This window comes from Nocardia sp. NPDC057227 (assembly GCF_042669725.1).
Classification (GTDB): domain Bacteria; phylum Actinomycetota; class Actinomycetes; order Mycobacteriales; family Mycobacteriaceae; genus Nocardia; species Nocardia asteroides_A.
In genome coordinates this window covers 230,687-284,009 of sequence record NZ_JBHUXA010000006.1, presented here as the reverse complement: position 1 = coordinate 284,009, position 53,323 = coordinate 230,687, and the positions used below count along the sequence as shown (strand labels likewise).

The 53,323-nt window shown below is 71.7% G+C and carries 45 protein-coding genes (1 of these 45 only partly in view); 18 read left to right on the top strand and 27 right to left on the bottom strand.

Annotation, left to right across the window (positions count from 1 at the left end; all coding sequences use genetic code 11):
- Window positions 1-1,309 (bottom strand): FHA domain-containing protein (locus tag ACFUJ1_RS11990; RefSeq protein WP_378644989.1); only part of this gene is annotated, 1,309 nt, incomplete at its 3' end.
- Between the two features lie 115 nt (window positions 1,310-1,424).
- Here ACFUJ1_RS11990 and ACFUJ1_RS11985 point away from each other — a divergent pair.
- The gene (locus tag ACFUJ1_RS11985) at window positions 1,425-2,861 is read left to right on the top strand and encodes a metallopeptidase (protein ID WP_378644987.1); all 1,437 of its coding nucleotides are present in this window, start codon (window positions 1,425-1,427) and stop codon (window positions 2,859-2,861) included.
- Between the two features lie 23 nt (window positions 2,862-2,884).
- Here the strand turns inward: ACFUJ1_RS11985 and ACFUJ1_RS11980 are convergent, their stop codons facing one another.
- Complete coding sequence (locus tag ACFUJ1_RS11980; protein WP_378644985.1) at window positions 2,885-4,231, bottom strand: FHA domain-containing protein; 1,347 nt, start codon at window positions 4,229-4,231, stop codon at window positions 2,885-2,887.
- Between the two features lie 207 nt (window positions 4,232-4,438).
- Between ACFUJ1_RS11980 and ACFUJ1_RS11975 the strand changes: the two genes are divergently transcribed.
- The 4 genes from ACFUJ1_RS11975 (at window position 4,439) to ACFUJ1_RS11960 (ending at window position 9,811) form a co-directional block, all read left to right on the top strand.
- Window positions 4,439-5,632, top strand: a complete 1,194-nt coding sequence (locus ACFUJ1_RS11975) for a hypothetical protein (RefSeq protein WP_378644984.1) — start codon at window positions 4,439-4,441, stop codon at window positions 5,630-5,632.
- Window positions 5,633-5,770: 138 nt separating this feature from the next.
- Window positions 5,771-6,985 (top strand): hypothetical protein, encoded by a 1,215-nt coding sequence (locus ACFUJ1_RS11970; RefSeq protein ID WP_378644982.1) that lies wholly within the window; start codon window positions 5,771-5,773, stop codon window positions 6,983-6,985.
- Between the two features lie 14 nt (window positions 6,986-6,999).
- Window positions 7,000-8,202 (top strand): hypothetical protein, encoded by a 1,203-nt coding sequence (locus ACFUJ1_RS11965; protein ID WP_378644980.1) that lies wholly within the window; start codon window positions 7,000-7,002, stop codon window positions 8,200-8,202.
- Window positions 8,203-8,236: 34 nt separating this feature from the next.
- Window positions 8,237-9,811, top strand: a complete 1,575-nt coding sequence (locus ACFUJ1_RS11960) for a serine/threonine-protein kinase (protein WP_378644978.1) — start codon at window positions 8,237-8,239, stop codon at window positions 9,809-9,811.
- 58 nt (window positions 9,812-9,869) lie between these two features.
- Here ACFUJ1_RS11960 and ACFUJ1_RS11955 read toward each other — a convergent pair whose 3' ends face one another.
- The 4 genes from ACFUJ1_RS11955 to eccCa (ACFUJ1_RS11940) all read right to left on the bottom strand — a co-directional run bounded on the left by ACFUJ1_RS11955 (window position 9,870) and on the right by eccCa (ACFUJ1_RS11940) (window position 16,019).
- Window positions 9,870-10,157, bottom strand: a complete 288-nt coding sequence (locus ACFUJ1_RS11955) for a WXG100 family type VII secretion target (protein ID WP_378644976.1) — start codon at window positions 10,155-10,157, stop codon at window positions 9,870-9,872.
- A 40-nt stretch (window positions 10,158-10,197) separates the two neighbouring features.
- Complete coding sequence (locus ACFUJ1_RS11950; protein WP_378644974.1) at window positions 10,198-10,500, bottom strand: WXG100 family type VII secretion target; 303 nt, start codon at window positions 10,498-10,500, stop codon at window positions 10,198-10,200.
- 126 nt (window positions 10,501-10,626) lie between these two features.
- On the bottom strand, window positions 10,627-11,988 hold the full coding sequence (locus ACFUJ1_RS11945; RefSeq protein WP_378644972.1) for a type VII secretion-associated protein: 1,362 nt from the start codon (window positions 11,986-11,988) through the stop codon (window positions 10,627-10,629).
- Window positions 11,985-16,019 carry a type VII secretion protein EccCa gene (gene eccCa / locus ACFUJ1_RS11940; protein ID WP_378644970.1) on the bottom strand — a complete coding sequence of 1,345 codons (4,035 nt, stop codon included), beginning with the start codon at window positions 16,017-16,019 and terminating at the stop codon, window positions 11,985-11,987. Before eccCa (ACFUJ1_RS11940) ends, ACFUJ1_RS11945 begins: the two co-directional genes overlap by 4 nt.
- Before the next feature lie 158 nt (window positions 16,020-16,177).
- Between eccCa (ACFUJ1_RS11940) and eccD (ACFUJ1_RS11935) the strand changes: the two genes are divergently transcribed.
- The 3 genes from eccD (ACFUJ1_RS11935) (at window position 16,178) to ACFUJ1_RS11925 (ending at window position 20,171) form a co-directional block, all read left to right on the top strand.
- Complete coding sequence (eccD, locus tag ACFUJ1_RS11935) at window positions 16,178-17,668, top strand: type VII secretion integral membrane protein EccD (RefSeq protein ID WP_378644969.1); 1,491 nt, start codon at window positions 16,178-16,180, stop codon at window positions 17,666-17,668.
- 116 nt (window positions 17,669-17,784) lie between these two features.
- Window positions 17,785-19,182, top strand: a complete 1,398-nt coding sequence (gene mycP / locus ACFUJ1_RS11930) for a type VII secretion-associated serine protease mycosin (protein ID WP_378644967.1) — start codon at window positions 17,785-17,787, stop codon at window positions 19,180-19,182.
- 92 nt (window positions 19,183-19,274) lie between these two features.
- The gene (locus tag ACFUJ1_RS11925) at window positions 19,275-20,171 is read left to right on the top strand and encodes a potassium channel family protein (RefSeq protein ID WP_378644965.1); all 897 of its coding nucleotides are present in this window, start codon (window positions 19,275-19,277) and stop codon (window positions 20,169-20,171) included.
- Window positions 20,172-20,272: 101 nt separating this feature from the next.
- Here the strand turns inward: ACFUJ1_RS11925 and eccB (ACFUJ1_RS11920) are convergent, their stop codons facing one another.
- Window positions 20,273-21,745, bottom strand: coding sequence for a type VII secretion protein EccB (gene eccB / locus ACFUJ1_RS11920; RefSeq protein WP_378644964.1), 1,473 nt, complete (start codon window positions 21,743-21,745; stop codon window positions 20,273-20,275).
- 113 nt (window positions 21,746-21,858) lie between these two features.
- On the opposite strand from eccB (ACFUJ1_RS11920), the gene eccE (ACFUJ1_RS11915) reads away from it, so the two are divergent.
- A complete protein-coding gene (gene eccE, locus ACFUJ1_RS11915) occupies window positions 21,859-23,502 on the top strand; it encodes a type VII secretion protein EccE (RefSeq protein ID WP_378644962.1) in 1,644 nt (547 codons plus the stop codon).
- A 3-nt stretch (window positions 23,503-23,505) separates the two neighbouring features.
- Here the strand turns inward: eccE (ACFUJ1_RS11915) and ACFUJ1_RS11910 are convergent, their stop codons facing one another.
- Window positions 23,506-24,084 carry an NADPH-dependent FMN reductase gene (locus tag ACFUJ1_RS11910; protein WP_378644961.1) on the bottom strand — a complete coding sequence of 193 codons (579 nt, stop codon included), beginning with the start codon at window positions 24,082-24,084 and terminating at the stop codon, window positions 23,506-23,508.
- A 5-nt stretch (window positions 24,085-24,089) separates the two neighbouring features.
- The gene (locus tag ACFUJ1_RS11905) at window positions 24,090-24,899 is read right to left on the bottom strand and encodes an S-methyl-5'-thioadenosine phosphorylase (RefSeq protein ID WP_378644960.1); all 810 of its coding nucleotides are present in this window, start codon (window positions 24,897-24,899) and stop codon (window positions 24,090-24,092) included.
- Window positions 24,900-24,995: 96 nt separating this feature from the next.
- Between ACFUJ1_RS11905 and ACFUJ1_RS11900 the strand changes: the two genes are divergently transcribed.
- On the top strand, window positions 24,996-25,958 hold the full coding sequence (locus ACFUJ1_RS11900; protein ID WP_378644958.1) for a DMT family transporter: 963 nt from the start codon (window positions 24,996-24,998) through the stop codon (window positions 25,956-25,958).
- The gene (locus ACFUJ1_RS11895) at window positions 25,955-26,269 is read left to right on the top strand and encodes a metal-sensitive transcriptional regulator (protein ID WP_378644957.1); all 315 of its coding nucleotides are present in this window, start codon (window positions 25,955-25,957) and stop codon (window positions 26,267-26,269) included. Before ACFUJ1_RS11900 ends, ACFUJ1_RS11895 begins: the two co-directional genes overlap by 4 nt.
- A 163-nt stretch (window positions 26,270-26,432) precedes the next feature.
- Here the strand turns inward: ACFUJ1_RS11895 and truA are convergent, their stop codons facing one another.
- The 8 genes from truA to infA form a co-directional block, all read right to left on the bottom strand.
- On the bottom strand, window positions 26,433-27,296 hold the full coding sequence (gene truA, locus ACFUJ1_RS11890) for a tRNA pseudouridine(38-40) synthase TruA (RefSeq protein ID WP_378644995.1): 864 nt from the start codon (window positions 27,294-27,296) through the stop codon (window positions 26,433-26,435).
- Between the two features lies 1 nt (window position 27,297).
- Complete coding sequence (rplQ, locus tag ACFUJ1_RS11885; RefSeq protein WP_378644955.1) at window positions 27,298-27,837, bottom strand: 50S ribosomal protein L17; 540 nt, start codon at window positions 27,835-27,837, stop codon at window positions 27,298-27,300.
- 54 nt (window positions 27,838-27,891) lie between these two features.
- The gene (locus ACFUJ1_RS11880) at window positions 27,892-28,950 is read right to left on the bottom strand and encodes a DNA-directed RNA polymerase subunit alpha (RefSeq protein WP_233016090.1); all 1,059 of its coding nucleotides are present in this window, start codon (window positions 28,948-28,950) and stop codon (window positions 27,892-27,894) included.
- Window positions 28,951-29,047: 97 nt separating this feature from the next.
- The gene (gene rpsD, locus ACFUJ1_RS11875; protein WP_378644953.1) at window positions 29,048-29,653 is read right to left on the bottom strand and encodes a 30S ribosomal protein S4; all 606 of its coding nucleotides are present in this window, start codon (window positions 29,651-29,653) and stop codon (window positions 29,048-29,050) included.
- 24 nt (window positions 29,654-29,677) lie between these two features.
- Window positions 29,678-30,091, bottom strand: coding sequence for a 30S ribosomal protein S11 (gene rpsK, locus ACFUJ1_RS11870; protein WP_233016088.1), 414 nt, complete (start codon window positions 30,089-30,091; stop codon window positions 29,678-29,680).
- Between the two features lie 8 nt (window positions 30,092-30,099).
- A complete protein-coding gene (gene rpsM / locus ACFUJ1_RS11865) occupies window positions 30,100-30,471 on the bottom strand; it encodes a 30S ribosomal protein S13 (RefSeq protein WP_067646720.1) in 372 nt (123 codons plus the stop codon).
- Window positions 30,472-30,657: 186 nt separating this feature from the next.
- On the bottom strand, window positions 30,658-30,771 hold the full coding sequence (gene rpmJ / locus ACFUJ1_RS11860; protein ID WP_040686659.1) for a 50S ribosomal protein L36: 114 nt from the start codon (window positions 30,769-30,771) through the stop codon (window positions 30,658-30,660).
- A 99-nt stretch (window positions 30,772-30,870) separates the two neighbouring features.
- Window positions 30,871-31,092 (bottom strand): translation initiation factor IF-1, encoded by a 222-nt coding sequence (gene infA, locus ACFUJ1_RS11855; protein ID WP_003418601.1) that lies wholly within the window; start codon window positions 31,090-31,092, stop codon window positions 30,871-30,873.
- A gap of 273 nt (window positions 31,093-31,365) precedes the next feature.
- On the opposite strand from infA, the gene ACFUJ1_RS11850 reads away from it, so the two are divergent.
- Entirely contained in the window at window positions 31,366-34,206 is a 2,841-nt protein-coding gene (locus ACFUJ1_RS11850) for an AAA family ATPase (RefSeq protein ID WP_378644951.1), read from the top strand.
- Window positions 34,207-34,225: 19 nt separating this feature from the next.
- On the opposite strand, the gene ACFUJ1_RS11845 is transcribed toward ACFUJ1_RS11850, so the two are convergent.
- Complete coding sequence (locus ACFUJ1_RS11845) at window positions 34,226-34,615, bottom strand: DUF4254 domain-containing protein (protein ID WP_378644950.1); 390 nt, start codon at window positions 34,613-34,615, stop codon at window positions 34,226-34,228.
- A gap of 387 nt (window positions 34,616-35,002) precedes the next feature.
- On the opposite strand from ACFUJ1_RS11845, the gene ACFUJ1_RS11840 reads away from it, so the two are divergent.
- Both ACFUJ1_RS11840 and ACFUJ1_RS11835 read left to right on the top strand, forming a co-directional pair.
- The gene (locus ACFUJ1_RS11840; protein WP_378644948.1) at window positions 35,003-35,806 is read left to right on the top strand and encodes a GntR family transcriptional regulator; all 804 of its coding nucleotides are present in this window, start codon (window positions 35,003-35,005) and stop codon (window positions 35,804-35,806) included.
- The gene (locus tag ACFUJ1_RS11835; protein WP_378644945.1) at window positions 35,803-36,402 is read left to right on the top strand and encodes a GNAT family N-acetyltransferase; all 600 of its coding nucleotides are present in this window, start codon (window positions 35,803-35,805) and stop codon (window positions 36,400-36,402) included. The genes ACFUJ1_RS11840 and ACFUJ1_RS11835 overlap by 4 nt, the downstream gene beginning before the upstream one ends.
- A gap of 219 nt (window positions 36,403-36,621) precedes the next feature.
- Here the strand turns inward: ACFUJ1_RS11835 and ACFUJ1_RS11830 are convergent, their stop codons facing one another.
- On the bottom strand, window positions 36,622-37,053 hold the full coding sequence (locus tag ACFUJ1_RS11830) for a hypothetical protein (protein ID WP_378644944.1): 432 nt from the start codon (window positions 37,051-37,053) through the stop codon (window positions 36,622-36,624).
- Between the two features lie 395 nt (window positions 37,054-37,448).
- Here ACFUJ1_RS11830 and ACFUJ1_RS11825 point away from each other — a divergent pair, with 395 nt between their 5' ends.
- Both ACFUJ1_RS11825 and ACFUJ1_RS11820 read left to right on the top strand, forming a co-directional pair.
- On the top strand, window positions 37,449-38,570 hold the full coding sequence (locus ACFUJ1_RS11825) for a helix-turn-helix domain-containing protein (protein ID WP_378644943.1): 1,122 nt from the start codon (window positions 37,449-37,451) through the stop codon (window positions 38,568-38,570).
- Window positions 38,571-38,703: 133 nt separating this feature from the next.
- On the top strand, window positions 38,704-39,174 hold the full coding sequence (locus tag ACFUJ1_RS11820) for an NUDIX hydrolase (RefSeq protein ID WP_378644941.1): 471 nt from the start codon (window positions 38,704-38,706) through the stop codon (window positions 39,172-39,174).
- Here the strand turns inward: ACFUJ1_RS11820 and eccCa (ACFUJ1_RS11815) are convergent.
- Genes eccCa (ACFUJ1_RS11815) through eccD (ACFUJ1_RS11805) form a run of 3 tightly spaced genes read right to left on the bottom strand, consistent with a single transcriptional unit; the run spans window position 39,171 to window position 46,183 of the window.
- Window positions 39,171-43,250, bottom strand: a complete 4,080-nt coding sequence (eccCa, locus tag ACFUJ1_RS11815) for a type VII secretion protein EccCa (protein WP_378644940.1) — start codon at window positions 43,248-43,250, stop codon at window positions 39,171-39,173. The genes ACFUJ1_RS11820 and eccCa (ACFUJ1_RS11815) overlap by 4 nt on opposite strands.
- A gap of 45 nt (window positions 43,251-43,295) precedes the next feature.
- Window positions 43,296-44,708, bottom strand: a complete 1,413-nt coding sequence (gene mycP / locus ACFUJ1_RS11810; protein ID WP_378644938.1) for a type VII secretion-associated serine protease mycosin — start codon at window positions 44,706-44,708, stop codon at window positions 43,296-43,298.
- Entirely contained in the window at window positions 44,705-46,183 is a 1,479-nt protein-coding gene (gene eccD / locus ACFUJ1_RS11805; protein WP_378644937.1) for a type VII secretion integral membrane protein EccD, read from the bottom strand. The genes mycP (ACFUJ1_RS11810) and eccD (ACFUJ1_RS11805) overlap by 4 nt, the downstream gene beginning before the upstream one ends.
- 193 nt (window positions 46,184-46,376) lie before the next feature.
- Here eccD (ACFUJ1_RS11805) and eccA point away from each other — a divergent pair, with 193 nt between their 5' ends.
- On the top strand, window positions 46,377-48,212 hold the full coding sequence (eccA, locus tag ACFUJ1_RS11800) for a type VII secretion AAA-ATPase EccA (protein WP_378644935.1): 1,836 nt from the start codon (window positions 46,377-46,379) through the stop codon (window positions 48,210-48,212).
- Here eccA and eccB (ACFUJ1_RS11795) read toward each other — a convergent pair.
- Window positions 48,209-49,714: a type VII secretion protein EccB gene (gene eccB, locus ACFUJ1_RS11795; RefSeq protein ID WP_378644934.1), complete on the bottom strand. Its 1,506-nt coding sequence runs from the start codon at window positions 49,712-49,714 to the stop codon at window positions 48,209-48,211. The genes eccA and eccB (ACFUJ1_RS11795) overlap by 4 nt on opposite strands.
- Window positions 49,715-49,833: 119 nt before the next feature.
- On the opposite strand from eccB (ACFUJ1_RS11795), the gene eccE (ACFUJ1_RS11790) reads away from it, so the two are divergent.
- On the top strand, window positions 49,834-51,627 hold the full coding sequence (eccE, locus tag ACFUJ1_RS11790; RefSeq protein ID WP_378644932.1) for a type VII secretion protein EccE: 1,794 nt from the start codon (window positions 49,834-49,836) through the stop codon (window positions 51,625-51,627).
- 49 nt (window positions 51,628-51,676) lie between these two features.
- Here the strand turns inward: eccE (ACFUJ1_RS11790) and ACFUJ1_RS11785 are convergent, their stop codons facing one another.
- The 4 genes from ACFUJ1_RS11785 to ACFUJ1_RS11770 all read right to left on the bottom strand — a co-directional run.
- A complete protein-coding gene (locus tag ACFUJ1_RS11785) occupies window positions 51,677-51,970 on the bottom strand; it encodes a type VII secretion protein EsxR (RefSeq protein ID WP_378644930.1) in 294 nt (97 codons plus the stop codon).
- 41 nt (window positions 51,971-52,011) lie between these two features.
- Window positions 52,012-52,311 carry a WXG100 family type VII secretion target gene (locus ACFUJ1_RS11780; protein ID WP_378644929.1) on the bottom strand — a complete coding sequence of 100 codons (300 nt, stop codon included), beginning with the start codon at window positions 52,309-52,311 and terminating at the stop codon, window positions 52,012-52,014.
- A 109-nt stretch (window positions 52,312-52,420) separates the two neighbouring features.
- Window positions 52,421-53,212, bottom strand: coding sequence for an ESX secretion-associated protein EspG (locus ACFUJ1_RS11775; protein WP_378644927.1), 792 nt, complete (start codon window positions 53,210-53,212; stop codon window positions 52,421-52,423).
- On the bottom strand, window positions 53,209-53,323 hold the 3' end of the coding sequence (locus ACFUJ1_RS11770; RefSeq protein ID WP_378644926.1) for a PPE domain-containing protein. 878 nt of this gene lie beyond the right edge of the window; the window shows 115 of its 993 coding nt (coding positions 879-993); its start codon lies beyond the right edge, outside the window — the gene reads right to left on this strand; its stop codon occupies window positions 53,209-53,211. The genes ACFUJ1_RS11775 and ACFUJ1_RS11770 overlap by 4 nt, the downstream gene beginning before the upstream one ends.

Genomic DNA, 53,323 nt, shown 5'->3' with positions numbered 1-53,323 from the left:
CTGGTTGGGCCGGTTCTGTTGTTTTTACGTGCCTGGAGGCGGGTTTGGGCTGGCCGCGGGAGACCCGGTGGACCCGGGGGTGGGCGTGGCGGGTGAGCGAGAGCTCGCCGAGCACGCCGTCGATCACCTGCTGCCGGTCGGCCTTGGTGGTGTCCGACGGCAGCCGCAGCTCGGCGGCGTAGCCGAGCGCCTGCCGCACGGTGAGCTGCCGGTGCAGCACGTCGTCCTGCGGCACCATGCCGATCCGGGAGCGCAGCGCCTCGTACTCCGCGTGCAGGTTGCGGCCCTCGAAGGTGACCACGCCACCGGACGGCCTGGTACTGCCGGCGATCAGCTTGGAGAGCGTGGACTTGCCCGCGCCGGACGGCCCGATCAGCGCGGTCAGCGTGCCGCTGCCCGCCTGCAGGTTCACGTCGACGAGCAGCTGCTTGTTGTTCTCCACCGTGAAGCCGACGCCGTGCACGTGCAGCCCCTGCTCGGCCACCGGCTTCTGCCGGTGCACCAGCGCGCCCTGCTGCACCTCGAAGTCGATATTGCCGATGGTGACGACGTCGCGCTCGCGCAGCACCACGCGCTGCTGCCTGCCGCCGTTGACGAAGGTGCCGTTCGAGGAGCCGAGGTCCTCGATGGTCAGCCCCTCCGAGGCGGAGACCAGCCGCGCGTGCCTGCGCGAGGCCAGCGGGTCGTTGACCACGATCTGGTTGTCCGAGGTGCGGCCGATGGTCAGCCCGCCGGGGGGAAGCCGGTCCGCGCGCGCGATCGGCGCGGTGGACGGCCGGGCCCGGACCGGCGGCAGCGACGAGGAATCCGCCCGCGTCGTCATATTGACGTTGATCTGCGGCTGGGCCGCCGACGGCTGCTGGAACGGACCCGACTGCGGGCGCTGCGGCGGCGGGGGCTGCTGCTGCGGGAACGGCGGGCGCTGCTGCTGTTGCTGCGGCCACTGCGGCGCCGACTGCGGCCGCGCCACCGGGGTCGCGCCGGTCTGCCTCGGCGCGCCGGCCGGGATGAGGTGCAGCAGCGGCCCGCTGATCGCGTCGCCGAGCCGGACCTGGGTGGCCCGATCGATCGGGACCGGCCTGCTCAACCGCCGCGCGTCCACGAAAACGCCGTTCGTGCTGCCGTTGTCGGCGAGCACCCAGGAACCGCCCTGCCAGGTCAGCGTCGCGTGCACCCGGGAGACGAGCGGGCTGTCCACGAACAGCGTGACCTCCGGCGCCCGGCCGAGGGTGACCTTGTGGCTCGGCTCGAAGACGCGTTCGGTTCCCTCATGGCGCACGGTGATGGACTGCGCCCCCGGTGAAGACATGCAGCGGATACTATGCCATCACCCGGACAGCGGAAGGGCCCCCGACGCGCCTTTTGTCCCGCTCCGGTGACCGACCGCGGGGAACTCAGAACGGCCGACCGAGGGGGATCCTGCCTTGCCGAATCGTCGAGCGACCACCGCCGCCGTGGCCGCCCTGTGTTTCGCGCTGCTGCTCGCCGGATGCACCCGCATGGTCGACGGCCGGGCCGTCTCCATCTACGACGACCCGTTCAAGGTCGCCGGGCTGCCGACCACCAGCGGGCCGAGCGGCCCCCGCCCCGGCGCCCCCGCCACCGACCTCACCGCGACCGGCAGCGACGGCGGCGAGATCGACCGGCTCGCGCTGAACGCCGTCGACGACATCCAGTCCTACTGGCGGCAGGTGTACCGCACCGAATTCGACGGCGAGTTCCAGCCGGTCGAGAAGCTGCTCTCGTGGAGCGCGAAAGCGCCGCGCGGCGAGGCGCCGGAGTTCTGCGAGGACACCACCTACCGCCTGGTGAACGCCGCCTACTGCCGGCTGGACAACTCCATCGGCTGGGACCGGGAGGTGCTGCTGCCGACCATGGCCGAGACCTTCGGGCAGATGTCGGTGGTCATGGTGCTGGCGCACGAGTACGGCCACGCCATCCAGAACATGGCCAAGATCGTCACCAGCCGGGACCCGGTGATCGTCAAGGAGCAGCAGGCCGACTGCTTCGCCGGCGCCTTCATGCGGCACGTCGCCGAGGGCAAGTCGGCGCACTTCACGATCAACACCTCGGACGGGCTGAACTCGGTGCTCGCCGCCACCGTCGCCATCCGCGACTCCGACCCGGACGACCCGGAGAGCGTGCACGGCTCCGCCTTCGAACGGGTCACCGCGGTGCAGATCGGCTTCACCGACGGCCCGCGCGCCTGCCGCGGCATCGACGAGGAGGAGATCAACCAGCGCCGCGGCGACCTGCCGACCAGCTTCCAGGGCCAGACCGGTGAATTCGACATCACCAAGGAATCGCTGATCGAGCTGAGCAAGGCGCTGGCCGCGATCCTGCCGCTCGACGACCGGCCGCACTACAACTACGGCGGCGCGCAGATCGAGTGCAGTGACGGCGCCACCACCGAGCCGGTCTCCTACTGCCCCACCAGCAACCTGATCGCCACCGACATCCCCAAGCTCTCCGAGCGCGGCGCCGTCGGCGACCTGGACGACCCGCTTCCGCTCAAGGTGACCGGCGACTACAACGGCTACGTCGTCTTCATCTCCCGCTACGCGCTCGCGGTGCAGCACAGCAACGACCAGGACCTGGTCGGCGCCAAGACCGGGCTGCGCGCGGCCTGCCTCTCCGGGGTGGTCACCGGCAAGCTCGCGGAATCCGGGCGCCCCGCCAACCAGGGCGACATCCGGCTCGCCGCGGGCGACCTGGACGAGGCGGTCTCCGGCCTGCTCACCGACGGTCTCGCGGCCAGCGATGTCGAGGGCAAAACGGTCCCCAGCGGCTTCGCCCGCGTGGACGCCTTCCGAGCCGGAGTACTCGGCGGCGAAAGCACCTGCCTGGCCCGCTACAGCTGAATTGCTCGTCCCCTCGAGGAGACTCAGCCGCCGAAGGGCGGGGGGGCGGCGGGTTCGAAGCGGAGTACTCGGTTGCCGATCATGACTTCGGCGCCGGGGACCAGGAGCATCGGCTGGTGGGGGGCCAGGCGGAGCCAGTCGCGGTAGCCGGGCATGCGGGTGCGGGTTCCGTTGGTGGAGCCGAGGTCGAGGACGGCGACGTCCCAGTTCAGCAGGCGGATCTCGGCGTGCGCCCTGGACATGCCGCCCGAGGTGTCCTCCACCTGGAGCGGCACCATCCCGCGGCTCACCGACTCGGAGTGGTCCGGGTCGCGGCCGATCACCGCGTCGGCGGCGAGCAGGTAGGTCATGCCGTCGTCGAGCAGCAGGAGACCGAGCGGGGGGCGGATCACCTCGATCAGCGGCTGCGTCTGGTCCACCGGCATGCCGCAGACGGTGCAGAACGCCGAGCGCGGGTCGGTGGGGTGCGCCCGTGCGCACTTGAACCCCATGACCTTGACGTTGAGCGGGGCGGCCCGCGCGGTCGCCTCCAGCCTGCGCTGCAGGTCGGGATCGGGCGGCGGCGCCGGGCCGGTGCCGTGCTGGGTGGGCGCCCGGTGCGGGTCCGGCGGCAGGGTGGCGGCGGGGCGGGCGGCCGCCGGCAGCGCGTCGGTGGCCTCGACCTGGTCGAGCAGCGCGGTGGCGGCGGCCTCGGCCTCGTCCCGCTCGGCGGGGTGCGGCGGCTCGGTCCGCTCGGGGCGCGGGGCGCGCTCGATCCGCGCGGTCGGGATCGGCGGCGGCTCCGCCCTGCGGTGCGCGCCGCTCGGCTCCGGTTGCGGGCTGCTCCCGGCGCGCGCGGTCTCCGACCACAGGATCGCCCCGCTGCCCTGCGCGATCCCCTCGACCAGCCAGCCGATGCCGCGGGCAGCGGGCAACTCCGGGATCCGGCCGTCGCGGTCGTCGACGAAGAGCGCGACCGCGCGGGCGGGCACCGGAGCCACCCGGTCCACCGTGAACGCGGCGTCGCTGCCGCGCAGGTGTTCGGCGCCGTTCTCACCGGCGAGCACCGCCGTGACCGCGCCGTGCAGGAACACCGCGACCCCGCCGTTCTCACCCGCCGAGAGGATCCCGAAGTCGACCGGCTGCCCTGGGCTGATCTGCTCGGCGTGCTTCATGAGCCAGCGGGTGGCCTCGCGGGCGATCGTCGCGCCCGCCCCGCCCTCCCGCTCGAAGGCATCCCTGACCAATTCGGCCAGCGACTCCACCGCGGCCGCGGTCGGCGAATCCGGCGTCGGCCTGGTCGGGCCGCGATGCCGGACCACGACCACCGCCCCCGCGACCCGGGCGACGGCGTGCTGCCCGGGGACGACCTCGACCTGGCGATCCCTCATCGGGACCGGCCCCCGCGGCGGTGTCCACATTCACAGCACAAACCGCCGCTGCGGCGTGAACGCGGAGTCGTCAGCACGCGATCAAGCCTATGGCACCGCGGGTTACGGCGTCCCGCTGCCCGCCGTCGCTTCGCCCCTCCGCGGGCGTCCGGTTCCGGTAACTTCATATCCACATCGCCGAGGATCGAGGGGCCTGTGATGGTTCGGATGTCGCGCATCGCGCTCTGCCTTTCCACGATGACCGTCGCGGGGTTGCTGGCCGGTTGCAGCATTCCCGGCGTCCCGGTCGCCGGGGAGCCGGACGTGCGGAAGCTGGAGGTCGGCAAGTACGAGGTGGACCGGCACTCCTACGACGTGAGCCCGGCGGGCCACGGCGCCGTGCTGGAGGGCATCCGGATGGCCGACGCCGTCGTCCCGTCCATCGATATCGACCCCTCGCTCTCGCACGGCCGCACCAGCTCGGTGCTGACCACCGTCGACGACACCATCGGGCTGCTCGCCGACGTCTCGCGCCCCGTGCTGGAGAACCGCAAGTTCCTGACCGGCTACGTCGCCGCGGGCGCCGACCGCGCCGACCCCAAGGGCGAGACCCTCCCGGTCAGCGACGCCACCGCGGTCACCACCGTCGTGCTCCGCTTTCCCGACCAGGGCGCCGCGGCGGCCGCCGCCAAGGAGCTGGAGGACGCGGACATCAAGGTCGCCCCGGAGAACCAGAAGCTCTCCTCCACCAAGTTCTCCGACGCCTACCTGCACTGGCGCCCCGGCGTCGCCAGCATCGGCGCCTTCCTCGCGCGCGGGGAGTTCGTGATCTCGCTCTACGTGCAGCGCCCCAAGGCCGACAGCGCCGACCTGGTGAGCTGGGTGGACCAGACCCTTGCCGCCGAGGTCCCGGTACTGGACAGCTTCGCGCCGACCCCGACCGCCGAGCTCGACGACCTGCCGGTCGACCCGGAGGGGATGCTCGCCCGCGTCGTGGTGGAGAGCCGCGCCGACCGCACCCCCGACCCGCAGCGCTTCGCCGTCTACGGCCCCGGCCGGATGCTGCAGGCCGCCGACGACCAGGCCGCCAGGCAGCAGCTGATCCAGGAGACCGGGCTGGACAGCAGCGCCGTCGTCGACAACACCCTGCTGCACCGCCTCCGCGACGCCGACGCCGCCCGCACCTTCATGACCGGCCTGATCGACAGCGCGGGCGCCGAGTACGACCCGATCGGCGCCCCCAACGACGTCCCCGGCGCCAAGTGCCTCCAGCTCAACGCCGCGGGCAACAAGGAGACCGAGTACGCCTTCAGCTGCTTCGTCAGCTACAAGCGCTACGTCGCCGTGGTCAGCAGCGACCTGGAACCCGACGTCAGGCAGAAAGTCGCCGCGCAGTACGCCCTGCTCGCCAACAGCCTCTAGCCCCCGCTTCACACCCGGCCCCCGGTCCGGACCGGGTGCTATGTTCTCTCGGGTATTCGCCCCGCGAGTGGAGGACTCGCGGGCACACGCCGGCCGCCGCGGGTGCTCCCGCGGCCGCGCCCGCGACGGAGGGGACAGATGCTCAACAGACGCCGAGGGCTGTGCGCGGCCCTCCTGGCCGCGGTCGTGCTGCTGACCGCCGCGTGCGGTACGGGGGATTCCGCGACGCCGCACCGACCCGATGTCGACCTCGCTTCCCTGGACATCGGCAATCTGACAGCGGAGCCGCGGATCTACGACAAGCCGACCAATCTGGACATGGCGCGGGTCGTGGAGGCGATGCGGCTCGGCAATCACCTGCCGCTGCCGATGGAGATCGACCCGGCGCTGAAGTACGCCCCGCTGAAGATCGCCTCGGTGCGGATGTTCACCACCCTGAGCTCGGCTGCGGTCGCCAATCGGGTCAGCGGGAGCGGCACGGACCTGGAATCCCGGGTCAGCGGCTTCATCACCGGCTTCGTCACCGCCGGGCGTTCGGACCCCGTGAAGAACCTGTCCTGGGAACTCGACAATGTCGCGCTGCTCTTCGAGACCGAGCAGGACGCGGTGAACGCGGCCACCGTCTTCACCGATGTGGAGCGCACCTTCCTTGCCGAGAAGGCCGTGCCGCAGGAGATCCCTGGGCACCCGGAGGCACGGGCCCACCTGCTGAGCGGCACCAACGGGTGGATCAACTCCTTCTACCCGGTCGGCCGCTTCCTCTTGCTCACCGAGGTCCGGGACAATGTGATGCAGCAGCTGGAGACCACCGACGCGGAGAGACTCCGCACCAGGGTGGCACAGAGCATCGAGGCCGTGCGGCCCGCGCTGGAGAGTTTCGAGCCGACCCCGGCAGATGAACTGATGAAACTCGACGTCGATCCGGAACGGGTGCTCTCCCGGACGCTGAACACCGTCGACGACCCGGCCCAGTTCGGCATTCCCGGTGTCTTCGACCGCAACGGCGGACTGCAGATCAGCCTCGATCCGGAGTCCGACAGCGCGATGTTCGAACAGGCGGGCGTCGACACCGTGGGGTGGAAGGGCGCCTACGTCTACCGCACCCGCGATGCCGTCGCCGCCGAGCAGCTGCTTGCGCAGCGCACGAAGGTCAGGAAGCTGTACCGCCCCGCTCCGGCGCCGCCGAACCTTCCCTTCGCCCGGTGCATGCAATACCTCGTTCCCGGGGGCGGCTCCGTCTATTACTGCGGAGTGACCTTCGAGCGGTATACCGCCGAGGTCACCGCGAGTCAGTTGCAGGATGTGCACCAGCGCATATCCGCGCAGTACGCGATCCTGGCGAGGTCGAAGTGAGGGGGAAGGAACCGATGACCGTTCGACGCAGGCGCCGGGTGCTCGCCCTCCTGCTGGGTGCGATCACCCTGGTCGCGGGGTGCGGCAGGGTCGACGGCACACCGGCGCCCGCGGAGATCGATGTCCGCGCGCTCGATGTCGGGACCTACTCGACGACGCCGCTGGAGTACCGCTTCGCCTATGACCACTCGCTGTTCGGGGCGAAGCGCCTCGCCGCCATGCGGCTCGCCGACACCATGGTGCTCGGCAACGAGATCGACGCCACTTTCCGCTATTCGGGTGGCAAGGAACCGATCCTCGATCGGCAGGATGTCGAGGATGTGCTGGCCGACGTGAACGGCCCGGTCACCGAGCGGAACAAGCTGCTCGTCGGGTACAGCATCGTGGTCAGCGACGCCGAGCTGCGTGGTGTCAGCAACCCGGAATCCACCAGGATGGGCATCACGGTGCTCCAGTTCCCCGATGCGGCGACCGCCGAGCGCACCGCCGCCGAGATCGATCAGACGGACTTCGCGGTGGCCGCCGACCAGAATCAGAAGGTCAGCGTCCCGAACATTCCGGCGGCGCACGCGCACTGGCGGCCGGGAGTCCCGACGCTGGCGGCGACGCTCGCGCGCGGGGCGTACGTGGTCGTCGTCCTGGCGGCGACGCCGAAGCCCGAGCTCGGGCTGCTGGCCGACCTGGCCAGGCGCGGACTGGAGAACCAGGCCAGGCTGCTCGACAGTGTGCCGCCGCTGAGCGGAGAAGACGCGCTGCGGCTGCCGAACGATCCGAACGGGATCCTGAACCGGACGCTGAACCCGGAGGCCGACGGCGATCCGTCGCTGCTCTCCCAGGCCTCCTTCACACGCCGCGGCATGCTGACCCAGATGGGCAAGCAGTACGAGCGCGCCCAGGTGCTCGACAAGGCCTACGTCGATCAGTTCGCCATCTCCGGGGTGACCGGCTCCACCCTCATGTTCCGGGCGGGCAGCGCCGAGTCCGCGCAGTCGCTCGGGCGGCCCGTGCTCGAATGGGGCGACTACACCGTGCCCCTGGACGCACCGGATGTGCCCGGGGTGCAGTGCGGGGCGAGGGCGACGGAGCGGGCGGTGACGCTGCGTTACCGCTGCACGGTGCCGTACCAGCGCTACCTGGCATCGGTCGAGAGCGATCAGGTGGTCGACGTGCACCAGCGCGCGGCCGCCCAGTACGCGCTGCTGGCAAACACCTACTAGGCGTCCAGCGGGCCGGAGAAGGAGAACGCAGAACATGCCGATCAACGCGGGCACGATTGTCGGCGGCTACCGTGTGCTGCGGGTACTCGGCGCAGGCGGCATGGGCACGGTATACCTCGCGAAGCATCCGACGCTGCCGCGAACGGATGCCCTCAAGGTGCTCAGCCCCGACCTCTCCACCGACCGGGAATTCCGGGCCCGATTCGAACGAGAAGCCAATCTCGCGGCCGGCCTCGACCATCCGAATATCGTGTCGGTCTACAACCGGGGCGAGGAAGCCGGGCAGCTGTGGATCGCCATGCAGTACGTGGACGGCACCGACGCGGGTGCCGAACTGACCCGGGTCGGCCACGGGCTCGGTTCGCAGCGTGCGCTGCACATCCTGACCGAGGTGGGCAAGGGGCTGGATCACGCACACCGCCGCGGGCTGCTGCACCGCGACATCAAGCCCGCCAACTTCCTGCTCGCGACTCCGGAGGACGGCGAGGAGCGGGTGCTGCTCACCGATTTCGGGGTAGCCAAGACGACCGACGATACGAACGAGCTGACCCAGACCGGAAGCTTCCTTGCCACGATCGCCTACGCGGCGCCGGAGCAGCTGGCCGGGATGCCGCTGGATCACCGTGCCGACCTGTACAGCCTGGCGTGCTCCTTCTTCAAGCTGCTGACCGGCCGGAACCCGTACCCGGGAACTCAGCCCGCGCTGGTGATGATGGGGCACCTCCATCAGCCGCCACCGCGCGCGACGGATGTGAACCCGGCGTTGCCCGCCGCGATCGACCACCTTTTCGCACGGGCGATGGCCAAGGAGCCGGCCGAGCGCTACCCGAATTCGCGTGAGTTCGCCGAGGCCGCGGCGGCAGCGCTGCGCGGACTCGGCAGCAGTGCGCCGATGGGGCGCCAGGCACCGGTGGGACCCAGCTACGGATTTCCCACGAATCCGCGCGGGGAGGTACCGACCGAATCCAGCGTCGTCACCGTCCGGGCCTCTGCCCCTCAGCGACGAAAGGGGCTGGTGATAGGCACCGTCGCGGCGCTGATCGTCGCCGCCGTGGCGGCGGGTGGCGTGTGGGCACTGAACCGAGACGGCGGCGCCGGTGAGCAGGCGGTCGCAGCGCCCACTTCGTCCGCGACCGCGGCCGCCGCACCGGAATCCGTCGCCCAGGCACGGGAGCAGAACCCGGCGTTCGCAGGCAAGCCGGTCGCTCTGATCAATTTCACCGGCAAAACGGCGGACGACCTCAGCAGCGGGCTCTCGATGTACCTGGCACCCGGCCCGCAGGCCGATTTCCTGTCCGGCATCGGAATGGTCTACAACTCGGCCTATACAAAAAATGATGCGGAACAATCCCCCCGCGCACTGGGCTGGTCCGATGAATTCGACCTGCGCAATACCGTCACACAGGGCTACCTGATCGTGGTGCGCACCGATCCCAAAGCCGGCGGCGGAGGGCTGCTGGGATTGCCTTCCAGCCTGTCACAGCTCAAGGCAACCATCATCGTGATCGATGATGCGGCGCTGGTCACCGCGATTCAGAACTGGTCAGCAGATTCGGAGAAGGTCATGCTGTCGAAGCTGATTCCGATTCTCAAATCCCGGATCAAATGAGACTGCGGTGGGTGCCCGCTGACGATCACCCGGGCACCCACCACCACGACGAGTCGGCTCAGCCCTGGATCATGCTCGCGTTCCGGCCATCGGTCGCGATCGCGGCCGCCAGCGCCTCCTGGGTGGCGCGGATCAGCTGGTTCATCGCGTCCTGGGTGTCGGTGAACTCGTTGTTCCACCGCCGCTGGACGTCCTGGAACGTGCTGGCGGCGCCGGACTCCCAGGCACCGGCGAGCTTGTCGGTCGCCGTCTTGATGCCCTGGTCCTGGTTCTGCAGCGCGCCCAGCTGCTGCTGCAGCTCGGCGATCGTGGTCTCGATCTTGTGCTTGTTGTAGTAGATATCCACGAGTGTTCTCCCCTGTGTGAGTGAGCGTTCGGCGGTGGGATCAGACGCTGAGCCTGCCGAAGTCGCCTCCGGACTGCTCCTCCGTCTGCCCGTAGCGGCTGTTGGCCTCGTTGAGCTTGACCGTCATCTCGTCGAGGAGGGTGTTCAGCCGACGACCCTCGTCGCTCCAGCGGGCGGCGGCCGCCTCGAAGGAGCCGTTCGCGGTACCGCGCCAGCCGTCCCGCGCGGAATCGACGGTGGTCTGGACGCGCTGAAGGGTGGCCCGCATCTCGTTGACGGCGGTCTCGACCTCGCTCGTCGCCTGCCGGGCGCGGCCCTGATCAATACCAACAATGTCGGACATTCCGAATTACCTCTCGCTCGAGTTGGACCTGACCGTCGCCGGGCGAGGTGGTCGATCCCCTACATATGTGTTGGACGCGGTACGCGTCTCATCGGTTCCCATGTTCTCCCCCCGGTTCCGATACCGTCAGGGACGAACGGTCAGTGACCGCGCCACTTCTTCGCATGCGGTCCGAACTGTGTCCCACCTCCCCCTGCCGTACTGACACCCGATGCCCGCCTGGACACCGCGGTCGACGATGACGTGCCACCTGACTTCGGACCCATCCCCCGGAAACTCGTCGTAGGCGAGGCCAGGGCGGTCACCGAGCACGACGTCTCGTTGCACGTTACCGAATCGGCCGGGTTCGGCGCGAGAGATCTTCGATTGCAGGTCACGTGCGACGTCGTCGGCACCGGCGCCCGCGGCGAGCACGGACTGGGTGACGGTGATCCTGGCGCGCACCGCGGAATCCGGTGTGAGCACGAGCCGTTCCGGGTCGGCGGCGCCCGCTGGGCGCCACTGCGCGGGGACGGTGACGGTGATCCGGCCCGCCTCGGCGGTGCTGCTCGGGGGCTGGGTCGCGGGGCGGGGGGCGCCGGGGACGGCGGGGCTGTCGGCGACCGAGCCGTCGGCGGGGGTGCGCAGCAGGGTGCCGCCCGCTATCGCGGCCGCGGCGGCCAGCGCGACGAAAACCACTGCGGCGCCGATGACCAGCGGGGAGCGGCGGTTCGGCGGCCGCCTGCTGGCCAGGAGATTGGCGCCGATGGTGGCCTGCACGTCCATCGCCTGTCGGCCGGGAAGGGCAGCGGCGCGGCCGGGGGTCGCCCGGCGGGTGTCGGACCACACGGCCTTGGCGATCTCCCGGCCGGAGAGCGCGATCACCTCGGGGACGAAGGCGGGGGTTGCCAGGTGCTGCCGAAGCAGGTCGCCCACCTCCGGGTCGGCATCGCCGACCACGAGCACGGCGTGCGGGGCACGGTCGTCGAGCACGCGGTCGGCGAGTTCGGCCAATCGCTCGGCGGTGGCCGGGGCGGGTGCGGGGTCGCCCGCGCCGAGGGTCGGCTCGTGTTCGCAGGCCACCACGGTGGATTCGACGCTGTCGCAGTCGACGACGGCGACCGTGCAGGAGAGCGCGGTGAACTCGACGACGAGCACGCTGGCCCTGGTGAGCGCCCGGCTGCGCAGGTAGTGCGCGGCGGCGACATGCGCGGTCGGCACGGCGGCGACGTCGGCCGCGACGCCGGGCAGCAGACCGCGCAGCGCGTGCGTCAGCGCGGGGGCGCCCCACTGCGTCGGATGCGCCACCGCGACCGCCTCGATCGGCAGCGCGGTGCCGCGCCGCGCGGCATCCCCGCGCAGTTCGTCGGCGAGCGGGCCGCCCGCGCTGCCCGCGGCGGCGGGCAGCCCGTCCAGCGTGACGTTCCACTCCACGGCGCCGCGCGGGTCGGGGCCGACGACGGCGTGCAGGTCGTCACCGTCGATGTGCAGTGCGACCGTCGGGCTCATCGGTCCCGGCTCCAGGCGGCCTGGAAGAGCCCGGTGCCGGAGCGGCCGACGAGCGTGCCGCGGCCGGGCGGCTGCGCGCTCGGGCGCACGGTGCCGAAGAGCTGGCCCTCGTCCCGGTTGCCGCTCATGATCAGCCCCGTGGTGCCGACGTCCTTCATCCGCGAGATCACCGGTTCGAAGAGCGAGCGCGAGGCGCCACCGGCCCTGCGGGCGAGCACCAGGTGGAAGCCGATGTCCTTGGCGTGCGCCAGGTACTCGACGATCGGCGCCAGCGGGCTGCCGGACGAGGTGACGACCAGGTCGTAGTCGTCCACCACGAGGAACAGCTCCGGCCCGGTCCACCAGGAGCGGTCGCGCAGCTGCTGCTGGGTGACGTCCGCGCCCGGCATCCGGCTCTTCAGGATCTTGGCCAGCTCGCCGGACATGCCGGTGAGCATGGCCTCGGACGGCGCGTAGCCGGCCAGGTGCTCACCGTCGACCAGCCCGAGCATGCTGCGCCGGTAGTCGCCGAGGATGATCTTGGCCTGCACCGGCGCGTTCGACTCGACGACGCCCTGGCAGATCACCCGGAGCAGGTTGGTCTTGCCGCACTCGCTGTCGCCGAAGACCAGGAAGTGCGGCTGCTCGCCGAAGTCGAGGAAGACCGGCGCCAGCTCGGACTCGTTGAGCCCGATCGGAACCCGCAGGTTGGTGCCGAGCTGGTCCGGGGTGCGCGGCCAGCCGGGCAGCGCGCGGACCAGGTCGTCCCGGTCGAACCGCTCCGGCAGCATGCGCACCCGCGGCGCGGGGCGGCCCGGGTTGCGCGCCGCGATCTGCTCGACCGCGGCGGCGACGCCGGGGCCGAGGTCGTCGGTGGCCGGGCGGCCGTCGATCCGGGGCAGCGCGGTGAGCATGTGCAGCCCCTCCGGCGTCATGCCGCGCCCCGGCCTGCCCTGCGGTACCAGCGCCGCCAGCTTGCGGCCGAAGTCGGAGTCCATCGGGTCGCCGAGCCGCAGCTCGATGCGGGTGCCGATCTGGTCCTTGAGCGCGGGCCGCGCCTCCATCCAGCGGGAGAGCGTGACCACCACGTGCACGCCGTAGGAGAGCCCCTGGCCGGCCAGGTTCATCACGACCTGCTCCAGCGCCTCGAAATCCTGACGGACCGAGCCGAAGCCGTCGATGACGAGGAAGACATCGCCGAAGGCGTCGTCGTGCGCCCCGGCCGCGGCCGGGCTGCTGGCCGGGTCCATCGCGCGCAGCCGCCGGTACTCGACCATCGACTCGATGCCGAGCTGCCGGAAGCGCAGCTCCCGGTGCCGGACGATGGTGGTCATCTCGGCGACGGTGCGCCGCACCTTGTCCACGTCCAGCCTGCCGGCGACCGAGCCGACGTGCGGCAGCCCCTGCAGACCGGTGAGCGTGCCGCCGCCGAAGTCGAGGCAGTAGAACTGCACCTGCTCGGCGGTGTGCGTGAGCGCGAGCGCCATGATCATGGCGCGCACCGCGGTGGACTTGCCCGACTGCGGCCCGCCCACCACCGCGACATTGCCGCGGGCGCCGGAGAGGTCGATCAGGAACGGGTCGCGGCGCTGGTCGTAGGGGCGGTCGACGATGCCGACCGGCGCGCGCAGCGAGGCCACCGCCGAGTACTCGCCGGTGAGGATCGAGCGCGGCACCAGCTGGTCGAGCGTCGGCGCCTCGTCCAGCGGCGGCAGCCAGATCTCGTGCGCGGGCCTGCCGTGGCCGTTGATCCGGGAGACCAGCATCTCCAGGTCGGAGAGGCGATCGCCCTCCTCGCCCGGCTCCGGGTCGGCGTTCAGCCGCACCGGGAGCGGGATCCGGTCCACCGGGCGGAAGTCGACGTGCGCGGCGGTGAACTGCCGCGCGGTGACGTCGATGTCGCCGCCCGCGACCCCCGCCTGGGTGACCTCGCGCTGCGGGCCGCCGCCGACGTACGGGCCGGAGACGTAGCTGGCCTGGAACCGCTGGATCTCGCCCGAGTCGGCCTTGAGGTAGCCGCCGCCTGGATTGTTCGGCAGGTTGTAGGCGTCCGGGACGCCGAGCACCTGGCGGGACTCGTTCGCGGAGAAGGTCTTCAGCCCGATCCGGTAGGAGAGGTGGCTCTCCAGCCCCTTGAGCTTGCCCTCCTCCAGCCGCTGCGAGGCGAGCAGCAGGTGCACGTGCAGCGAGCGGCCGAGGCGGCCGATCATCACGAAGAGCTCGGCGAAGTCCGGGTGCTGGGTGAGCAGCTCGGAGAACTCGTCGAGCACGACGAAGAGCGCGGGCAGCGGGTCCAGGTCGGCGCCGGCCGCCCGCGCCTTCTCGTACTCGGAGACGTTGACGAAGTTGCCCGCGGCGCGCAGCACCTCCTGGCGGCGGTTCATCTCACCGGCGAGGGCGTCCTTCATGCGGTCGACGAGGTCGGCCTCCTCCTCCAGGTTGGTGATGACGGCCGCGACGTGCGGGACGCCGTCCAGCCCGAGGAAGGTGGCGCCGCCCTTGAAGTCGACGAGCACCAGGTTCAGCTGGTCCGGCGAGTGCGTGGCGAGCAGGCTGAGCACCAGCGTGCGCAGGAACTCGGACTTGCCGGAGCCGGTGGCGCCGATGCAGAGGCCGTGCGGGCCCATGCCGTTCTCCGCGGCCTCCTTGATGTCCAGTTCGACCGGAAGCCCGTCGGCGCCGATGCCGAACGGCACCCGCAGCCGCTCGCGGCCGTACCGCGGCCGCCACGCCTGCTCCGGGTTGAAGGCGCCGATGTCGCCGAGGCTCATCAGCTGCGACCAGGTGGAGATGGCCTCGGTGTCGTCCACCTCGACGTCGCTGCTGCGCTGGGTCGCGGCCCGGTACGGCGCCAGCCTGCGCGCGACCTGCTGCGCCTGCTGCACGCTGATCCGGTCGATCAGGGCGAAGCGCTCCTGGTTTCCGGTGGCGCCGCGGCCGGTGCACTCGCCGTTCTCCACGATCATCTTGATGCCGCGGGAGACCGCGAGCCGCGGCGCGTAGCCGCACAGGTCGATGAGCGTGACGCCCTCGTACCCGGATTCGCGCAGCTGCTCCTCCTCGGCCTCGAGCAGGCCGCCGTCGACCACGAGCACGATGTGCACCATGTTCGGATTGGCCGGTTGGTTGCGCGAATACCGCACCCGATTCGCGAGCAGCGGCTGGAGCCCAGCGGTCGCCTCCCGGATCGAGCCGAAGAACATCCGCTGGGTGCCGATGCCGTCCTGCGCGTCCGGGTGCTGGGTATGCGGGAGCCACTTGGTCCACTCCCACTCGCGGGCGGTGTCCGGGCCCGCGACGATGGCGATCAGCACCTGGTCCGGGGCCTGGAACATGGCCAGCTGCACCAGCATCGCGCGGGTCATGTCCCTGGCCTCGGCGCGGTCGCCGTCCAGCGCGATGGTCGCGAAGCCCTTGACCGCGATGGCGGTGGGCAGGTCGGGCACGGTGGAGTGGGCCCGGACGAAGCGGCGCAGCGAGACCGCGGCGATCGGCTCCAGCTCCTCCACCGGGCCGGTCTCCGGCGCGACCAGCCGGGTGGCAAGCCGCTGCCCGCCGAGCCCGATCCTGGCGTGGCAGAAGTCCTTGTCCCCCGCGCGCCGCTCCCACATGCGGCTGGTGCCTGCCAGCATCCAGACCAGCTCGGGCTCCGGGTGGCTCCACTCCACGGCGGAGCGCTGCTGCGCCGCGGTGTCGTTCACGTCCCGGCGCACCTGGTCGAGGTAGCGCAGGTAGTCCTTGCGGTCCTCGTTGGCCTCGGCCGCCTTCTGGCCCTTGCCACCCCCCTGGCCGGCGAACATGCCCGCCATCGAGAGCAGCATCATGAGCGGGAACATCAGGCTCATCGGATTCGACGCGATGCCGCCGCCCTGCGTGAAGAGCAGCGCCATCATGCCGACCATGCCGATCACCATGACCACTGGCATCAGCTTGAGCAGCAGGTTTCCCGGTGTGACGCGGGGGATCTCGGGCGGCGGCTGCAGCGTGACCTCGCCGCCCGGCGTTCGTGGCATCTCGCGGCGGGCACGCCGCTGGAACCTGACCGTGCTCATCGACTGCGTCCCCCATCTTCGCCCGCCGCGGCAGAGCCTCGGTATGGAGGCCACGGCTGACATGTCGTACAGTTCGCACAGCATTCTGCTGGGCGGAGGGTGGGTTCGCAAGCTGCTGCCCGGGGGCCTTCCCCAGCCTATGGCCTGCGGAAACACCTGTGGATAAGAAGTTGGGGGACAGCGTGACGCACGCGCGGCTCGGACACATCGACGAGGACTCCTCGCGCGGCATCGTGCGCGCGCCCGATCTCGCGCGGGTCACCATCCTGGCCAAGCACACCCAGGTCGACATGGCGATTCCGGTGGATGTCCCGGTGGCGCTGGTCATCCCGAGCGTGGTCGACATGGTCGCCCAGCACAGCCGCAGCAACGAGTTCGACAACGAGGGCGAGCGCTTCGAGCCTGCCGAGTGGGTGCTGGCCCGGATCGGCCACCCGCCCTTCTCCAACTCGCTGAGCCTCGGCGAACACGGCGTCCGCGACGGCGAGCTGCTCATGCTGGAGAGCGCCTCGCAGACCGCGCCGACCCCGCTCTTCGACGACATCATGTACAACGTCGCGATCGCCGACGCGAACCACTTCCGCGGCTGGACCCCGCGCAGCGCCCGGCTCACCGGCGCGGTGCTCGCGGCGCTGACCATGCTGGTCGGCTGCCTCGGGCTGCTGCTCGCGCCGGAGGCCATGCCGGTCTGGGTGAGCGGCTCGATCGCGCTGGTCGTCGCGGTCCTGCTGGTGGTGGCGGGCATGGTGCTGAGCCGGATGTACAGCGACACCTCGGCCTCGCTGGTGCTCGCGGGCTGCGCGCTGCCGCCCGCCTTCAGCGCGGGCATGCTCTACGTTCCCGACCACTACGGCTGGGCGCACATCCTGCTCGGCTCGGTGCTGCTCGGGGCGACCGCGGTGCTGGCGTGGCGGGTCACCGGGGTCGGGCTCGGGCTGTTCATCGGGGCGGCGACGCTCGCGGTCTTCACGGCGCCCGCTGCCCTGGTCGGGCTGCTCACCGAGCACCCGGTGCGGGCGATCGGGGCGGTGCTCGCCGCAGCCGCGCTCGGCGGGCTCTCGCTGGCGCCGCGGGTCTCCATGCTGCTCGCCAAGCTGCCGCTGCCGCCGGTGCCGTCGCCGGGCACCCCGATCGACCCGACCGAGGACGACCCGGACGACCACCGCGCGCTGCCGAGCATGGAGGTGCTGCGCGCCAAGTCGGAGCGGGCAAGGATGTACCTGGCCGGGCTGGTCACCGCGACCACGCTGGTCACCGTTGCCGGGGCGCTGGCGGCGGCCGATCCGGAGGCGGAGACGCCGTACTGGCAGGGGATCGCGCTCGCGCTGGTCTGCGCGGTGGTGCTGGCCTTCCGCAGCCGCACCTACGCCGGTGCCGAGCAGGCGGTGGTGCTGATCGCGGGCGGGGCTGGCATCGCGCTCGCCATGCTGGTCGGGATGGCGATCGAGATGGAGCAGCCGCTGGTCGTCTTCGGCGCTGCCATGCTGCTGCTGGTCGCGGCGCTGGTCCTCGGCATGGTGGTGCCGAACCAGACGGCGACGCCGCCCATGCGCCGCGCGGTGGAGCTGCTGGAGTACGCCTTCGTCGCCGCGGTGCTGCCGCTGGTCTTCTGGGTGGCCGAGCTCTACGCCCTCGTCCGCGGGTTGTGAACGAAGTGCGGCGCGCCGCGGCCGGACGCGGGGGTACGAGCCCAGGTCCGAGGGCTCTGCGCGCGGCGCGGTCTCGCGCCATCGGACGCGCGGAGACAAGGTCGTGGCCGGGGGCCGTGCGACGGCTCGCGGCACTGGTCGCGGTTCTGGGGGTAGCCGCCGGGCTGACCGCCGGGCCGGCACTGGCCGACAATCGGCCGCCGATCGTGGACCCGGGGGCACTGCCCGCCGGAGATCCCGCCGCGCCGCCGGGCAAGACCGAGCGGCCGGGGAACGCCGCCTGCTACAGCACCCAGCAGGGCGGCGACGGCCCGTCCGTCCCGCCGACCCAGCGCGCGCTCGACCTGGATCGGGCCTGGCAGTTCTCGCGCGGCGCGGGCCAGGTGGTCGCCGTGATCGACACCGGTGTCTCCCCGCACCCCCGGCTGCCCAACCTGACCCCGCTCGGCGATTTCGTCGCCGCGGGCGGCAACGGCAGCGAGGACTGCGATGCGCACGGCACCGTCGTCGCGGGCATCATCGGCGCCAGCCAGCTACCGAACCAGGGCTTCTCGGGGGTGGCGCCGGAGGCCCAGCTGCTCAGCATCAGGCAGACCAGCGCGCTCTACCAGGAGGAGGGCGCGGGCCGGAACAAGGGCCCGGACGACATGCCGGACGGCTACGGCAAGGTCTCCGCCCTGGCCTCGGCGGTGCGCAGGGCCGCGGACTCGGGCGCCACCGTCATCAATATCTCGCTGGTCGCCTGCCCCACCGAGAAGCCGGAGAGCCGCGAGTTCGCCGCGCTCGGCGCCGCGGTGCGCTACGCCGCGCTGGAGCGCGACGCGGTGATCGTGACCTCGGCGGGCAACACCGACGCCTGCAAGTCGAGCAACCCCGGGCTCGACCCGCTCAACCCCGGCGCCGACCCGTGGACCCGGGTCACCTCCTACGTCGCGCCCGCCTGGTTCGACCAGTACGTGCTCTCGGTCGGCTCGATCGATGCCGCGGGCGCGCCGTCGTCGTTCACCGTGCCCGGCCCGTGGGTCGGGGTGGCGGCGCCCGGCGAGAACGTGGTCTCGCTCGACGCCCGCGCGGGCGGCACCTCCAACGGCAAGTACACCAACCAGGGCCAGTACACCGCCTACAGCGGAACCAGCTTCGCCGCGCCGTACGTCTCCGGGGTGGCCGCGCTGGTGCGCGCCCGCTTCCCGGAGCTGAGCAGCGCCGAGGTGATCCGGCGGATCCAGGCCACCGCGCACGCCCCGGCCGAGGGCTGGAACCCGTACGTCGGGTACGGCGCCGTCGACCCGGTCGCGGCGCTCACCAACGAGGTGCCCGCCGCGCTGCCCGCCAAGATCCCGAGCGCGGCGGTGAGCCTCCAGCTCGCGGTCCCGGCGCCCGCGCCCGACCCGGACGACACCGCGCGGAACGTCGCGCTGATCGGCACCGCGGTGATCGTGGCCGCGGGTGTGCTGGGCTACCTGGCCTCCTTCCCGATCCGCCGCCGCTTCGGCGTGCACGAGGACGCGACCTGAACCACCGGGTGCGCGGGGGCAGTTCCGTGTAGCGTCGGCGCTCGGCACCGCGAAACATACGGTGACCACGTCCGATCGAACCGGGTACCGCCATGACGACTGCGATGCTGAGCCGCCGGGAGGCTTGGGAGCGCGCGACCAACGTGCCGATGCTGCTGCTCGCCGTGCTCTTCCTCGGCACCTACGCCTGGTATGTGCTCGACACCGGCGCCTCGCCGCACCTCGACACCTGGCTGGCCCGGGTCGACCTGGTGATCTGGGCGGCCTTCGCCGCCGACTTCGTCATCCGCGTCGTGCTCTCCCGGAATCGCTGGCAGTTCGTGCGCACGCACCCGCTGGAGCTGCTGATCGTGCTGGTCCCGCCGTTCCGGCCGCTGCGGCTGGTGCGCGCGGCGCTGCTCATGCTCGGCACGCTGAACCGGGCGCGGCTCACCCGCTTCCGGCTCTCCATCTACGTCGGCACCAGCTCGGTGCTGGTGATCCTGCTGTGCAGCCTGGCCTTCTTCGACGCCGAGTACGGCGGGCCGGACGCCAAGGTGCAGAACTACGGGGACGCGCTGTGGTGGGCCGCGGTCACCGTGACGACGGTCGGCTACGGCGACTACTACCCGGTGACGGCGGAGGGCAGGCTGGTCGCGCTGATCCTGATGACCTTCGGCATCGGGCTGATCAGCTTCGCCATCGGCACCACGACCAGCTGGGTGTTCGACCAGCTCAAGGCGGTCGAGGCGAGTGCCGACGAGACCGAGCGGCAGATCGGGACGCTGCTCGACGAGGTCCGCTCACTGCGCGCCGAGGTGGCCGGGCTGCGCCGGGAGCCGGCCGAGGCGAACGGCCCACCCGGCGCGGCGGGCAAGCGGCCGGCCGGCGCGGCGGGAGACCGGCTAACCGACACAGCGGGAGACCGGCTGGCCGACGCAGCGGGAAACGGGCTGGCCGACACAGCCGGAGACCGGCCAGCCGACGCGGGGCCGACCCCGACCAGCTGACACCCGCGGCCCGAGCAGCTGACACCCGCGGCCCGAGCGCAGGCGGCGGCCACTCCCAATGTCCCGCGGGCCGGTGACCGGGCCGACGGGGCGGAGCCGGGTCAGCGTGCGGTGGCCACCGGCTGGTCGGCGGGCGCGGGGTCGGGGGCGACACCGTCGTGGGCGACCATCGCCTCTTCCCGGCCCAGGCTCGGCCCGGCGGCGAGCAACCCGACGATCGGCCAGGGCGCGGGCTCGGCGGGCACGTTCTCCATGCCGAGCGCCTTCGCGGCCTCCGCGTTCTTGATGCCGTACCTGACGCCGGTGTCGCTGACGTAGAACAGGCTGTCCCTGCGGCTGCTGTCCGGGTCGATGCCGGTGCTCTGCACGTAGGCGCCGGTGCTCGGCTTCAGGTAGACGGCGTCGGCGTTCGGCCCGGAGCCGTCGGCCTTGGCCAGCGGGACGGTGCGGGCGTCGTCCGGCAGCGGCAGGTCGACGCCGGTGAGCACCTCGAGTTCGGCGCGGCGGGCGCCGTCCTCGTTGCCCGCCGCGGCGGCGATGGGACGCCAGGTCAGGCAGCTGACCGGGCGGTCCTTGGACTGCACCAGCGTCGGGGCGGTGCGCGGGTAGTCGTCGACCCGGAGCGCCTTGGACACGTCGACGCCGGTGCGCATGCTCTGTGGGATGGTCGCGTCACCGGCGCCGGGGGTCGAGTTGCGGATGATGTCGGCGGTGAGCGCCGAGATCCCCTGCAGGCCGTCGCGCAGCACGACGTAGTACTCGTCCGTGGTCGACAGCTGTACGACGTCCCCGATCCGATGGCCGTCCATCGGATAGCCGGGAACCTCACCCACACCGTCGATCCGCGGCGCGACCAGCGGCAGCACCTCGGGCACCGCGTTCAGCAGCCCGTCGCTCACCGGCCGCGGCGTCACCCCGGTGATCCCGAGCGCGTCGGTGACGGCCCGCGAGCTCATATCCACCCGCGCCCGCTTCGTGTCATAGATCAGATACGCCGAATCCCGCCCCTGCACCAGCAGCGCCCGCTCGCCGGGGAGCACATCCGCCTTCGCCCCGGTATCCGGATCGCCGACCAGCACCGAGGTGCTGAGATCACTGCCGCCGTCCATCTTCAGCTGGTCGCAGACGGTCCACGCGCGCCCCGCGCCCTTCTTGTCGAAGAGCAGCGCGGCGGGCGCCCCGGGAATGCCGATGAGCTGCCCGCGCGGCTTCTTGCCGAGCTCGGACTCCTTGACGATGGCGGGCTTGGCCGCCTCCCCCGCGGCCAGCCGGGCCGAGGCCAGGTTCAGCGCCGGGTGCACGGTGTCGCCGATGACGACGTAGACCCCGCCGGACTCCTTGCCGATCAGAATGGTGTTGCTGCCGATCTTGTCCTGCGGGCGCAGCAGCGCGAGCACCCCGCAACCGGCCAGCACCACGAGCGCGAGCACCAGCCCCACGGCGTACGCCCTGGACTGCGATTTCATCGGATCGTGCAGCATGCGGACGTCGCGCCGGACCAGCGCGTGCTCCATCCGCCGGACCAGGAAGCGGTACCCGCTCACCTGCCAGCGGGTGGTCGGTTTCGATGGCATGGTTCCTCCCCCGAACGGTGCTCCTACCCGCGCAACACAGTACAGTTCGCGGAGACTGCTTTTCAGTTCGGCCAGCGGAAACGGCCGACACCGGTGTTGCATGGGGGACGACGATGGCCGAACCTGTCGGCGCGGGCCCACGCCCGTTGCTCGGACGGATATCACTGCAGAATCTGCTGGTCGCGCAGATCATCGGGCTGGGGGCCGGATTGATCGCGCTGACCGTCGGGCTCGGGGGGCTGCCCGCGCTCGGCATCGTCATCGCCGCGGCCGCGATCCCGCTGATCCCCGTCGCCAAACACACCGTGCTGGACTGGATCTCGACCGCGTGGGGGTACTTCACCCGGCGCGGCTACGAGCTCGGCGACACCGTCGACTTCCGCGGTCCGGACGGCCGCTCGCACGGGCTGTACTGGGACGGCAGCCGGGTGGTGACGGTGGTCGAGGTGCTGCCCCCGCTCGGCGGGCTCACCCGGATCGCCCGCACCACCGTGCACGCCTCGCACCTGCTGCCGCTGCCCGAGCTCGCGCAGTGCCTGAACCAGCACGACATCCTGCTCAGCGGGATCGACATCATCAGCCACGGTCACCGCAGCCGCTCCGGCACCCCGGCGGGTGCGATCTACGAATCGCTGCTCGGGCCGCTGCCCGCGACCGCGCACCGGACGGTCTGGCTGGCCATCGCCTTCGACGCGGTGCGCTGTCCCGGCGCGGCCGAGCGCCGCGGCGGCGGCAACGGCGGCGCCGCGCGCGCCGTCACCATCGCGACCCAGCGCATCGTGCGCGCGCTGGAGGACGCGGACTGCGCGGCCCGCATCCTCACCGCATCCGAGATCCGCACCGCCGTGCTCCAGGTGACCGGCGGCTTCGACCCGCGCGAGCTGGCCCACCGCTGGCGCTACGCCGAGATCGGCAACGCGGTGAACGTCGGCACCGCGGTCGACCCGCGGCGGCTCGGCTCCGACCTGCTGGCCCAGCTCTGGGTGGCGCCCTCGCGCGGCACGACGGTCGCGGTCCGGCTGCGGCCGGGCAGCAATGCCGAGTCGGTGAGCATCGGCGCGGCCTGGCGGCTCTCCGCCCGCGAACTTCCGGAGAAGCCCAGGCTCTCCGGCATGGTCTCGATGCACGGCAGGCACCGGGACGCGCTGCTCGCGCACCTCCCGCTGGCCGTCCCCGGCGTGGACGAGACGGTGCCGATGGCGGAGTACCCGATCGAGGTGCTCGGCGCGCTGCACCTGCCCTCCTCCGGCTGCGGGCAGCTGATCGGCTCGGACGAGGAGGGCAACGGTGTCGCCATGCGGCTCATCGGCAGCGGCATCTCCACCGTCTACCTGGCCGGCGAGCTGTACCTGGCGCAGCAGCTGGTGTTCCGCGCGCTCGCGGTCGGCGAGCGCATCCTGATCCGCACCGACCGCCCGCACGCCTGGGAGAACCTGGTGACCACGATCGGCAACCCGGAGCGGCTCGGGATCGCGGTCGAGACGCACCAGTCGGACGCCGATTTCACCGCGGCGGTGGTGGACGGCGTGCTCGCCCCGCCCCCGCACGCGGGCGTCACCACCATCTACGTCACCGGCGATCCGTCGGCCTGGCCCGCCACCAGGCCGGACCTCTCGCTGCAGCAGCCGGGCGCGATCGGCAACCACGTCATCCTGCGGACCGGTACCGCGCAGGCGCACCTGACGCTGGTCTCCATCCCGCGCGAGTCGACCTACATCGGGCAGCCGCGCGGCCGCCGCGCCATGGCGAACCAGTAGCGCTCAGCCGGGGTACGGGTCGGCATCCCGCGCGGTGCGCAGGGCCCGGCCCCACCAGCTCAGCTGCCGCAGCATCCGGCCCGCGCCGTCGATCGCGGCGCCGTCGGCGGTCTCGCCCGCTGCGCCGAACTGCCCCCTGACCCGGTGGAAGCTCACCGACTCGCGAACCGAGACCATGTGCACCTCGGCCACCACCTGGCGCAGCTGCTCGACCGCGCGCAGGCCGCCGGAGACGCCGCCGTAGGAGACGAAGCCGACCGGCTTGCCGCGCCACTCGTGCTTGGCGCTGTCGATCGCGTTCTTGAGCGCGGCCGGGTAGCCGTGGTTGTACTCGGAGGTGACAAGCACGAAGGCATCGGCGGCGGCCAGTCGGCTCCGGAAGAGGCGCACCGCGTCGTTCTCGGAGAGATCCTGCGGCAGCGGGAACTCGGCGAGATCCAGCGTCCCGGTGTCGAAATCGGGGTTCGCCCGGACCGCGCGCAGGAACCAGTCCGCCACGGTCGGCGCGAACCGCCCCGCCCGGACACTGCCGACGATCACCTCGAGCCGCAGCGGCGACTGCGCACGCCCGAGTCTGTTCACGCCGCTCACGGTAGCTCGAAGGGGAGCGTGACACCGTCGTGCACCCGGCAGCGGGCGCAGGTATCGGTGCTCTCGGTGGCAGCCACCGCGCGCCGGACGAGCTCCTTGAACGGCACCAGGTTGCGCTCGAACTCGGCGAAGACGTCGACCGCGTGCACGCCGTCGCCCTCCGCCAGCCCGGCGTCCAGGTCGGTCACCAGGGCCACCGCGGCGTAGCACATCTCCAGTTCGCGGGCGAGCACCGCTTCCGGGTAGCCGGTCATATTGACCAGGTCCCAGCCCTGCGCGGCGAACCAGCGGCTCTCGGCGCGGGTGGAGAAGCGGGTGCCCTGCACCACGACCATGGTGCCGCCCGACCTCAGCGGCAACCCCGCCACCTCGGACTTCGCGGCGGCGGCGCGCAGTTCGTCGCAGTACGGGTCGGCGAACGAGACGTGCACGCCGCCGCCGTCGAAGTAGGTCTGCTCGCGGCCCGAGGTGCGGTCCACCAGCTGGTCCGGTATCGCGACGGTGCCCGGCCCCCAGTCGGCGCGCAGGCTGCCCACCGCGCACGGCGCGAAGATCCGGCGCACGCCGAGCGCGCGCAGCGCCCAGAGGTTGGCCCGGTACGGCAGGGTGTGCGGCGCGAACTCGTGCTTCCCGCCGTGCCGCGGCAGGAAGGCGACCGGCCTGCCCGCCACCTCGCCGACCGCGATCGGCGCGCTCGGCGCGCCGTAGGGGGTCTGCACCTCGAGCTGCTCGGCGGCGCCGTCGAAGAAGTCGTAGAACCCGCTGCCACCGATGACGGCGAGGGCGGGCCTGCGGTCCGAAGTCATGGCTCGATTGTCCGGGGCCGGGGCGCGGCGCGGGCGGGCGGGGCCGGGATGGGCGATCACATCCCGACCGGTCGGGCGAGCGCGGAGGGCGGCAGGATGGACGCTGTGATGTCGCGGGCGGCGCTCGGCGTGTGGTTGACGGTGGCCTCCGGACTGGCCTTCGCGGCGTCCGGGCCGCTGGTGAAGGCGGTGCTCGGCGCGGGCTGGTCGGCGGGGGCGGTGCTCGCGGTGCGGCTCACCGGGGCCGCCGCGGTCATGCTGCTGCTCGCGGTCTTCGCCGACCCGCGGGGGCTGTGGGCGGGCCGCCGCGAGCTGCGCACCGTCGTTCCGTTCGGCGCTATCGGGGTGGCCGGGGTGCAGGCGTCGTTCTTCCTCTCGCTGGCAACGCTGCAGGTCGCGGTGACGTTGATGATCCAGTTCCTGGCGCCGGTGGTGGTGATCGCCTGGCACTGGGTGGTCGGGCGCAGGCGGCCGAGCAGCGGAACGCTGGTCGGCGCGGCGGTGACGCTGGCCGGTGCCGCGCTGGTGGTGCAGGTGTTCGGCGCGGGCAGCCCGGACCCGGCCGGGCTGGCCTGGGCCGGGCTCTCCATGATCGGCAACGCGGTCTTCTTCCTGCTCTCCGAGCGCAGTACGGCGCGGCTCAGCCCGGTCGCGCTGCTCGGCTCCGGACTCACCGTCGCGGCGCTGACCACCTGGTTGCTCGCCGGGATCGGGGCGCTGCCGCTGGTCGTCGGGGCGGGCACCGCGCTGATGGACCACAGGGAGCTGCCGGTGCCGCTCGCGCTCACCCTGCTCGTCCTGGTGAGCACGGTGCTCGCCTACCTGTGCGGGGTCGCCGGCGCCGCCCGGCTCGGCGCCACGCTCATGTCGCTGGTGCTGCTGAGCGAGGTGCTTTTCGCGGTCGGGCTCTCCTGGCTGCTGCTCGGCGAGGCGGTGACGCCGCTGCAGCTGGTCGGATCGGTGCTGGTGGTAGCCGGTCTCGCGGTCGCGAACCGGGCGGCCGAGCCGGTGGTTGCTGTACCCTTGGGGGGTATCGAACCAGACGAGGAGGGCCGGTGACCGACGCCAGCGGCGAGCACGACCACACCGGGCACGGCTACATCACCGCGAAGGACGACTACCTCAAGCGGCTGCGCCGCATCGAGGGGCAGGCGCGCGGGCTGCAGCGCATGGTCGAGGAGGAGAAGTACTGCATCGACATCCTCACCCAGGTCTCGGCCATGACGAAGGCGCTGCAGGCGGTGGCGGTCGGGCTGCTCGAGGACCACATCAGCCACTGCGTCGTCGACGCCGCCGTCGCGGGCGGCCCCGAGGCGGAGGCGAAGATCAAAGAGGCGACCGAGGCCATTGCCCGCCTCGTCCGCTCCTGAGCCGGAGGCCGGTGCCGCTACTCTCGCATCCGCCTCCGGCGGCTCGACTTGTTTCCGAGACGAGCCCGATCCGCGCGCAGCCACGAGCAGATCGATCCGCGCGCGGCCACGAGCAAGTCGCCCAGCGCGAAAATCAGTCTAGCCGCCGGAGGCGGATGCGAGATCAGCCGCCGCAGCACCCCGGCCCGGGCACGGTGCGCATCTCCCGGGTCTGCGCGTTGCGGGCGGCGAGATCCGCATCGGCGGGGTAGTCGACGGCGACAAGGCTGAGCCCGTGCGCCGGGGCGACGGTGACCGAGCTGGAGCGCTCCCGTTCGAGCAGCAGACTCCCGACCCACTCGGGCGTCCGCCGCCCCTCCCCCACCGCCAGCACCGCCCCCACCAGACTCCGCACCATGGACCAGCAGAAAGCATCCGCGCTGACGAAAGCGGTGAGCCCGTACCCGGACTGCTCCCAGTCGTAGCGCTGCAACTCACGCACCGTGGTCGCCCCCTCGCGCCGCTTGCAGAAGGCCGCGAAATCGTTCAGGCCCAACAATTTCCGCGAGGCCACCCGCATAGCCGACACATCGAGCCCGCCTTTGGCCGCCACCACCCCGCGCGCGGCGAGCGGATCGGCACCGTACGGCGCGGTGGTCAGCCGATAGACGTAGTGCCGCCGCACAGCGGAGAACCGAGCATCGAAATCCGCGGGCGCGAGCCGAGCACCGGTGACCCGAACGTCCCTGGGCAGGAACCGAGCCAGCCGATGCACCAGCTTGGCCCCGTCGAACTCCCCCGCGATGTCGAAGTGCGCGACCTGCCCCTCCGCATGCACCCCCGCATCGGTGCGCCCCGCAACGGTGAGCTGAACCGGCGAGCGGAAAACCTTGCTCAGCGACTCCTCCAGCACCCCCTGCACGGTCCGCAGCCCTGGCTGCCGAGCCCACCCGGTGAACTCGGTCCCGTCGTAGGCGATGTCGAGCCGCACGCGAACGAGCCCGCCCCCCTCGCGGGTGACGGGCTCGTCGCCGGAATCCGGAGTCAGCTCAGGATTCCTTCTTGTCCTCGGCGGCCTTGTCCTCAGCGACCTCGGCCTCGGCAACCGCGGCCTCGGGCGCCTCGGCGGCGGCCTCGGTCTCGGTCTCCTCGACGGCAGGCGCCTCGGCGACCGGCTCGGCCTTCTTGGAGGAGGCCACGCGGCGAGCGCGATCGGCCTCGTTGGACACGGTCTTCTCCCGGACCAGCTCGATCACGGCCATGGGGGCGTTGTCGCCCTTGCGCGGCAGCGTCTTGGTGATGCGGGTGTAGCCGCCTTCGCGACCCTCGAACGACGGGCCGATCGTGGCGAACAGCTCGTGCACGACGGTCTTGTTCCGGATCACCTTGAGCACCTCGCGACGGTCGGCGAGGGTGCCGCCCTTCGCCTTGGTGACCAGCTTCTCGGCGTACGGGCGCAGCGCCTTGGCCTTGGATTCGGTGGTCGTGATCCGACCGTGCTCGAAGAGCGCCGTAGCCAGGTTGGCGAAGATCGCCTTCTGGTGCGACGCCGACCCGCCGAAGCGAGCACCCTTCTTGGGCTTGGGCATTTCACTGTCTCCTTATGAGAGGCCGCGGCCCGGGGGATGCCTCCCCCGGGGGACCTAGAGCTGTTCGGTCTCGGCGTAGTCCTGCTCGCCGCCGTCGGTATCGGTGAACGTTCCGCTGTCGCTCCAGGTCCCGGTGTTCGCGTCGTACCCGACCACGGAGGACGGGTCGAACGAGGCGGGGCTGTCCTTCAGCGAGAGGCCGAGCGCGTGCAGCTTGACCTTGACCTCGTCGATGGACTTCTGGCCGAAGTTGCGGATGTCGAGCAGATCCGACTCGGTGCGGGCGACGAGCTCGCCCACCGTGTGCACACCCTCACGCTTGAGGCAGTTGTAGGAGCGGACGGTGAGATCCAGGTCCTCGATCGGCAGCCCGAACGAGGCGATGTGATCCGCCTCGGCGGGCGACGGGCCGATCTCGATGCCCTCGGCCTCCACATTCAGCTCGCGGGCCAGGCCGAAGAGCTCGACCAGGGTCTTGCCCGCCGAAGCGAGCGCGTCCCGCGCGGTGATGGAGTTCTTGGTCTCGACGTCGAGCACCAGCCGGTCGAAGTCGGTGCGCTGCTCGACGCGGGTGGCCTCGACCTTGTAGGTCACCTTGAGCACCGGCGAGTAGATCGAATCGACCGGGATCCGGCCGATCTCCGCACCGGACGCCTTGTTCTGCACGGCGGGCACGTAGCCGCGGCCCCGCTCGACGACCAGCTCGATCTCGAGCTTGCCCTTGTCGTTCAGGGTGGCGATGTGCATGTCCGGGTTGTGCACGACAACACCTGCCGGAGGCACGATATCGCCGGCCGTCACGGTGCCCGGGCCCTGCTTGCGGACGTACATCGTCACCGGCTCGTCCTCCTCCGAGGACACGACCAAGCCCTTGAGGTTCAGGATGATGTCGGTGACATCCTCCTTCACCCCGGGGACGGTGGTGAACTCGTGGAGCACGCCGTCGATGCGGATGCTCGTGACCGCGGCCCCCGGGATCGAGGACAGCAGGGTACGGCGCAGCGAGTTGCCGAGGGTGTAGCCGAAGCCCGGCTCGAGCGGTTCGATGGTGAACCTCGAGCGGTTCTCCGCCACGACCTCTTCGGTCAGCGTCGGACGCTGGGAAATCAGCATGGGATCCTCCTGTGTGGGCGCCCGCTATTTGACGCCTCGTGGTGGGGGTGTTGCGCGTGGCCGCCGCGGACGGCGGCCACGCACCAGCAGCGCTGACCTACTTCGAGTAGTACTCGACGATCAGCTGTTCCTGCAGCGGCACATCGATCTGGGCGCGCTCCGGCTCCTGGTGGATCAGGATCCGCAGCCGGCCCGGGAGCACCTGCAGCCAGCCGGGGAGGGGCCGGTCGCCGACGGTCTCGCGCGCCACCTGGAAGGGCAGCGTCGGGAGCGACTTCTCCTTGACATCGATGATGTCGTACTGGCTCACGCGGTAGCTGGGCACGTCGACCTTGATGCCGTTGACCAGGAAGTGGCCGTGGCTCACGAGCTGACGGGCCTGCCGCCGAGTGCGCGCGATGCCCGCGCGGTACACGACGTTGTCGAGGCGGGTCTCCAGCAGGCGGAGCAGGTTGTCACCCGTCTTGCCCTTCTGGCGGTTCGCCTCTTCGTAGTAGCGGCGGAACTGCTTCTCCATGACGCCGTAGGAGAAGCGGGCCTTCTGCTTCTCCTGCAGCTGGAGCAGGTACTCGCTCTCCTTGATCCGCGCCCGGCCGTGCTGGCCGGGCGGGTAGGGACGCCGCTCGAAGGCCTGGTCGCCGCCGACCAGGTCGACGCGCAGACGCCGCGACTTGCGGGTGATGGGTCCGGTATAACGGGCCATGTCGTTCTACTTCCTTTCCCGCTATTAGACGCGACGCCGCTTGGGCGGACGGCAGCCGTTGTGCGGCTGCGGAGTGACATCGGAGATCGTGCCGACTTCCAGGCCTGCGGCCTGCAGCGAACGGATCGCGGTCTCGCGGCCCGAGCCCGGGCCCTTGACGAACACGTCGACCTTCTTGACGCCGTTCTCCTGCGCCTTGCGGGCAGCGTTCTCGGCGGCCAGCTGGGCGGCGAACGGGGTCGACTTGCGCGAGCCCTTGAACCCGACGTGGCCCGACGACGCCCAGGAGATGACGTTGCCGCTGGGGTCGGTGATCGACACGATCGTGTTGTTGAACGTGCTCTTGATGTGCGCGTGGGCGTGCGGGATGTTCTTCTTTTCCCTGCGACGCGCCTTCTGGGACTTCTTCGGGCCCGAGGCCCGGCTCTTCGGAGGCATCGGTTCCCTTACTTCTTCTTACCGGCGACGGTCTTCTTCGGACCCTTACGAGTGCGCGCGTTGGTCTTGGTGCGCTGGCCCCGCACGGGCAGGCCGCGACGATGCCGGATGCCCTGGTAGCAGCCGATCTCGATCTTGCGGCGGATATCGGCCTGCACCTCGCGGCGCAGGTCGCCCTCGACCTTGAGGTCGGAGGCCTCGATGTAATCGCGGAGCCGGGTCAGGTCGTCGTCGCTCAGATCCTTCGACCGCAGGTCGGGGCTGACCCCGGTGGCGGCGAGGATCTCGTGGGAACGGGTACGGCCGATGCCGAAAATGTAGGTCAGCGCGATCTCCATGCGCTTTTCGCGCGGGAGATCAACGCCCATGAGACGTGCCATCTGGCAGGTTCCTTAATGTTGCGGAGGTCTGCTCCCTGTCCATCCCCTCGTCCGGGGCACCGGCCTCCGTTCCGGTGGTGAGCGCACACGCCCGGGTGGATCTCACGACCCACCCGTTCCCAAGCGTGTGGCTGGCGCTGGGAGTTTCTTCGGTCAAGCCCGATCAGCGATCGGTGCTCGGTGGTGTCAGCCCTGACGCTGCTTGTGCCGCAGGTTCTCGCAGATCACCATGACCCGCCCGTGCCGGCGGATCACCTTGCACTTCTCGCAGATCTTCTTGACGCTCGGCTGAACCTTCACGTCCGTCCAATCTCTTACTGTGGCCCACGGGGTGTGGACACAACTTTTCCCCAGCCCGACGGCTGGGGAAGCTTCCTGCGTGCTCGCGAGGCGAGCCCGTCACTTGTAGCGGTAGACGATCCGGCCGCGGGACAGGTCGTAGGGCGACAGCTCGACGACCACCCGATCCTCGGGAAGGATGCGGATGTAGTGCTGCCGCATCTTCCCGCTGATGTGCGCGAGAACCTTGTGTCCGTTCTCGAGCTCGATCCGGAACATCGCATTCGGCAGCGGCTCGACAACCCGACCCTCGACCTCGATGGCCCCGTCTTTTTTCGCCATGTCCTCCGCGATCCCGGTTACGCTCAACCTGGTGTGATTACTGCTCTGGTCCTACCGGCGCCGGCACCGCACCGTCCGAGCACCAGCGAACAATCGAACGTCGAAAACGGATCGAATGTTCCCGGGTGAACGCATGCCTGTAGGCGCACCGTCTTCCCAGGATACCGAGGGGCCGCCGATCAGGCAAAATCGCCCCTTCCGCGCCGCGCCCGGCCGGTCCCGTAAACTGACCCCCGAGTCCAGCGAAACGGTCCAGCACATCGAGGGGGACAGGTGAGCCGCAACGACGACGGCCTCCCCATGCTGCCGCCGTGGCTCTCGGAGAGCGAAGTCACGCAGGTCGGCTACGAAGAGCCCGTCCAGAACCTCCCGTCCGACGACGACGCACCCGCGCCGCGCCGTTCCCGGTTCCGCAATCGCGCCCCCGAGGGGGAGCGGCCCGAGGTGGGGCGGCGGGAGAAGCGGCGGCGTGGTTGGCGGCGCGGGGACGAGGCGCCCGCTGCCGTCGACGAGCAGGGCGAGTCCGAGGGGCGGCCGGAGCGGTGGGGCGTCGGGCGTGCGGAATCCTCGGGCGATTCGGGACTTTTCGAGCCGCAGCAGGGTGGGAACGGCCGGGACGGCTACGGAGCGCAGCAGGCGGAGTTCGCGCCGGGGAGTGGTGGAGCCGAGTACGGAACGCGGCAGGCGGAATTCGCGCCGGAGAACGGTGGAGCCGGGTTCGGGTTCCCTTCGGGGAACGGGGAGTTCGGCTTCGGCGAGCGGCAGACGCCAGGGCGTGGCGAGTTCGAGGCGGAGCCTTCCCCGCCGCAGGCGGCGGATGAGCTCGGGCACCGTGGCGATTTCGCGCCTGCGGAGAGTCCGCGGGGCGACGATCGGAACGGGCGGGCGCGGCACGAGCTCGCCGAGGCCGGGCCGGACGACGAGGCGCTGCGGGATCCGCGCACCGGCGCGGTCGCGCCGGAGGAGAGCCCGCGGCCGACGCTGCCGACTCGCAACCCCTCGGTGCCGTCGAGCGCGTTCCAGCCGCTCGGTGCCGGGGCGAGCGCCGCGGGCGGGTTGCGCGAGACGTCGGGGGTCAGGGAGCGCCGCAGGGCGCGGCCCGAACTGCCGCCACCGCCGGAGCGGCTGCCCGTGCCGAGCAACTCCGCGGACGACGAGCTGGAAGAGGCCGCTCCGCACCGCGATCTGGCCGGGTTCCGCGAGGGGATCTCCGCGCTGCACCGGGATGCCGAGCCCGAGGTGGAGCCCGCTCCGGACGAGCCGCTGGAGCGCGGTCAGATCGGCACACCGGACGCGCTTCCGCCGCGCGCCCCGGTCGCCCCGGTCACCGGTGGCAGCGTGCCGCCGTGGCAGGGGCCGACCGGCAACGGCGGCGGGCCCTACGGCCCCGCGCAGGCCGAGCAGCCGGAGCGCGCACCGGAGGCGCCCGCGCCGGAGCCGGACCCGTCGGCCTACCGCTCCGCGCCGAGCATCCCGGTGGCGCCGCAGCAATTCGACGTGCCCGCGGCCGGCCCGCTCTACCCGCCCGCTCCCCCGCACGCCGCGCCCACCGCCTACCCGACCCCGCCCACCGGAAATGGTTCGGCCACACCGCATCCCGCCCCGTCGCCGCAGCCCTACAGCACCGCGCCGACGAATCAGCCGCCCGTCCCCTACGGCACCGGGCCCACGAACCAACCAGCTATCTCCTACGGCACCGGGCCTGCGAACCAACCGCCTATCCCATACGGCACCGGACCCACGAACCAGCCGCCTATCCCATACGGCACAGCGCCGGTGAGCGATCCGCCCTCGCCCTACGGTCCCGACTCGGCGCCGCAGCAGTACGGCGATCCGAACCTGCCCCAGGTGCACCAGCAGTACCGGTCGGAGCCGAATCAGCCGCTCGCGAACCAGGTTCCGCCGCAGTACGGCTCGAGCCCGGATCAGCCTCCCCCGGCATACGGCCAGGACCCGAACCGGCCCGGACCGAATCAACCACCGCCGCATCACATTCCGGCGGCGCAGTACCGCTCCGACCCGAACCACCCGCTCGCGAACCAGGCTCCGCCGTACGGCGGCGACCCGAACCAGTTCGGCCCAGGGCCGAATCAGCCACCCGGAAACAACCTTCCGTACGGCCCCGGCCCGGTCCAGCACCAGTTCCAGCCGGGCAGGCCGGTCAACGCGACCCCGCCGAACGTCTACGGCTCCACCCCGCCCCCCTCCCTGGACGACGTCCCCATGCGCCGGGCCAAGAAGTCGCCGGGCAGCGGCTGGCGCAAGGCCGTGCACCACGTCTCCGGCGGCGCCATCAACCCGGGCATGTCGGCCGAGGAGCGCCGCCTGCAGGAGCTGGTGGCCCGAATCCGGCAGCCGGTCCGCGGCGACTACCGGATCGCGGTGCTCTCGCTGAAGGGCGGCGTCGGCAAAACGACAACCACCATGGGGCTCGGCTCGATCTTCGCCTCGATCCGCGGCGACCGGGTGATCGCGGTCGACGCCAACCCGGATTTCGGCACGCTCTCCCAGCGGGTGCCGCTGCAGACCCGCTCGACCGTGCGCGACCTGCTGCTCGACCCCGCGATCCAGCGCTACTCCGACGTCCGCAGGCACACCTCGCAGGGCACCTCGCGGCTCGAGGTGCTGGCGAGCGAGCGCGACCCGGCGGCGTCCGAGGCGTTCAGCGACGAGGAGTACCGCGCGGTCGCGCGCATCCTGCAGCGCTTCTACAACATCGTCCTGACCGACTGCGGCACCGGCCTCATGCACTCGGCCATGACCGGCGTGCTGGACACGGCGCACTCGCTGGTGCTGATCTCGTCGGCCGCCATCGACGGCGCCCGCAGCGCGGCGGCCACCCTGGACTGGCTCTCCCTGCACGGCCACGACCACCTGGTGCGCAATGCGGTGGTGGTGATCAACCTGCCGCGCGAGGGGTCGCCGACGGTCGGGGTGCAGCACCTGCGCGAGTACTTCCTGTCGCGCTGCCGCGCGGTGCACATCATCCCCTACGACGGGCACCTCTCCGAGGGCGCGGAGATCGACCTGCACCGCCTGCACAAGAACACCAAGCGGGCCTACGTCGAGCTCGCGGCGACGGTGGCCGACGACTTCGCCGTCTTCCGCGGCTGAGCCCGCGACGCGCGGGCCCTCACCACTCCGGGAGCCTGCGCCTGCCCTCCAGCACGTCGCGCACCAGGTCGTCGTAGCCGTCGCTCAGCTCGGCCAGGTGGTGCCAGGCGCTGTGCAGCCGGTCGTCGTCGGCGTCGAGGGTCATCAGCGCGCGGTGCGCGCGCACCGAGGACTCGGCGAGGCGGTCGATCACCGCGCCGATGGTCTCGGTGTGCAGGGTCGCGCCGAGCCGATGCTCGGGCACGCTGCGCGCCACCCAGTCGTCGATCGCCATGACGAGTTCGCCTCTGCGGCGATCGATCTCGAGCAGCGCCGCCGACGCGATCGGCGACTCCGGGCCGCCGGGGCCGATGCGCCGCTCGTGCAGCACAGCCAGGTCGCGGGCGAACCAGAGCAGCGGTCCGCCCACCACCCGATGCCCCCGCAGCGCACGGAGAAGCAGATCGGAAAAAGGTAGCTGCCCCGTTTCCGGGGCTCGATCCCCCGAATCGGCGCCCCTTGCCGCGCCGGGAAAGGTCTTCACGACCGTAGAACTATCCGAACCTGCCACGTTGCCTCGCAGTCATCGCCGCACAACACCGGATCAGAGCGTTCAGAACGTTCATTACACTAAACCTCAGAAAGACCCTGTCAAGCGAAGCCCCGCCCGCGACCGGAGCCCGTTTCCGAAGCGTTATGCAGCGGCGGTTCGGCCGAAATTCCTTGTCGGCCGATGGTTTTACTCGGAAGACCGATGGGTATGCGTCGCCATCGACAAGCGTGTAACCACACTGTTGCCCAGCACCGAGGGAGCCCGATGGCGGACGGCCCGACCTACCAGCGCATCGCCGACCTGCTACGCGAGCAGATCCGGGGCGGCACCTGGCAGCCGGGCGACCGCTTACCCAGCCACGTCGAGCTGGCCGAGCGCATGGGCGTCTCGATCACCACCGCGCGCCACGCCATCCAGGTGCTCGTCACCGAGAACCTGGTGTACACGGCGACCTCGCGCGGCACCATCGTGCGCAGCCGGGAGATCCTGGAGTCGGTGGTCACCGACCACATCCGCCCGGACCGGCCGCGCTCGGCGCACGACATCTTCTCCGAGATCGCGCGGGCGGCGGGGCGCGAGCCCGCGAAGGAGTTCAGCGCGCGGATGGAACCGGCGGGCGCCGAGGTCGGCGGCTGGCTCGGGGTGGCGCCGGATTCCTGGGTGATGGCCCGCACGGTGGTGCAGTTCCTGGACAACGAGCCGTGGTCGTGGGAGGTCAGCTTCTTCGCACGGGAGCTGGCCGAGGCGATCGGCGCCGACGTGCCGCACGACATCCCCGAGGGCACCACCCGCAGGCTGGTCGAGCGCGGGCACGGCGAGACCGCGCACCGGGACACCGTCTCCGCCCGGCCCGCGAGCGTGGCCGAGGCGGCGGTGCTGAACATCGTGCCCGGCACCATTCTGCTCGACCACCTGCGGATCGGCGCCAACCAGCGCCGGGTCACCAGGGCGACCAGGCACCGCTGCCTCGCCACCCGCAACCGGCTCGCCTACCAGCTCGGCGACCCGGCCGGGGTCGCGGTCATCGCCCGCACGCTGGCGTCACCCGTGCCCGCCTCCGCTTCGTGACGGCGCCGGCCCCGACCCGCGCCGCGCGGCCGGGAGCGCTGCTCATCCGGCGTGCCCGCCGCGACGAGCTGGCGCTGCTCTGCCTGCTCCGGCTGCGCCGCACCCGCTGGCTCGTTGCACGCGGGCAGGACCAGTGGACGGCGGCGGGGCGCGGGCTCGATATCGAGGCCTTCGCCCTGGCGGCGGGGCGGGCGATCGAGCGCGGGCACACCTGGGTCGCGGAGCTGGACGGCGACGTCGCGGGCACGATCACGGTGGACCGGCGCGCGGACCGGCACCTCTGGACCCCCGCCGAGCTCGCCGAGGCGGTAATCGTGCACTTCATGATCGTGGACGCGGCCTTCGCCGGCCGCCGAATCGGGCACCGGCTGCTCGCACACGCCGCCGCCCTGGCCCGCGGGGACGGCCTGGACTGGGTCCGGCTGGACGCCTGGACCACCAACCGCTCCCTGCACGCCTACTACCGGAACGCCGGTTTCCGGCTCGTCCGGATCGCGGGCCCCGCCACCCTCGGCCCCTCCTGCGCCCTCTTCGAGCGCAGGGTAGACAGCTGGCCGAGCACGCTACCCGCGCTCCGCCGGCCGGCCATCGGGTAGAGGTTCGCTCGCGGGCGGCTCCCCGACCACTGGCAACTGCCGCCCGCGTCCGCGGCGCGTCAGTGTTGGTGAAGACCGAGACCCGCGGCGCCGCTCGGCGGCGAGGCGCGCTCGAATGTCGGCGACGGTCGGGCGCCCGGACGAGGCGGGCCGACAGCGGACCCGCCGCCCCGACAACGAGTAGCGCCGAGAGCGATGCGGCCACGGTGGCGCGCAGGATCACCGGCGGTCCAGCGGCCACGGCACCGGAGGCTGTCCGTCGATCACCTCGGCGACCAGATCGGCCCAGTGGGTGGCGAGGTAGCCAACATCGGACCACGCGGCGTGCAGCTGCTCGGCACTGGGCGGCGGGTCGGTCTGCAACAGCCGCTCGGCGGTGACGTGCGCGGCGGCCATGTCGTCGATGACCGTCGCGCATATGGCGGCGGCGCTGGGCCTGGCATCGGTGTACTCGATGATCCATTCCGCGATCTGGTGGCGCAGCGCGGCGCGGCTGGCTTCGAAAACCGCTGCCCGGTCCGGGTAGAACTCGCGCACCCGGTGCAGCGAGGCCAGCATCCGGGCCCGCTTCAACAGCTGCGTTTCGTGCGCGCGGAGCGGAGTCCGGAACACCGTGGTGAGCTCCCGCCAATGCGGCAGGGCGGCGTTCACGTCAGCGGGGTAGACAAGCGGGCGAGCGCGGCGGCGTAGGGCAGGCACCGCGCCGGGTCGTGGCCCGCGTGCTGACTGAGCACGCTCGAGGCAGCCCAACGTTCGAGGGTTGGAGGCGTGTCCGTACACCGGTAGACGTTGGATTCTTCGCGCTCGCAGTACTGCGGTCCACCCCGCGCAGACGCACCCGGTGTCGCAGTTGGTGTTCTCTTCAGTGACAAAGACATAGCTCCCCCCTGGGATTTCGGTGCTCGCTCGAACACAGAGGCAGTCCGGTCCGGGCGGCCCGGTGGCGGACGGACTTCGCTGCCGATGTCCAGGGTTCCGCGCAGTGATGTTGATCAGCAGTGGCAAAACCAGTGGCACGCGCCGAGATGCTCTCGCACAGAGGCATCATGGAATTCATGCACACGGGCAAGCTGATTCGCGATCTGCGTGAGGCGCGAGGCTGGTCGCAGTCCCGGTTGGCCGACGCACTCACCGAGCACTCCGGGCAGCCGATGAGCCGGGAGTACATCTCGCGCCGGTGGGAGTCCTGCAAGAGCTCGCCATCGCCGTTCTGGCTGCGGCATCTCGCTGCCGTGCTCGATGTTCCCCTGGCAGTAATGGAGTCTGATGTGAACCGCCGACGATTTCTGACCACCGTTGCCGCAACGACCGTCGCCCCCGGTGTTGCAGCGGATCTGTTGGCCGAGGGATTCTCGGCCCGGCTCCAAGGCGCCGGACCAAGCATCGAGAAATGGGGCTCGACACTGACCGCCTACGGTGCGGACTACATGACGCTCGGCGCCGCCGAGATTCAGAAGAGACTGGCAATCGACCTGGCGATCATCCAGCAGCAGTGCGACACACCCCGGATGTGGGCGCACGCGTCGCGCCTGATGACCCTCTACGCGAAAACCTTCCCCGGCTCGGACGGCTCCAAGGCGGTCACCTGGTATCGCATGGCCGCCGAGTCCGCAGATCGGTCCAGAGACATCTACACGCGGGTATGGGTCAGGGGCCGAGCCGCGATCGCTCTCGGCTACGAAGGCGCATCGTTGCCCATCGCGAACATGTTCGCCGACCAGGCCCTGTCACTCGATGATCGGCCATCGCTCGGCCGGCTGAACGCGATCTACGGCAAGGCGCACGCCGCCGCCATCATGGGCGACACCGCAACCGCGCGAGCGCTCGACACCGAGGGACGCCGGGTATTCGACCACGCTGGCTCCGAAGACGACGAAGCGTCCGACTACGCAGTGCCGTATTGGCGACTCGGCGTCTTCCGCTCTCTGCTGTCGGCTCGGATCGGGGACGAGGCGACCGCCGTAGCGGCTCAGGATGAAGCGAGGCGGCTACTCCCCGCCACCATGCCGAGGTTCGCGACTCATCTGGAGATGCACCGTGGACTGATGCTGGCCCGTACAGGTGACCGTGATGGTGGCATAGCGTATGCGCGGGCCGCAATGGACGCCTTGCCGCCGGAAAAGCACTCCCTGACTCTGCGGATGCTGATGGACGAAGTCTCCGCGTAGCAATCTGTAATGAACCGGGCCCCTGCCCGACGACACCGCACTGCCGAAGCAACTCCGCGAGTAGGCACGCAAAGGGACCAGCGTACGGATTATGTTCGGTGACCCCGCGAGACGAAGTGGATGCGTGAAGCCGATGGCGCGGACCGAGTACTACAACGACCCCGACGCGCCGACGCCGAACAGCATCGTGGTGGCGGCAACCGCGTTCGTCCGCAATGAGCGTGACCAGGTGCTACTGATCCAGCGCAGTGAAAACGGGTTCTGGTCGATACCGGGCGGCGGGCAGGACTTCGGCGAGTTCGTCGCCGACACCGCGGTGCGGGAGACCCGGGAGGAGACCGGGATCGATATCCGGGTGATCGGACTCGTCGGCCTCTACACCGATCCCCGACGCGTCATGGCGTACACGGACGGCGAGGTCAGGCAGCAGTTCTCGATCTGCTTCCGCGCCGAGCCGGTCGGCGGGCAGTTGCACACCAGCCCGGAGTCGCCCTCGGTGCAGTGGGTCGCCCAGAGCGAACTCGACCGACTGGAGATCCACCCGTCGATCCGGCTCCGGATCGACCACGGATTCGCCGACCTGGACCAGCCGTATATCGGCTAGAGCGGGGGCAGGTAGGCGATCTGCACCATCTCCTGCTCCCGGCTGCGCGAGACCAGCACCCCGCGCCCCGGGGGCAGCCGCATGGGCCGCACGTCGCCGATCAGCTTCCCCTCGTCTCGCGAGCCGCTCATGATCAGCGTCTCGACCGAGAGGTTCTTCATCCCGCCGATGATCGGGTCGAAGAGCGCGCGCGAGACGCCGCCCATGCGCCGGGTGACGACGAAGTGCAGCCCGATGTCGCGGGCCTGCGGGAAGTACTCCATGAGCGCGGCGAACGGGTTGATGCCGCCGGTGACGACCATGTCGTAGTCGTCGACGAGCACGTAGATCTCCGGCCCGCTCCACCAGCTGCGCTCGCGCAGCTGCTGCGGGGTGATGTCGGAGTCCGGTATGCGCTTACCCAGGTACCCGGCGACCTCCTGGATCATCGGCGCGCAGGTCTGCGAGGAGGTGGAGTACCCGGCCAGGTGCTCGCCCTCGACCACGCCGAGCATGGTGCGCCGGTAATCGATCATGATGATCTTGGCCTCGTCCGGCGTCGCGTTCTCCACGATGCCCATGGCGATATTGCGCAGCAGCGTCGTCTTCCCGGACTCCACGTCGGCGAAGGCCATGAAGTGCGGCTCCGCCGCGAAGTCGAGGACCAGCGGTTGCAGCGCGGACTCGCCGAGCCCGACGACGAGCCTGGTCGGGCTCGGCTCGATCCCGGCAGCAGCGGCGGCGGCGAGCAGCTCGGTGCGGTCGAGCTGCTGCGGCAGCATCCGCACCTGCGGCGCCCGGTGCCGCGGGTGCACCAGCTCCAGCCCGGCGCGGGCGGCGGTGACGCCCTCGGCCACCGTCTCGGGGTTCGAGTCGGAGTCGAGCCGGGGCAGCGCGATGAGCATGTGCAGGTGGTCGGGGGTGAGGCCGCGGCCGGGTCTGCCGACCGGCACCTGGTGCGCGACCCGCCTGCCCATCTCCGAGTCCGACGGGTCACCGAGCCGCAGCTCCAGCCTGGTGCCGATCTGGTCCTTGACCACCGGCCGGATCTCGCCCCAGCGGTTCGCCCCGATCACCAGGTGGATGCCGTACGACAGCCCCTGCGCGGCAATGGCGTTGATCTGCGGTTCCAGCGTGTCGAACTCCTCGCGGATGACGGCCCAGCCGTCGATCACCAGGAAGACGTCGCCGAAGCGGTCGTCGGCGAGCGGGTTCCCCGGCGAGGCCGCCCCGCCCGGAACATGCTGCGCGGCGGCGAATTTGCGCCGTCGGAAGTCGACCATGGACTCGATCCCGCGCTCGCCGAAGCGCTCCTCGCGCTCACGCAGCAGCGTGGTCAGCTCGGCGACGGTGCGGCGCACCCGGTCGCCGTCGAGCCTGCCGGCCACCGAGCCGACGTGCGGAATGCCCGCCAGCCCGGCCATGCTGCCGCCGCCGAAGTCGAGGCAGTAGAACTGCACCTGCTCGGGGGTGTGCGTGGCCGCGGCGGCCAGCACGATGGCGCGCAGCGTGGTCGACTTGCCCGACTGCGGGCCGCCGACGACGGCGACATTGCCCTGCGCCCCGGCCAGGCTGACGGTCAGCACGTCGCGGCGCTGCTCGTACGGCTTGTCGATGACGCCGATCGGCATCCAGAGCTGGCCGTGCCGGTTCACCGGCGAGCGCCAGTCCGGGTCGGGCAGCAGCATGTCGACGGTCGGCGACTCCTCCAGCGGCGGCAGCCAGACCTCGTGCGCGGGCCTGCCGTGCCCGGTGAGCCGCTTGACCACCACGGTGAGCAGGCTGTCCGGGATGCCCTCCTCGCCAGGCATCGGCCGGGCGGGCGGCGGCGGCAGCTCGGGCCGCAGGCCCGCAGGCGGCGGCGGGGGCAGGCCGAGCGGGTCGTCGTCGAGCAGCGCGTCCGCGGGTGGCTCGGCCACCTCCACCGCCGCCGCGGTGAAGACCGTCGGCCTGCCACCGGCGACCGGCCCGCCCTCGTCGCCGCCACCGCCGAGCGGGGCCACGTACGGCCCGGAGACGTAGGAGGCGTTGAAGCGCAGCGGATCCGAGGCGTCGCTCTTCAGGTACCCGGAGCCGGGCACGCTGGGCAGGTGGTAGGCGTCGGTGATGCCGAGCACGGCGCGGGACTCGTTGGCGGAGAAGGTGCGCAGCCCGATCCGGTACGAGAGGTGCGACTCCAGGCCGCGCAGCTTGTTCTCCTCCAGCCGCTGCGAGGCGAGCAGCAGGTGCACGTGCAGCGAGCGGCCGAGCCTGCCGATCATCACGAACAGCTCGGCGAAATCCGGCTTCTGCGAGAGCAGCTCGGAGAACTCGTCGACCACGATGAAGAGCGCGGGCAGCGGGTCCAGCGGCACCCCGGCGGCGCGCGCCTTCTCGTAGTCGGTGACGTTGGCGTAGTTGCCCGCCGAGCGGAGCAGCTCCTGGCGGCGGTTCATCTCGCCCGCCAGCGCGTCCTTCATGCGGTCGACCAGCGCGAGCTCGTCTTCCAGGTTGGTGATGACCGCCGCGACGTGCGGCAGCGGGTCGAGGCCGAGGAAGGTCGCGCCGCCCTTGAAGTCGACGAGCACCAGGTTGAGCGCGTCCGGGGAGTGCGTGGTGACCAGGGAGAGCACCAGCGTGCGGAGGAATTCGGATTTGCCGGAGCCGGTGGCGCCGATGCAGAGGCCGTGCGGGCCCATGCCGTTCTCGGCGGACTCCTTGATGTCGAGTTCGACCGGGGTGCCGTCCGGGGTGATGCCGATCGGCACCCGCAGCCGCTCGCGCGCGGTGCGCGGGCGCCACGCCCTGGCCGGGTCGATCTGCGCGGCGTCCGGGATGCGGAGCAGCGACATCAGCCCCGGATCGGAGACCGAGCCCTCGCCGAGGCTGACGATCTGCGCCGCGGTGGCGAGCCGGTAGCGGGCGAGGCCGCGGGCGAGCGCCGCTGCCTCCGGGACCTCGACGGTGTCGGCGGCGGCGAACCGCTCCACCCCGGCCGCGCTGCGCGCGGAGACGTCGCCGTTGCCGACCAGCAGTTGCAGGCCGCGGCGGGCGGCGAGCCCGCCCTCGGGGGCGGTCAGGTCGAGCACGGTGACCGAGTCCAGCCCGGACTCGCTGATCAGCCGCTCACCACCGTTCACATAGCCGTCGTCGATCACGACGACCAGGTGCAGCCTGCCCTGGGTCGGCTGCGGGTTGCGCATGAAGCGGCCGCGCTCGAGCAGCTCGCCCTGCAGCGCCGTCTCCAGCTCGCCGAGCGAGGTGTAGAGCATCCTGGCGCTGCCCAAGCCGTCGCGCTGGCTCGGATGCTGCAGGTGCGGCAGCCATTTGGTCCAGCCCCACGCCCCGTCCGGGTCGGCGCAGACGATGGCGATGGCCAGGTGGTCGGGGCCGTGGAAGGTGACCAGCTCCATGAGCATGGCGCGCACCAGCATCCGCGCCTCGTCGGTGGGGCCCTCGATGTTCAGCGCGGGGAAGGCGCGCAGCGAGACCGCGGTGGGCAGGGTGTGCACCACCGAGTGGGTGCGCACGAACCGGCGCAGCGCCACGGTGGAGACCGGCTCCAGGTCCTCCAGCGGGCCGGTCTCCGGGCGGGCCAGCTTGGTGGCGAGGCGGTGGCTGCCGATCCCGACCCGCACGTGCCCGAAGTCGGGGTCGTTGGGGCGGCGCTCCCACATCCGTCGCGTGCCGACCAGCGAGGGCAGGTCGGCCGGGTCGGGGTGGCTCCAGACCAGCGTCTCCAGCTGCTTGCCCCCGGTGCGCCTGACCTCCCTGCGGATCTGGTCGAGGTAGCGGAAGTAGTCCTTGCGCTCCTCGTTCAGCTCGACCGCGCGCTTGCCGCCGCCACCCCGGTACCCGGCCATCATGCCGACCATCGACATGACCATCATCAGCGGGAACATCATCATGAACGGGTTGGCGAGCAGGTTGCGGCCCATCATGGCCATCATCGCGATCATGCCGACCATGGCGATCACCATGACCACCGGCATGATCTTCATCATGAGCGGCGCGGGCAGCGGCCGCGGCACCTCGGGCGGCGCGGTCAACGCCACCTCGCCGCCGGGCGCGCGTGGCGGGGCGATGCGGGGGCGTCGGACGAAACCTTCGGTAGCCATGGGTCCTTCGATGGTTCGAGCGGGTCGGGCGGGCGGTGGCCGGGGTCAGGGCGCGAGTTCGGCCTCGATGTCCCGGCGTCTGCGCCGGTAGGGCAGGCTCACCGCGACGCCGATCGCCAGCCCCGAGAGACAGACGATCGAGCCGATCACCGCGATCCGGCGCGGCCGCGGATCCGGCCCGGCCGGGTACACCGGCGCCGCGATCACCCGGCCGGCGTCCGCCGCCGCGGCGACCGGCTGCGTCGGCAGCGGCGCGGTGAGCGCGGCGACCGGGTCGATCAGACCGGCGCCGACGGCGTCGTCGCGCCCGGTCCCCGGTGCCTGCGCGGTCCGGGTGATCCGATCCATGACCTGCTGCGCGTTCAGCTCCGGGAAGCGCGCGCGGACCAGGGCGGCCAGCCCGGCCACGTAGGGGGCCGCGAAGCTGGTGCCGTCCACGCTGCGGATGCCTTCGGTGGTCTGCACGCCGTCGACCAGCCCGGCCCCGCCCGGCTTGCTGTCCAGCGAGACGATATTGCGGCCGATCGCCGCGACGCCGACCCACGGGCCGTGCAGCGACAGCTCGGACGGCTTGCCGTCGGCGTCCACCGAGCCGACCGCGAGCACGTACGGGGTGAACCAGGCCGGGCTCGCCACGGTGCCGACGGCGTTCCAGCCGGTGCCCTCGTTCTGGTTCCGGCAGGCGCCGTCGCTCTCCACGTTGCCCGCCGCCGCGACCACGACCACATTGCGCTCGTAGGCGTAGCGCACGGCCGCGCCGAGCGCGCCGTCCGAGGGATCCGAACCCGCTGAACTGCAGGCGACCTCGGAGATGTTGATAACGGTGGCACCCATGTCGGCCGCGCGCACCACCGCGCCCGCCAGGGTGAGCACGCTGCCGTAGCCCTCGCTGCGGATCTCGCCGCGCTCGTTGCGGTTGTTGCTGTCCTTGCGCTCGTAGGCCAGGCTGAGCTGCCGGATGGCGAGGATCTCGGCCTCCGGCGCCACCCCGGCGAAGGCGTCCTCGAGGCTGGGCTGCGCGCCGATGATGCCGGCGACCAGGGTGCCGTGGCCGTCGCAGTCGACGGTGCCGTCGCTGTCCGCGACGTAGTCGCCGCCCGGCTGCAGCCTGGGCAGCCGCGGGTGCCGGTTGACGCCGGTGTCGATCACCGCCACCTTCTGCCCGGCGCCCCTGCTGAACTGCCAGGCCGCGGGGAGGTCGAGCATGCGCTGCGCCAGCGGCGGCTCCTGCGGGGCCCCGCCGACCAGCAGCGGCTCGGCACAGAGCGAGCGCTGCTCGGTCGGCTCCAGCGGCGCCGGCCTGCCGCTGAGCCCCTGCGCCGCGCCGAGCGCGCCCTGGTCGATCGGGGGCGGCCCGATCGCGGCGGCCGGGGCGAGCGTCGCCGCCAGGAACCCGGCGGCGAGCGTGACCGCCCCGGCCGTCCGAGCGACCGGGCGGTGCCAGGGGCGGTGACTCATATGTTCCGTGCCATCGAGTAGACGCCCATGATCCACAGCACCAGCGGGATCACCGCCACGATCAGCAGGTACTCGAAGACCTCGATGCCGCGCCTGGTCACCGGGGTGGCCTCCACATGCGGCCCGATCACCCCGAAGGCCGCCGCGCCCGCGCCGAAGGCGAGCAGCAACCCCACCGCGATCAGCTCTAGCGCGCTGTCGCCGAGCGCGAGCCCGGCGATCAGCGTGACGATGATCACGCAGCCTGCGCCGATCAGCGTCACCGCCTGGAGCAGGTCGGCGAAGGCCCGGCCGCGCAGGCACAGGATGATCGCGGTGATCACCGCGAGCGTCAGCCCCTGCCAGCGCGCCGAGCCGAGCGGGTCGGCGGCGCCGAAGGCCCCGACGACGGTGGTGATCCCGCAGGCGACGACGAGCCCGGTCTGATACCGGTTGGCCGCCCGCGCCCGCAGCTCCAGCCCGGCGGCCGAGGGCAGCGCGGTGGCGCCGATGGCGCCGATGCCCTCCAGTGTCGGCCGCGGTTCGTGGTCGGCCGGATCGATCGCGGCGCCCGCGGTCGGCACCGGCGGGATCGGCAGCCTGGCCAGCACCGCGGCCAGCCGGGGCACCATCGAGACGGTGGCGATGCCGACCACGATCAGCCCGGCGGCCAGCTTGGCCAGCCCCGGGTGCCAGGCCAGGTAGACCGCGGCCGCGCCGCCTGCCACCACCGCGAGCGCGGCGACCGCGACGAAGAGCGCGGCGCCGGCGCCGGTCAGCCGATAGCCGAGCACCGCGGCGACCAGCACCACCGAGCTGCCGAGCAGCAGGTGCGCGCTGCCGAGCGGGCCGGGGACGAAGAGCGCGGCGCCGGCGAAGATCAGCAGCAGCCCGTCGGCGGCGAGCCAGGTCGCGGTGAGCTGGTCCCGGTACCGCCTGGCCGCGAAGCCTGCGGCGGTGAAGGCCGCGGCGGCGGTGCCGATGAGCGCGAAGGCGGGGGCGAGCGGGTCGCCGTGCCGCCGCGCGACGACCAGCAGCGCGAGCACCGCGAGCACGGTGAACAGCGACACCACCAGCCCGGTCCAGCGCGCGGAGCCGCCGGTCCAGCCGCGGAACTGCGCGGCGGTGAGCCGGGAGACCGCGTCGATGACGTCGTCGAAGAGCACCGGCGCCTCCTTGGCGGCGACGGCGCGGAGCACGAGCAGCTCGCCGTCGTACACCTCGGCCTCGTCCAGGGTGCGGCTCGGCGCGATGGCGTCCCGGCCGAGCCGGGCGAGGGTCCAGTGCTTGGCGTCCAGATCGGTCGCGGCGTCCTCGGCCCCCGCGGGGTCCGGATCGCGCGATTCGATCAGCGCGACCAGTTCACCGATATAGCCCGCGATCGGAACGGTCGACGGCAGCCCGACATCGAGCTGAGTGTCGCCCCCGATGACGGAGACACGGGTGAGTTCCGGTTCGACAGCGCGGGTTCCCCCGGCCGACGGCGATTCGATCAACGAGCCTCACGCCCCCACAACAGCATCCGGGGCGTTGGCTTCCCGGCGCTCACTCAGTAGATGACTCTTGCGTTGCAGCCTGCTGGCAGCAGAACCTAATGTAACGGACAGACCAGCGCGCATGCAGTCCGCGACGGCCGGTCCAGGTGAACTGAATGGCAACGGACGACGAAGATTTCGGGGTTCCAGAGCAATGACCGGCAATCGCCAAGCACAGAAGGCCTTCGATGCCGGAGTCCTTTCACTCGGAATCTCCCTGGAGGGCCAGGAGTCGGCGCGCGATCTGGAGTACGCCAAGCTGGCGTTCCAGCGCGCGACCGAGTGGGACCCGGGAATGTGCGACGGATGGCTCGGCCGCGCCGCCGCGGGCGAGCTCACCCGGGAGGTGCTGCAGAACCTGCACCGCACCAGCGTCGGCACGCTGCACCGCGAGCAGCGCCGGGTCGGGCTCACGCCGCGGCAGCTGGCCGGGCGCTTCCTGCCCGGGCTCTACATCGACTACCCGCTGGCGAGCTACACCGAGATCTGGCTCGCCTGGGCCGCCCGATTGATCGCGGACAAGGAATTCACCGAGGCCGAGCAGGTGTTGGACGAGCTGGCCGCGCACCGGCGGGCGCGCACCGACGACCCGGACCGGGAGGTGGACGACCGGGTCGCCGCCTACGTCCGCGGGGTGCTGCACTACCAGACCCAGCGCTGGCCGGACGTGATGGCCGTGCTGGCGGGCTCGGCCGAGTGGCCGGACCCGTACCTGGCCGCGGGCGCGCACGTCATGGTCGGCACGGCCTGCGCGCAGGTCGGGCTGTTCGGCGAGGCCATCCGCCGGATGGAGCAGGCCGAGCAGGGCCCGATCCCGGCCGCGCGCTCGACCGCCATGTTCTGCCGCGGGCTGTGCCTGCGCGAGACCGGCAGCGAGGAGGAGGCGCAGGCGCTCTTCGAGAAGGTGTACTCGCAGGCGCCGGATTTCGACGCCAACACCGCGGCCATGCGCGACCGCACCTACCGGATCACGGTGACCTCGCGCGAGTCCATCGACGCCCGCACCGACCGCTGGGACCCGGCCTCCTCGCCCTCGATGGAGCAGCTGGAGCAGGCCGAATCGGCGGACCGGGCCAAGCGGATCCTGGCCGAGGCGCGCGCGGAGCTGGATTCCCAGATCGGCCTCGGCTCGGTCAAGACCCAGGTGGCGAAGCTGCAGTCGAGCGCGCAGCTGGCCAAGATCCGCGCGGAGAAGGGGCTCGCCAGCGCGCCGCGCGGCCAGCACCTCGCCTTCACCGGCCCGCCCGGCACCGGTAAGACCACCATCGCCAGGGTGGTCGCCAAGATCTACTGCGGCCTCGGGCTGCTCAAGACCGACAAGGTGGTCGAGACCAAGCGCGCCGACTTCGTCGGCCAGCACCTCGGCTCCACCGCCATCAAGACCGAGGCGCTGATCGACACCGCGATGGACGGCGTGCTCTTCGTCGACGAGGCGTACACGCTGATCCAGGCCGGTCTCTCCGGCGGCGACGCGTTCGGCCGGGAGGCGGTGGACACCCTGCTGGCCCGGATGGAGAACGACCGCGACCGGCTGGTCGTCATCATCGCGGGCTACGACGGCGAGATCGACCGCTTCCTGGCCAGCAACGACGGCCTTGCCTCCCGCTTCGCCAAGCGCCTGCAGTTCCCCTCGTACACGGCGGACGAGCTGGGCGCCATCGGCGCGGTGATCGCGGGCAAGCGCGATTCCCAGCTCTCCGACGCGGCGGCGGCGCTGCTGGTCCGGGTCTGCGCACACCTGTACGACCTGCAGAGCACCGATCAGAGCGGGCAGCCGCGGCGCGGCGTCGACCTGGCGGGCAACGGCCGCTTCATCCGGAACGTGATCGAGGCGGCCGAGGAGGAGCGCGAATTCCGGCTCGCCAACGACGAATCGCTGGATCTGAGCAGCGTCGACGACGACGTCCTGATGCGGATCGAGGAGCCGGACATGCGCACCGCGCTCGCCGGGCTGCTCGCCTCGCTGAACATCCCGGCGGGCGACTACTAGCGGATCGGCTCCTGCGGCAGCTGGTCCCGCGCCACAAGGGCGTCCCGCTGGCTCAGCGTCGGGCCGGGCACCAGCTGCCCGACGATCGCCCACGGCGCCATCCGCGGCTGGGCGCCGAGCCCGAGCACGCCCGCGGCGTCGGCATCGGGAACGCCGTACCTGATGCCGCTGTCGCCGACGTAGAACAGGCTGCCGCGCCGCGGGCTGCCCGGCTCCAGCCCGGTCATCTGGACGTACTCGCCCGAGCCCGGCGGCAGGTAGACCTCGTCCACCCGCTCGCCGGTGCCGTCCGCGGTCGCCAGCTCCACCGCCTTCGCCGACTCCGGGATCGGTACCCGCGTACCCGCGAGGATCGTCACGACGGCGCGGTGGTCGGGGCCGTCGCCGGTGCCGTCGGCCGGGGCGATGCCGGGGTCCTTGGCCCAGGAGACGCAGGAGATCGGCGCGTCCTCGGCGTGCACGACCTCGGGCTTCCGCTTCGGGAAGTGGTCGAGCGGCAGCGCCCTGATCACCGGAACCTTGTCCAGCACATCGGGGGCGAGCGCGGGGACCTCGCTCAGCCCGTGCGAGTCGGCGAAGCGCAGCACCTGGGCGGTGAACTCGCCGACCGGCTGCAGTCCGTCGGCGAGCACCAGGTACCGATCCGACCCATCCACCACGCCGCCTGGAATCGCGACAACGCTGCCCACCTGGTACTTCGCCAGCGGACCCGGCCCCGGCGCACCGGAATTCGGCACCGCGGGCACCGTGAGCGGCGGGACCGGAGTGGTCGCGCCGAGCAGCCCGGCCCCGACCGGGCGGGGGGTGACGCCGCGCAGGTCGAGCGCGCGGGAGAGCACCGAGTTGCCGGGGTCGAGCTCCGCGCGCTTGCCGTCGTAGAGCAGGAAGGTCTGGCCGTTGCGGCGGACGAGCACGGCATCGCCCGCGCCGAGTGCGCGGGCGCGCTCGCCGAGCTCGGGCTTCCCGGCGAAGATCGTGGTCTTGCCACCTGCGGCGGAGGCCGCGCTGCCGCCCGCGGAGAGCGAGATGGTCTCGCAGAGCGTCCATTCCGAGCGGTCGCCCTGCTTCGAGCCGGGCAGCACGCCCGGTGCGCCCGGGATGCCGAGCATCGGGCCGCGCGGCAGGTCGCCGAGTTTGGCGTCCTTCACCGACTGCGGCTCGGCCGAGCTCCCGGTGATCAGCCGGGCGGAGGCGAGGTTGAGCACCGGGTGCAGCGTCTGCTTGCCGTCCTGCCCCTGCACCACCACGTAGAGCGCCCCGCTCTGCTTGCCGGAGACGATGAGCGCGTCGCCGATGGCGCCCTGCGGGCGGATCAGCCCGAGAATGGCGGCGCCCGCCACGACCAGGATGCCGAGCACCAGCCCGACCAGGAGCGAGCGGATCTGCGAGCGCATGGGGTCGTGCAGCATGCGGACGTCCCGGCGGACCAGGGCGTGGTCGAGTCGGCGCAACAGGAATCTGTACCCGTTGACCTGGGCCCGGGTCGTCAGCTGGGCAGGCACTCGATCGCTCCACCGGGAACCGTCACAGCCGACACGGTACCGTAGCCGAGGACGGCCCGGAACCGCTGACGTGCAGAGCTTTTCGACCGCGGGCCGCAGGTTTCGAGCAGGGAAACGCGATGACGACGGTGACCGACGAGACGATGAACGACCCCGACCCGGCCGAGCGCGTGGAACCGGAGCCGGAGCGCCGGGGGCCGGGCTCGCCGTACGACCGGCTGCGCGACCCGGCGTTCTGGCTGTTCCGGATCTTCCCGCTGCGGCTGGTGGTCCCCTCGGTGCTGGTCGCCGCGGCCCTGGCCTGGGTCGTGCTCGCCACGACGGCGCACGTGCTCGGCGCGGTCGCGGCCGGGGTGGTGGTCGCGCTGCTCCTGCTGGCGCCGATCCGGGAGCGGACGCTCGCCGCCCGGATCGCGGGCGCGCTCGGCCGCAGGCGGGATCGTGGGCTGCCCGCGAACTGGGCGACCTCGGGCGAGCCGTTCGACGTACCGGTGAGCGAGGGCGGCGGCTACGGCATGCGCTGGGACGGTGAGGCGCTGGTCACCATGCTGCGCATCGATCCGCCGCCGGACAGCCTGACCCTGCTCCGCCCCGGCGCGCTCGACACCGACCAGCTGCTCCCGCTGGCCGAGGTGGCGCGGTGCCTGAACCAGTTCGACCTGGAACTGGCAGGCATCGACCTGATCAGCACCGGCGCGCGCACCGCGGGCACCGGGGTGGCGGCGCGGCTGTACGAGCGCATCCTCGGCCCGCTGCCCGCCATCGCGCACCGGACGGTGTGGCTGGTGCTCCGGCTGAACCCGCTGGTCAACGCGGACGCCGTGGAGAAGCGCGGCGGCGGGAGCACCGGCTCGCTGCGGGCAGCCATCATCGCGACCCGGCGGGTGGCGAACCGGCTGGCCGCGCTCGACATCGCGACCTCGGTGCTCAGCGCCGCCGAGATGACCGCCGCGCTGCGCAGGCTGACCCACGGCACCGAGCTGGATCAGGTGGTGGAGACGCCGAAGGGGCTGCGCAGCGGCGACCGGCACCTCGCGCTCTACCGGGTCGAGGCGCACGCGGTGCAGCCTGAGGGGCTGGCCGAGATCTGGGCGCTGCCCAGCCTCTCGACCACCGTCACGCTGCGGCTGCGGCCCGGCGCGCACAAGCCGGAGACCAGGCCCGACCTGCTCGGCACGGTGCTGCTGGAGGCGCTGGTGCGGATCGACACCGACACCGAGCCGGAGGCGGCCCCGCTGCCCAGCCTGCGGCCACTGCCGGGCAGGCAGCTGCGCGCACTGACCACGAGCATCCCGCTCGGCGACGCCGGGCGCTCCGACCCCGCCGACTCCTACCGCGGCACGCTGACCGCGCTGACCGGTATCGCGGTGCCGACCGCCGGCTGCGGGCAGCTGATCGGCGCCGACGAGCAGGGCCGCGGCATCGCGGTGCCGCTGCTCGGCGAGGGCACCAGGCACGTCGAGGTGGTCGGCAACCTCGACCTGGCCCAGCAGGTGGTGCTGCGCGCCATCGCGCTCGGCGCGCACGGCGTGGTGCACACCGCGAGGCCGGAGCGCTGGCAGACCATGGTGACGGCGCTCGACACACCCGGCATCCTGACCATCGCGCCGCGCGCCGCCGGCGCCAGCTACCACCCGCCCGGCACGCCACCGCCCCCGGCGGCGCCCTACCCGAGCACCACCGTGCTGGTCTTCGACGGCGTGCCGCCGACCACGCACGCGGGCGGCGCCACCATCGTGCACATCAGGGACGGGGGCGAATCCGCCGCGCTGGAGCCGGACATCACGCTGCTCCAGGACCCCGCGGCGCCGAACCGGATCACGGTGCGCATCGGGACGGCCGAGACCACCGTGTCCATGGTGACCACGCCCGCGGAGATGGAGTACATCGGCGAGTCGCTGGCGGCCCGCTGACGACGAGGCCGGCCGGGGCGCACCCCGGCCGGCCTCGGTTGACGTGCCGTCAGAAAGCGGAGAAGCCGTCGCCCACCCGGCCGTCGGCCTCCAGCGCGCGGCTCAGCGCGTTCTCCACCTCGGCGGCCAGCTGGTCCAGCTTGGACAGCGTGTCGTCGAGCTCGGTGTTCACGTTCCTGTTGGCGTTGTCGAAGTTGCTGATCGCCTGGTCACCCGACAGGTTCTGGCGGAAGAGGTTCGCGGCGTCGTTCAGCTCCTGGATCTCACCCTGGATCTTGCTTCCGTTGGTCTTCAGCTCGTCGTACAGGGCGTTCATGGTCGCGGGGTCGTACAGAATGGTCATGGCTCAGTCCTTCGGTAGAGTTTCGGGGCCGTGGTGGCGGATCAGGCCTGCTGGTCCATGTTGACGAGGGTCGCCTTGCCCGCGGCGACGGCGGCGGTCAGCTCGTCCAGCTTCTGGTTGAGCCGGGTGGCCTCCTCGTCCCAGGCCTGGGAGACCTGGACGAACTTGGCGTTGGCGTCGCCCTTCCAGCCCGCCCGTGCCGCGTCCGACGCGGCGTCGACGGCGCTGACGGACGCCCGGAGGGCGTTGATGGCCTGGTCCATCCGGCTTTCGACCTGGGTGATGGCGTCGGCCTCGACGCCGACCGCGCCTGCGCCGCCACCGAGAGAAGTGAGAGACATGATTCTGACCTTTCGTCATCCGTGCTGTGTGGAGCCGAGACCCGCCCGGAAACTGGAAACCGGCCGAATCCCACGGTCGTTCACCACGGCGTGCGCCGCGGCGAGATAGCTAGCGGGGTAGCCACCTCCCATCGGGCAGGCCCTCGATCAGCGTGGCGATCGCATGCGCCACCCGATGGTCGGAGCCGGTGGTGACCGTGGTCCAGAGGCGCCGGTCCGGCGCGAGGGACGGGGCCGCGACGACCCGGCCGCGGTCGGTGTCGTACACCGCGACCGCGCCGGGGGCCCGCGCGGTGCGCCCGTCCTCGTGCGCCAGCGCCACGATCTCGGTGCAGGCGCGGGTACGGGCGAGCGCGGACCCGAGCCGGGTCGCGTCCCGTTCCGGCGCACCGGAGGCGTAGAAGGCGTCGATGTAATCGCTGACGGTGACCGCGGCGTCCAGCCGGTCGGCGAGTTCGTCGGCGGGCGCGCTGAAGGCGGGCACGTCGGCCGGGGTCGACGCGTCGAGCGCGGCCAGCAGCGGCGCGCCCGCCGCGGAGTTGGAGCCGTCCAGCCAGAGCGATCGCACCTCGTAGCGCTCGCCGTCGCGCACGGCGACGGCATGCTCTTCGCCGCGGCGCGCCAGGCAGCTGCGCCGGGTGCCGTCCGGGGTCACCGTGCGCGCCGCGAGCTGGCGGTCCGGCTGGGCGAGGACGAAGAGCGCGGTGGCGAGCTCCGCGTCGACCTCGCCGGTGTCGTCGATCAGCCCGGCGCCGGTCAGCTCGGCGACCGCCGCCTCCTGGGCGATCCGCCAGTCGGCGTAGGAGTCCTGCTCGGGCCCGACGGCGAGCACCAGCGGCATGGTCTGCACCCCGAGCCGGTGCGCGACGGCGAGCAGGCCGTCGTTGGTCAGCGTGGTCACGGTGCCCCCTCCCCCCGCCCGCCGCCCGCGACCCGGTGGCCGCCCGTGGCGACGGCGCCGAGCACGGCGGGCGCCGCCTGAACGGCCGTCTCCTCGCCGAGGTGGTCGTCG

Excerpts from the sequence above, each read along its gene's own strand:
- ACFUJ1_RS11825 (WP_378644943.1), top strand. The coding sequence starts at position 37,449 with ATGGAATTCATGCACACGGGCAAGCTGATTCGCGATCTGCGTGAGGCG.
- eccE (WP_378644962.1), top strand. The coding sequence starts at position 21,859 with ATGGCCGAACCTGTCGGCGCGGGCCCACGCCCGTTGCTCGGACGGATA.
- rpsD (WP_378644953.1), bottom strand. The coding sequence starts at position 29,653 with ATGGCCCGTTATACCGGACCCATCACCCGCAAGTCGCGGCGTCTGCGC.
- ACFUJ1_RS11820 (WP_378644941.1), top strand. The coding sequence starts at position 38,704 with ATGGCGCGGACCGAGTACTACAACGACCCCGACGCGCCGACGCCGAAC.
- ACFUJ1_RS11900 (WP_378644958.1), top strand. The coding sequence starts at position 24,996 with ATGGACGCTGTGATGTCGCGGGCGGCGCTCGGCGTGTGGTTGACGGTG.
- ACFUJ1_RS11785 (WP_378644930.1), bottom strand. The coding sequence starts at position 51,970 with ATGACCATTCTGTACGACCCCGCGACCATGAACGCCCTGTACGACGAG.
- ACFUJ1_RS11905 (WP_378644960.1), bottom strand. The coding sequence starts at position 24,899 with ATGACTTCGGACCGCAGGCCCGCCCTCGCCGTCATCGGTGGCAGCGGG.
- rpsM (WP_067646720.1), bottom strand. The coding sequence starts at position 30,471 with ATGGCACGTCTCATGGGCGTTGATCTCCCGCGCGAAAAGCGCATGGAG.
- eccA (WP_378644935.1), top strand. The coding sequence starts at position 46,377 with ATGACCGGCAATCGCCAAGCACAGAAGGCCTTCGATGCCGGAGTCCTT.
- eccCa (WP_378644940.1), bottom strand. The coding sequence starts at position 43,250 with ATGGCTACCGAAGGTTTCGTCCGACGCCCCCGCATCGCCCCGCCACGC.
- rpsK (WP_233016088.1), bottom strand. The coding sequence starts at position 30,091 with ATGCCTCCGAAGAGCCGGGCCTCGGGCCCGAAGAAGTCCCAGAAGGCG.
- ACFUJ1_RS11780 (WP_378644929.1), bottom strand. The coding sequence starts at position 52,311 with ATGTCTCTCACTTCTCTCGGTGGCGGCGCAGGCGCGGTCGGCGTCGAG.
- ACFUJ1_RS11945 (WP_378644972.1), bottom strand. The coding sequence starts at position 11,988 with ATGAGCCCGACGGTCGCACTGCACATCGACGGTGACGACCTGCACGCC.
- ACFUJ1_RS11965 (WP_378644980.1), top strand. The coding sequence starts at position 7,000 with ATGACCGTTCGACGCAGGCGCCGGGTGCTCGCCCTCCTGCTGGGTGCG.
- ACFUJ1_RS11970 (WP_378644982.1), top strand. The coding sequence starts at position 5,771 with ATGCTCAACAGACGCCGAGGGCTGTGCGCGGCCCTCCTGGCCGCGGTC.
- ACFUJ1_RS11975 (WP_378644984.1), top strand. The coding sequence starts at position 4,439 with ATGTCGCGCATCGCGCTCTGCCTTTCCACGATGACCGTCGCGGGGTTG.
- ACFUJ1_RS11960 (WP_378644978.1), top strand. The coding sequence starts at position 8,237 with ATGCCGATCAACGCGGGCACGATTGTCGGCGGCTACCGTGTGCTGCGG.
- ACFUJ1_RS11880 (WP_233016090.1), bottom strand. The coding sequence starts at position 28,950 with ATGCTGATTTCCCAGCGTCCGACGCTGACCGAAGAGGTCGTGGCGGAG.
- infA (WP_003418601.1), bottom strand. The coding sequence starts at position 31,092 with ATGGCGAAAAAAGACGGGGCCATCGAGGTCGAGGGTCGGGTTGTCGAG.
- mycP (WP_378644938.1), bottom strand. The coding sequence starts at position 44,708 with ATGAGTCACCGCCCCTGGCACCGCCCGGTCGCTCGGACGGCCGGGGCG.
- ACFUJ1_RS11925 (WP_378644965.1), top strand. The coding sequence starts at position 19,275 with ATGACGACTGCGATGCTGAGCCGCCGGGAGGCTTGGGAGCGCGCGACC.
- ACFUJ1_RS11980 (WP_378644985.1), bottom strand. The coding sequence starts at position 4,231 with ATGAGGGATCGCCAGGTCGAGGTCGTCCCCGGGCAGCACGCCGTCGCC.
- ACFUJ1_RS11950 (WP_378644974.1), bottom strand. The coding sequence starts at position 10,500 with ATGTCCGACATTGTTGGTATTGATCAGGGCCGCGCCCGGCAGGCGACG.
- eccE (WP_378644932.1), top strand. The coding sequence starts at position 49,834 with ATGACGACGGTGACCGACGAGACGATGAACGACCCCGACCCGGCCGAG.
- eccCa (WP_378644970.1), bottom strand. The coding sequence starts at position 16,019 with ATGAGCACGGTCAGGTTCCAGCGGCGTGCCCGCCGCGAGATGCCACGA.
- ACFUJ1_RS11840 (WP_378644948.1), top strand. The coding sequence starts at position 35,003 with ATGGCGGACGGCCCGACCTACCAGCGCATCGCCGACCTGCTACGCGAG.
- eccB (WP_378644964.1), bottom strand. The coding sequence starts at position 21,745 with ATGCCATCGAAACCGACCACCCGCTGGCAGGTGAGCGGGTACCGCTTC.
- rplQ (WP_378644955.1), bottom strand. The coding sequence starts at position 27,837 with ATGCCCAAGCCCAAGAAGGGTGCTCGCTTCGGCGGGTCGGCGTCGCAC.